The sequence below is a fragment of the Rhodoferax sp. genome (assembly GCF_037143375.1).
In the GTDB taxonomy this organism is placed as follows: Bacteria; Pseudomonadota; Gammaproteobacteria; order Burkholderiales; family Burkholderiaceae_C; genus Rhodoferax.
The window spans coordinates 1-55,194 of record NZ_JBAWYV010000010.1 but is presented as its reverse complement, the minus strand read 5'-3'; the positions used below and the strand labels follow the sequence as shown (position 1 = coordinate 55,194).

At 55.7% G+C, this 55,194-nt stretch carries 54 protein-coding genes; 49 read left to right on the top strand and 5 right to left on the bottom strand.

Annotated elements, in window-relative coordinates; genetic code table 11:
- Positions 1-150: 150 nt before the first annotated feature.
- On the bottom strand, positions 151-1,860 hold the full coding sequence (locus WCG50_RS03290; RefSeq protein WP_336898142.1) for a sigma-54-dependent Fis family transcriptional regulator: 1,710 nt from the start codon (positions 1,858-1,860) through the stop codon (positions 151-153).
- 429 nt (positions 1,861-2,289) lie between these two features.
- On the opposite strand from WCG50_RS03290, the gene WCG50_RS03285 reads away from it, so the two are divergent.
- The 7 genes from WCG50_RS03285 (at position 2,290) to WCG50_RS03255 (ending at position 8,445) form a co-directional block, all read left to right on the top strand.
- Positions 2,290-3,795, top strand: a complete 1,506-nt coding sequence (locus WCG50_RS03285) for an aromatic/alkene/methane monooxygenase hydroxylase/oxygenase subunit alpha (protein WP_336898141.1) — start codon at positions 2,290-2,292, stop codon at positions 3,793-3,795.
- A gap of 70 nt (positions 3,796-3,865) precedes the next feature.
- A complete protein-coding gene (locus WCG50_RS03280; RefSeq protein WP_336898140.1) occupies positions 3,866-4,132 on the top strand; it encodes a toluene-4-monooxygenase system B family protein in 267 nt (88 codons plus the stop codon).
- Between the two features lie 15 nt (positions 4,133-4,147).
- The gene (locus WCG50_RS03275) at positions 4,148-4,483 is read left to right on the top strand and encodes a Rieske 2Fe-2S domain-containing protein (RefSeq protein WP_336898139.1); all 336 of its coding nucleotides are present in this window, start codon (positions 4,148-4,150) and stop codon (positions 4,481-4,483) included.
- 28 nt (positions 4,484-4,511) lie between these two features.
- A complete protein-coding gene (locus WCG50_RS03270; protein WP_336898138.1) occupies positions 4,512-4,829 on the top strand; it encodes an MmoB/DmpM family protein in 318 nt (105 codons plus the stop codon).
- A 57-nt stretch (positions 4,830-4,886) separates the two neighbouring features.
- The gene (locus tag WCG50_RS03265) at positions 4,887-5,885 is read left to right on the top strand and encodes an aromatic/alkene monooxygenase hydroxylase subunit beta (protein WP_336898137.1); all 999 of its coding nucleotides are present in this window, start codon (positions 4,887-4,889) and stop codon (positions 5,883-5,885) included.
- Positions 5,886-5,958: 73 nt separating this feature from the next.
- Positions 5,959-6,981: a 2Fe-2S iron-sulfur cluster-binding protein gene (locus tag WCG50_RS03260; RefSeq protein ID WP_336898136.1), complete on the top strand. Its 1,023-nt coding sequence runs from the start codon at positions 5,959-5,961 to the stop codon at positions 6,979-6,981.
- 87 nt (positions 6,982-7,068) lie between these two features.
- The gene (locus WCG50_RS03255; protein WP_336898135.1) at positions 7,069-8,445 is read left to right on the top strand and encodes an outer membrane protein transport protein; all 1,377 of its coding nucleotides are present in this window, start codon (positions 7,069-7,071) and stop codon (positions 8,443-8,445) included.
- A 130-nt stretch (positions 8,446-8,575) separates the two neighbouring features.
- On the opposite strand, the gene WCG50_RS03250 is transcribed toward WCG50_RS03255, so the two are convergent.
- Positions 8,576-9,286 carry a GntR family transcriptional regulator gene (locus tag WCG50_RS03250; protein WP_336898134.1) on the bottom strand — a complete coding sequence of 237 codons (711 nt, stop codon included), beginning with the start codon at positions 9,284-9,286 and terminating at the stop codon, positions 8,576-8,578.
- Positions 9,283-11,004 carry a sigma-54-dependent Fis family transcriptional regulator gene (locus WCG50_RS03245; RefSeq protein ID WP_336898133.1) on the bottom strand — a complete coding sequence of 574 codons (1,722 nt, stop codon included), beginning with the start codon at positions 11,002-11,004 and terminating at the stop codon, positions 9,283-9,285. Before WCG50_RS03245 ends, WCG50_RS03250 begins: the two co-directional genes overlap by 4 nt.
- A 323-nt stretch (positions 11,005-11,327) precedes the next feature.
- On the opposite strand from WCG50_RS03245, the gene WCG50_RS03240 reads away from it, so the two are divergent.
- The 18 genes from WCG50_RS03240 to WCG50_RS03155 all read left to right on the top strand — a co-directional run bounded on the left by WCG50_RS03240 (position 11,328) and on the right by WCG50_RS03155 (position 25,554).
- Positions 11,328-11,606: a phenol hydroxylase subunit gene (locus WCG50_RS03240; protein WP_336898132.1), complete on the top strand. Its 279-nt coding sequence runs from the start codon at positions 11,328-11,330 to the stop codon at positions 11,604-11,606.
- Between the two features lie 34 nt (positions 11,607-11,640).
- A complete protein-coding gene (locus tag WCG50_RS03235) occupies positions 11,641-12,633 on the top strand; it encodes an aromatic/alkene monooxygenase hydroxylase subunit beta (protein WP_336898131.1) in 993 nt (330 codons plus the stop codon).
- Between the two features lie 19 nt (positions 12,634-12,652).
- Positions 12,653-12,922, top strand: coding sequence for an MmoB/DmpM family protein (locus WCG50_RS03230; RefSeq protein ID WP_336898130.1), 270 nt, complete (start codon positions 12,653-12,655; stop codon positions 12,920-12,922).
- Positions 12,923-12,972: 50 nt separating this feature from the next.
- Positions 12,973-14,520: an aromatic/alkene/methane monooxygenase hydroxylase/oxygenase subunit alpha gene (locus WCG50_RS03225; RefSeq protein WP_336898129.1), complete on the top strand. Its 1,548-nt coding sequence runs from the start codon at positions 12,973-12,975 to the stop codon at positions 14,518-14,520.
- A 25-nt stretch (positions 14,521-14,545) separates the two neighbouring features.
- A complete protein-coding gene (locus WCG50_RS03220) occupies positions 14,546-14,902 on the top strand; it encodes a phenol hydroxylase subunit P4 (RefSeq protein ID WP_336898128.1) in 357 nt (118 codons plus the stop codon).
- 15 nt (positions 14,903-14,917) lie between these two features.
- Complete coding sequence (locus tag WCG50_RS03215; protein ID WP_336898127.1) at positions 14,918-15,991, top strand: phenol 2-monooxygenase domain-containing protein; 1,074 nt, start codon at positions 14,918-14,920, stop codon at positions 15,989-15,991.
- A 12-nt stretch (positions 15,992-16,003) separates the two neighbouring features.
- A complete protein-coding gene (locus tag WCG50_RS03210; RefSeq protein WP_336898126.1) occupies positions 16,004-16,351 on the top strand; it encodes a 2Fe-2S iron-sulfur cluster binding domain-containing protein in 348 nt (115 codons plus the stop codon).
- 26 nt (positions 16,352-16,377) lie between these two features.
- Positions 16,378-17,322, top strand: coding sequence for a catechol 2,3-dioxygenase (locus WCG50_RS03205; protein WP_336898125.1), 945 nt, complete (start codon positions 16,378-16,380; stop codon positions 17,320-17,322).
- 80 nt (positions 17,323-17,402) lie between these two features.
- Positions 17,403-17,867, top strand: coding sequence for a heme-binding protein (locus tag WCG50_RS03200; protein WP_336898124.1), 465 nt, complete (start codon positions 17,403-17,405; stop codon positions 17,865-17,867).
- Positions 17,868-17,913: 46 nt separating this feature from the next.
- Positions 17,914-19,374 carry a 2-hydroxymuconic semialdehyde dehydrogenase gene (locus WCG50_RS03195; RefSeq protein ID WP_336898123.1) on the top strand — a complete coding sequence of 487 codons (1,461 nt, stop codon included), beginning with the start codon at positions 17,914-17,916 and terminating at the stop codon, positions 19,372-19,374.
- A 7-nt stretch (positions 19,375-19,381) separates the two neighbouring features.
- Positions 19,382-20,233: an alpha/beta hydrolase gene (locus WCG50_RS03190; RefSeq protein WP_336898122.1), complete on the top strand. Its 852-nt coding sequence runs from the start codon at positions 19,382-19,384 to the stop codon at positions 20,231-20,233.
- A 115-nt stretch (positions 20,234-20,348) separates the two neighbouring features.
- On the top strand, positions 20,349-21,131 hold the full coding sequence (gene dmpE, locus WCG50_RS03185; RefSeq protein ID WP_336898121.1) for a 2-oxopent-4-enoate hydratase: 783 nt from the start codon (positions 20,349-20,351) through the stop codon (positions 21,129-21,131).
- Positions 21,132-21,142: 11 nt separating this feature from the next.
- On the top strand, positions 21,143-21,733 hold the full coding sequence (locus WCG50_RS03180) for an antibiotic biosynthesis monooxygenase (protein ID WP_336898120.1): 591 nt from the start codon (positions 21,143-21,145) through the stop codon (positions 21,731-21,733).
- A 9-nt stretch (positions 21,734-21,742) separates the two neighbouring features.
- On the top strand, positions 21,743-22,537 hold the full coding sequence (locus WCG50_RS03175; protein WP_336898119.1) for an SDR family oxidoreductase: 795 nt from the start codon (positions 21,743-21,745) through the stop codon (positions 22,535-22,537).
- A 21-nt stretch (positions 22,538-22,558) separates the two neighbouring features.
- Positions 22,559-23,494: an acetaldehyde dehydrogenase (acetylating) gene (locus tag WCG50_RS03170; protein WP_336898118.1), complete on the top strand. Its 936-nt coding sequence runs from the start codon at positions 22,559-22,561 to the stop codon at positions 23,492-23,494.
- A 19-nt stretch (positions 23,495-23,513) separates the two neighbouring features.
- The gene (gene dmpG, locus WCG50_RS03165) at positions 23,514-24,557 is read left to right on the top strand and encodes a 4-hydroxy-2-oxovalerate aldolase (protein ID WP_336898117.1); all 1,044 of its coding nucleotides are present in this window, start codon (positions 23,514-23,516) and stop codon (positions 24,555-24,557) included.
- Positions 24,554-25,342, top strand: coding sequence for a 2-oxo-3-hexenedioate decarboxylase (dmpH, locus tag WCG50_RS03160; protein ID WP_336898116.1), 789 nt, complete (start codon positions 24,554-24,556; stop codon positions 25,340-25,342). The genes dmpG (WCG50_RS03165) and dmpH (WCG50_RS03160) overlap by 4 nt, the downstream gene beginning before the upstream one ends.
- Before the next feature lie 20 nt (positions 25,343-25,362).
- Positions 25,363-25,554 carry a 2-hydroxymuconate tautomerase gene (locus tag WCG50_RS03155; protein WP_336898115.1) on the top strand — a complete coding sequence of 64 codons (192 nt, stop codon included), beginning with the start codon at positions 25,363-25,365 and terminating at the stop codon, positions 25,552-25,554.
- A 43-nt stretch (positions 25,555-25,597) separates the two neighbouring features.
- Here the strand turns inward: WCG50_RS03155 and WCG50_RS03150 are convergent, their stop codons facing one another.
- Positions 25,598-26,503: a LysR substrate-binding domain-containing protein gene (locus tag WCG50_RS03150; RefSeq protein WP_336898114.1), complete on the bottom strand. Its 906-nt coding sequence runs from the start codon at positions 26,501-26,503 to the stop codon at positions 25,598-25,600.
- 560 nt (positions 26,504-27,063) lie between these two features.
- On the opposite strand from WCG50_RS03150, the gene WCG50_RS03145 reads away from it, so the two are divergent.
- The 23 genes from WCG50_RS03145 (at position 27,064) to WCG50_RS03035 (ending at position 50,386) form a co-directional block, all read left to right on the top strand.
- On the top strand, positions 27,064-28,755 hold the full coding sequence (locus WCG50_RS03145) for a DUF1302 domain-containing protein (protein ID WP_336898113.1): 1,692 nt from the start codon (positions 27,064-27,066) through the stop codon (positions 28,753-28,755).
- Between the two features lie 34 nt (positions 28,756-28,789).
- Positions 28,790-30,139 (top strand): DUF1329 domain-containing protein, encoded by a 1,350-nt coding sequence (locus WCG50_RS03140; RefSeq protein WP_336898112.1) that lies wholly within the window; start codon positions 28,790-28,792, stop codon positions 30,137-30,139.
- A 171-nt stretch (positions 30,140-30,310) separates the two neighbouring features.
- Positions 30,311-31,354, top strand: coding sequence for a YCF48-related protein (locus WCG50_RS03135; RefSeq protein WP_336898111.1), 1,044 nt, complete (start codon positions 30,311-30,313; stop codon positions 31,352-31,354).
- On the top strand, positions 31,354-33,750 hold the full coding sequence (locus tag WCG50_RS03130) for an MMPL family transporter (RefSeq protein WP_336898110.1): 2,397 nt from the start codon (positions 31,354-31,356) through the stop codon (positions 33,748-33,750). The genes WCG50_RS03135 and WCG50_RS03130 overlap by 1 nt, the downstream gene beginning before the upstream one ends.
- 42 nt (positions 33,751-33,792) lie before the next feature.
- Complete coding sequence (locus WCG50_RS03125) at positions 33,793-34,821, top strand: universal stress protein (RefSeq protein ID WP_336898109.1); 1,029 nt, start codon at positions 33,793-33,795, stop codon at positions 34,819-34,821.
- A gap of 277 nt (positions 34,822-35,098) precedes the next feature.
- On the top strand, positions 35,099-35,437 hold the full coding sequence (locus WCG50_RS03120) for a 2Fe-2S iron-sulfur cluster-binding protein (RefSeq protein ID WP_336898108.1): 339 nt from the start codon (positions 35,099-35,101) through the stop codon (positions 35,435-35,437).
- A 24-nt stretch (positions 35,438-35,461) separates the two neighbouring features.
- Positions 35,462-36,397: a catechol 2,3-dioxygenase gene (locus tag WCG50_RS03115; RefSeq protein WP_336898107.1), complete on the top strand. Its 936-nt coding sequence runs from the start codon at positions 35,462-35,464 to the stop codon at positions 36,395-36,397.
- Between the two features lie 11 nt (positions 36,398-36,408).
- Complete coding sequence (locus tag WCG50_RS03110; protein ID WP_336898106.1) at positions 36,409-36,696, top strand: phenol hydroxylase subunit; 288 nt, start codon at positions 36,409-36,411, stop codon at positions 36,694-36,696.
- Positions 36,697-36,742: 46 nt separating this feature from the next.
- The gene (locus tag WCG50_RS03105) at positions 36,743-37,735 is read left to right on the top strand and encodes an aromatic/alkene monooxygenase hydroxylase subunit beta (RefSeq protein WP_336898105.1); all 993 of its coding nucleotides are present in this window, start codon (positions 36,743-36,745) and stop codon (positions 37,733-37,735) included.
- Between the two features lie 9 nt (positions 37,736-37,744).
- Positions 37,745-38,014 (top strand): MmoB/DmpM family protein, encoded by a 270-nt coding sequence (locus tag WCG50_RS03100; protein WP_336898104.1) that lies wholly within the window; start codon positions 37,745-37,747, stop codon positions 38,012-38,014.
- 12 nt (positions 38,015-38,026) lie between these two features.
- Positions 38,027-39,547: a YHS domain-containing protein gene (locus tag WCG50_RS03095; RefSeq protein ID WP_336898103.1), complete on the top strand. Its 1,521-nt coding sequence runs from the start codon at positions 38,027-38,029 to the stop codon at positions 39,545-39,547.
- A gap of 30 nt (positions 39,548-39,577) precedes the next feature.
- Positions 39,578-39,934 carry a phenol hydroxylase subunit P4 gene (locus WCG50_RS03090; RefSeq protein WP_336898102.1) on the top strand — a complete coding sequence of 119 codons (357 nt, stop codon included), beginning with the start codon at positions 39,578-39,580 and terminating at the stop codon, positions 39,932-39,934.
- 8 nt (positions 39,935-39,942) lie between these two features.
- Positions 39,943-41,004, top strand: coding sequence for a phenol 2-monooxygenase domain-containing protein (locus WCG50_RS03085; RefSeq protein WP_336898101.1), 1,062 nt, complete (start codon positions 39,943-39,945; stop codon positions 41,002-41,004).
- 178 nt (positions 41,005-41,182) lie between these two features.
- Complete coding sequence (locus tag WCG50_RS03080; RefSeq protein ID WP_336898100.1) at positions 41,183-42,643, top strand: 2-hydroxymuconic semialdehyde dehydrogenase; 1,461 nt, start codon at positions 41,183-41,185, stop codon at positions 42,641-42,643.
- Positions 42,644-42,650: 7 nt separating this feature from the next.
- Positions 42,651-43,448 (top strand): 2-oxopent-4-enoate hydratase, encoded by a 798-nt coding sequence (dmpE, locus tag WCG50_RS03075; RefSeq protein ID WP_336898099.1) that lies wholly within the window; start codon positions 42,651-42,653, stop codon positions 43,446-43,448.
- Positions 43,445-44,248 (top strand): 2-oxo-3-hexenedioate decarboxylase, encoded by an 804-nt coding sequence (dmpH, locus tag WCG50_RS03070; RefSeq protein ID WP_336898098.1) that lies wholly within the window; start codon positions 43,445-43,447, stop codon positions 44,246-44,248. Before dmpE (WCG50_RS03075) ends, dmpH (WCG50_RS03070) begins: the two co-directional genes overlap by 4 nt.
- 24 nt (positions 44,249-44,272) lie before the next feature.
- The gene (locus WCG50_RS03065; protein ID WP_336898097.1) at positions 44,273-44,476 is read left to right on the top strand and encodes a 2-hydroxymuconate tautomerase family protein; all 204 of its coding nucleotides are present in this window, start codon (positions 44,273-44,275) and stop codon (positions 44,474-44,476) included.
- Between the two features lie 24 nt (positions 44,477-44,500).
- A complete protein-coding gene (locus WCG50_RS03060) occupies positions 44,501-45,418 on the top strand; it encodes an acetaldehyde dehydrogenase (acetylating) (RefSeq protein WP_336898096.1) in 918 nt (305 codons plus the stop codon).
- Positions 45,415-46,470, top strand: a complete 1,056-nt coding sequence (dmpG, locus tag WCG50_RS03055) for a 4-hydroxy-2-oxovalerate aldolase (protein WP_336898095.1) — start codon at positions 45,415-45,417, stop codon at positions 46,468-46,470. Before WCG50_RS03060 ends, dmpG (WCG50_RS03055) begins: the two co-directional genes overlap by 4 nt.
- 8 nt (positions 46,471-46,478) lie before the next feature.
- Positions 46,479-47,234 (top strand): SDR family oxidoreductase, encoded by a 756-nt coding sequence (locus tag WCG50_RS03050; RefSeq protein WP_336898094.1) that lies wholly within the window; start codon positions 46,479-46,481, stop codon positions 47,232-47,234.
- 10 nt (positions 47,235-47,244) lie between these two features.
- Positions 47,245-47,667 carry a hypothetical protein gene (locus WCG50_RS03045; protein WP_336898093.1) on the top strand — a complete coding sequence of 141 codons (423 nt, stop codon included), beginning with the start codon at positions 47,245-47,247 and terminating at the stop codon, positions 47,665-47,667.
- Positions 47,668-47,686: 19 nt separating this feature from the next.
- Positions 47,687-48,400, top strand: coding sequence for an NAD(P)H-dependent oxidoreductase (locus WCG50_RS03040; RefSeq protein WP_336898092.1), 714 nt, complete (start codon positions 47,687-47,689; stop codon positions 48,398-48,400).
- A gap of 213 nt (positions 48,401-48,613) precedes the next feature.
- Complete coding sequence (locus WCG50_RS03035) at positions 48,614-50,386, top strand: sigma 54-interacting transcriptional regulator (protein WP_336898091.1); 1,773 nt, start codon at positions 48,614-48,616, stop codon at positions 50,384-50,386.
- 497 nt (positions 50,387-50,883) lie between these two features.
- On the opposite strand, the gene WCG50_RS03030 is transcribed toward WCG50_RS03035, so the two are convergent.
- Positions 50,884-54,099 carry a site-specific integrase gene (locus WCG50_RS03030; protein WP_336898090.1) on the bottom strand — a complete coding sequence of 1,072 codons (3,216 nt, stop codon included), beginning with the start codon at positions 54,097-54,099 and terminating at the stop codon, positions 50,884-50,886.
- A 137-nt stretch (positions 54,100-54,236) separates the two neighbouring features.
- Between WCG50_RS03030 and WCG50_RS03025 the strand changes: the two genes are divergently transcribed.
- A partial coding sequence (locus WCG50_RS03025; RefSeq protein WP_336898089.1) for a DEAD/DEAH box helicase family protein occupies positions 54,237-55,194 on the top strand: 958 nt, incomplete at its 3' end.

The window sequence follows — 55,194 nt, the reverse complement described above, 5'->3', positions numbered from 1 at the left end:
CAGCCTGATCGGCAGTTTGCCCACCATCCACAGCGATTTCGGCTTTCAACCTGGGTGCCCCAAAGCAGACTCAATTGGGTGTTGGAAATCGCTGCGTCGAGTGGTTATAAAGACCTATGGAGTGGGTCACACGGAATTTGGCAACATGGGTCAAATCGGTATTGACGGCGGCAGGTCTGTTGCGGGCGCAGAGACTCCATGAACATTGCGATGCTTTAGCCGGTATGCCAATTGCGGACGGGTCATGCCCAGCAAGCGTGCTGCTTCAGACAGATTGCCACCAGCACGAGACACTGCGTGGTCCAGCACGAGCGAGTCGATCTCCTCAAGCGAACTGCCGCTATCCAAAATACGTGCACACAAATCGTCATCGTGGGTACTTGGTAATTTAGCGAGATGGCCATGCGCGTCTAGGCCGGTTTGAACGGAGTCCGGCTGTCTCGGAAACAGGTGTTCCAATTCAACTTTGCCTGACTGGGGGGCCAAGATTACGCCACGTTCGACCAGGTTTTCCAACTCGCGGATGTTGCCTGGCCAGTCGTGCTGCAGCAGCGCTTTCAGTGCACGTTCTTCAAAACCCAGCACGCGCTTGTTGTGCAACGCACAAAAACGGGCGAGCATGCCTTGGGCTAGTGGTTCAATGTCGGATTTACGCTCACGCAAAGGAGGAATGCAAATCGGGTAAACATTAAGTCGGTATAGCAAGTCAGCCCGGAAACGCCCAGCAAGTACGGCCTGATGCAGATCGACATTTGTGGCCGCCACCAAGCGCACGTTGACCTTGCGCGTGGTCTCGCCACCTACCCGCTCAATCTCTCCTTCCTGCAAGACGCGCAGCAGTTTGGCTTGGGCTGCCAGGGGTAAATCGCCAATTTCATCAAGGAGCAAGGTGCCACCATCGGCGCGCTCAAAACGGCCGATACGCAAAGTATGTGCACCGGTATAAGCCCCTTTTTCAACGCCAAACAATTCGGCCTCGACCAATTCGGAGGGCAAAGCTGCGCAATTCACCGCCACAAAAGGCCTGTCGGAACGACTTGATAGCTCGTGAAGTGCTCGCGCAAAACGTTCTTTGCCTACGCCAGTATCACCGGTCAACAGCACCGTAGCCTGGGTCTGCGCCACCTTTTGCATTAATGTGTAGGCTTTTCGAAATGCCGTGGAGTTGCCAATCAACTGGCTGCACTGATTAGCGGGTTCCAGCGTCGACTTCAATGCATCGACTTGCGATTGCAGTGCTTCCATCTTTTCCATCAGAGAGTCGTCGTTGAAGTAGACGCGATGGGCATCGCCGTCGGGCCATTCCTCGATGGGGCGCCCGACGATCTGGCAATGCTCGGCACCACAGGCGGCACACATAGTTTCTTTGAAAAGGATCAGTCGTCCCATGAACGCACTGGTATAGCCGCTGGCATAACCCAGGAGCGTCCAGCATGCAGGATCTGTATTCAAGCCATATTTCTGCTGATGCGAATAGGCTTCCCAGGAATGGTCCCAACTGAACTCGCCATAAAACTGGCCGGCCTGGATGTCGAATACGAGCTTGATCGGCGTGACATGGGCTGCTCCTTCGAGCATGAATAGTTGGGGGCCGACCAGGAAGCATTCATTCAATGTCATGTCGGGCCGCGTCCTTCTTGCGTACTCCGCATCACACATTCCCGCGGAGTAACCCATGCGCGTAAGAATACGCCGCGCATGTTCGGTCCCGACAGACGTGATCAGATCCTGCCGCAGTGCAGTCAAGGCCTTGGTGTGCATCAGCACCATGCGCCGGTCGCCCAACCAGATGGCGCCGTTGTCCGGCTCGAAGCGCAGCAGGCGACGTAAATCATCGCTTGGTGGAAATTTGAGGCTCATAGATCGATCATTTTCTGGGACCATTTAAAACAGTTTTCTCGATATTAATCCATGAAAAAGTTTAAGGTGGTAATTTTCTGAATCCCATCTGCATTTGATCATTCAATCAAATTAAGTGCCTTTGCCTTTACTGAATGGTAAATATACCTACGACTTAACGGTGTATTGACTAGGGGGAAACCCTATTAGGTTGCAGGAAAAAACTAAAGATGGTTAGGGGTAATCCCTATAAATCTCGAGATTATTTCAACACTAAGCAAAGTTGGCAAGGACCTTGCAAAGTCACTCATGAATGACCTGCCATTTCGTACTCAAGGAAAGCCGGGGGTGCTACATCACCGGTATCCGCGCCAAAGTAGTGGCTAGAAAAATTCTTTTGTCGCATGCAGCAAGGCACTTTCGCCACATCTAAAAAAGAGGAGATTTGTAATGGCTTTACTGAATCGAATGGACTGGTATGACATAGCCAGGGCAACCAACTGGTCGCCAAAATATGTGACAGAACTGGAGCTCTTTCCGATCGACATGGCCGGTGACTACGGATTGCCGCAGGAAGCATGGGAAAAATATGACGAGCCTTACAAGCAAACCTATCCCGAATATGTGAAGGTCCAGCGTGAAAAAGATGCCGGGGCCTATTCGGTCAAGGCGGCGCTTGAGCGGTCCCAAATTTTTGAAAACTCGGACCCGGGATGGAAGTCGGTCATCAAGTCGCATTATGGGGCGCTGGCGCGTCTTGAATACGCAGCGGCCAGTGCCGAAGCGCGCATGATGCGTTTCTCCAAGGCGCCAGGCATGCGCAACATGGCGACGCTCGGCTGTCTGGATGAGATGCGCCATGGCCAGATCCAGCTCTATTTCCCGCACGAACATGTGTCGAAAGATCGTCAAATGGATTGGGCGCACAAGGCCATTGACACGAATCAGTGGGCCATGATTGCAGCGCGTCACTTCTTTGACGACATCATGATGACGCGAGATGCCATCAGCGTCTCCATCATGCTGACCTTCAGCTTTGAAACCGGCTTTACCAATATGCAGTTTCTGGGATTGGCGGCGGATGCGGCTGAAGCCGGAGACCACACCTTTGCCAGCCTGATCTCAAGCATCCAGACCGACGAATCGCGCCACGCCCAGATTGGCGGCCCAGCGTTGCAAGTGTTGATTGAAAACGGGAAAAAGGCGGAAGCTCAGAAGAAGGTGGACATCGCATTCTGGCGTGCCTGGAAATTATTCTCTGTTTTGACCGGCCCGGTAATGGATTACTACACGCCCCTGGAACACCGCAAGCAGTCGTTCAAGGAGTTCATGGAGGAGTGGATCGTTGCCCAGTTTGAGCGCGCCCTGACTGACCTCGGTCTTGAGCTGCCATGGTATTGGGACCACTTTCTTGAACAACTCAGCGAACAACACCATGGCATGCATCTCGGCTCCTACTTCTGGCGGCCGACCATGTTCTGGAATCCGGCAGCGGGTGTGACGCCAGCCGAACGCGAGTGGCTGGAAGAAAAGTATCCAGGCTGGAACGACACCTGGGGCGAGTGCTGGGACGTGATTATCGACAACGTGGTCGAAGGCAACATGGCCATGACCTACCCCGAAACACTGCCCATGGTGTGCAACATGTGCAACCTGCCGATCAATTACACGCCGGGCAAGAAATGGAATGTCAAGGATTTCCCGCTTGAGTACAAGGGTCGCCTGTATCACTTTGGGTCTGAACAAGATCGCTGGTGCTTCGAGCAGGAGCCAGAACGCTATGCCGGACATCTGAGCCTAGTGGATCGTTTTCTCGCCGGCATGATCCAACCGATGGATCTGGGCGGGGCATTGAACTACATGAGCCTGGCGCCAGGCGAGATCGGTGACGATGCACATAACTATGCATGGGCCGAGATTTACAAGGCGATGCGGGCTGAAAAAAAGGCTAGCTGAAGAGCGCTAACAGACAGTGTCAGCGGTCATGACCGCTGACTAAATATATTACCGGATATAGGAGAGAAATATGGCTTTATTCCCATTGAGTTCAAATTTTGAAGGCGACTTCGTGCTGCAACTGCTGCCGGTCGATACCGAAAACACCATGGACGAGGTGGCTGCAGCCGCTGCCCACCACTCGGTAGGACGACGCGTACGAGCCCGTCCTGGGCAGATCCTGCGAATTCGTCGCCAGGGCACTGAAGAGTTCTTGCCACGCACCATGAAAGTGGCGGACGCGGGCTTCAAACCAACAGAAACGATTGAGGTGATCTGGGAAGCACCCAGCCACTAATCAGGAGACGCAAACATGACATTTAAAAAAGTCTGCACCCTCGATGACCTGTGGGAAGGCGAAATGGAGTCATTCGAAGTGGATGGCTTGGACATCTTGCTGGTCTGCGCTGAGGGTGGCGTGATCAAGGCCTTCCAGGGCATGTGTCCGCACCAGGACATACCCTTGTCGGAAGGGAAGTTTGATGGAAAAACAGTGATCTGCCGTGCGCATCTTTGGCAGTTCGATGCCTGCTCCGGTAAAGGCATCAATCCATCTGACTGTGCATTGGCAGAGTACCCGGTGCGGATCGAGGGCGAAGATGTGCTGATTAAAACCGGCGGAGTCATACCTCTTTTTGCGCACACGTAAATTCAGTAGAAAAAACAAGGAGACAAAAATGAGCAATACCAATGTAGTTGTAAACAAACACGGCAATAACCGGGTGGGTCCAGTGATGCGTGCGGGTGAGCTGGCCATGGCCGTGGCTGAGGCTGCGCGTGAAGACAACCCGGGTCGGGTGATACGGATCGATGACAAACGCGCCTACCTGCGCATCGATACCGATGACGAAATGATCCTGCGACGCGAAACGATTGAAACCGCGCTCGGACGTCCGTTCAAGATGAATGATCTGGAGGTTGACCTCAGTTCCTTTGCTGGAAGGATTGAGACCTTGCCAGATCAGGTCCGTTTCTACTTCGTCACCCATCTTTGAAATAAACACCCGTGCCGGCCCTTGTCCGGAAACTAACCAACGCATAGGAAACAGATCATGTCAGAAGTTCAAGCAGAAGCTCAAGTATTAAAGCCGCTCAAGACCTGGAGTCACCTGGCCACTCGTCGCCGCAAACCCAGCGAATACGAAATTGTTAGCGCCAACCTGCATTACAACAACCGGGTTGCCAACGCGCCGTATGAACTGGATCCCGAATTGGCCATGAACAAGTGGTACAAGAAAAACACTTTTGGCAGTCCCCTCCAACATGACGACTGGAACGCCTTTCGTGATCCGGAAGAAGTGGTTTACCGTAGCTACAACATGATGCAGGACGGTCAGGAAAATTATGTCTTGGGACTGTTTGACCAGTTCAACACGCGTGAACACGACAAGTCCCTTGACCCCCGTTGGGTTGGCACGCTGGCGCGGCTCTACACGCCGACTCGTTATCTCTTTCACACCTTGCAGATGGCCTCGGCCTACGTGGGACAAGTGGCACCAGCCAGCACCATCACCAACTGCCATTACTTTCAGATGGCCGATTCCTTCCGGTGGCTTAGTCATACCGCCTACCGCACCAAGGAACTCTCCTTGTCTTTTGCAGAAAAGGGTTTGGTGACGGATGAGCGCGGATACTGGGAAACTGATCCGGCCTGGCAGGGATTTCGTGAGTTGATGGAAAAGGTTCTGGTGACCTGGGATTGGGCCGAGGCCTTTGTGGCCCTGAACCTGATTGCCAAGCCGGCCATCGATGAGGCGGTTTTGAGAAAGCTGGGTGAATCAGCGCGTCATAACGGAGACATGTTGCTGGGCTTGCTCAACGACGCGCAACTGATTGATGCGGCACGACATCGCCGCTGGGCTACGGCTCTGGTGAAAATGGCGCTTGAAAAGCCGGGTAACGCCGAAGTTATCAAGGGCTGGATTGCCAAGTGGGAGCCCATCGCCGACAAGGCCATTGATGCCTATTGCGGCGTCCTGTCCGATGTGCCCAATGCAGCAGCATCGGCAAAGCAGGCGACCCGCGACTTCCGCCAGTCACTCGGGCTGTAAATCAACCCGGTCCTACAGCAAGCGCTTGTTGAGCGCCTGCTGTTAAGCCTGAAACCCCCTGCGTGAAATTGCCATGACACAAACCAGAATAACGATCGACCCCGAGCAAAGCAAATTTGACCAACTGGGGAAAGACACCGTCTTGCGCGCAGCTTTGCGCGCCGGAATCGGTTTCCCTTATGAGTGCAATTCGGGCGGTTGTGGAAGCTGCAAGTTCGAATTGCTGGAAGGCGAGGTAGAAGACCTGTGGCCGCAATCGCCAGGTCTGACCGAGCGTGATCGACGAAAAGGAAAGCACCTCGCTTGCCAATGCGTCGCAGCGACCGACCTGCGCATCAAGGTTCGCACTACATCAGAATGCGTGCCATGTTTTAAACCCCGGCGCATGCGTGCCAGATTCGCCGGGGTGCACGCCATCACGCACGATATCAGCGAGTTTCGGTTTGTCAGCGAAGGAGGTGCTGATTTTCTGGCGGGTCAATACGCGATGTTTGCGATTCCTGGTGTCGACACGCCCCGTGCCTACTCAATGTCCAATCTGGGTAATGAACAAGGTGAATGGCATTTTCAGATTCGACATGTTGCTAATGGCGTGGCGACGGCCCAGCTATTTGGCCGTCTTCAGGTCGGTGAAGAAATCGAAATTGATGGACCTTACGGCATCGCGTATCTGCGAACTGAGGTGGCGCGTGACATCGTTTGCGTAGCGGGTGGCTCCGGCCTTGCTCCTATGGTTTCCATTGCTCGTGGTGCAGCGCAATCGGGCATGCTGAAGACTCGCCAACTGCACTTTTTTTATGGGGGAAGAACCCCGCGAGACATCTGTGGTGAAACCTTTCTGCGCGAACTAACCGGCTTTGGAGATCGCATCCATTTTCATCCCGTAGTTTCGCTGCCCGGTGATGAGGCGGGCAAATCTTGGAGCGGTGAAACCGGGTTTGTTCATGAACTGGTGAAGCGGGTTCTCGGGGATAGCTTGCCCAGCTATGAGTTTTACTTCGCCGGTCCACCGCCGATGACTCAGACGTTGCAGGAAATGTTGATGGTGGGTTACCGGGTTCCCTTCGAACAAATTCACTTTGATCGATTCTATTGACGCCGAATGTCGTGGGCCTCAGCCCACGGTTCGGTGCTCATTCATTGGCAATACTAATTAATTCTAATCAAACGAGGAGACACATAAATGAAATCAAAAATCACGACGCTTGGCGTCATCGCCGCGGCATGTCTGGCTGCCACATCACAAATGGCCCAAGCCACGGAAGTCTTCCGCCTTGAAGGTTACGGACCCATTTCGCGTGCCATGGGCGGAACCGCCACGGCAGTCAATGTAGGCGCTGCAGGCATGATGGCCAACCCGGCAACCTTATCGATGTTGGCCCCGGGTTCAGAGTTCTATCTTGGCTTGGACATGATTACCACCGACATCAAAGTAACGAACCAGACCACGGGTGAAAGTGTTTCGTCTAATACGCACGGCAGTAACAGAGGCCCTTATTTAGCGCCGGAGATTGCTTTTACGAACCGCAGCGGCGAACTGACACTGGGTGTTGGCGCATTTGCCCAAGGCGGCTTGGGGACTGAATATGGCGATAGCAGCTTCCTTTCGCGTGCTGCAGGCGGATTGAACACTGGGCTTGATAACTCAAGCCGCCTGTTGGTGTTGAATATTCCTTTCGTAGCAAGTTACCAAGTCAATGAGAAACTCGCAGTTGGCGGGAGCATTGACGCCATGTGGCAAGGATTAAACCTCAATTTGTTGCTTGATGCTGGCCAGGTTGGCTCGTTGATCGGGGCAGGACGCGTGCAAGGAAGCCTGTTGCCGGTGTTGGGTGGTTTGCCGGATTTGCGCGGTGCTCATTTCAGCCTGACCAAAAATGAGCCCCTGGCCAGTGGTGTTGAATCCTGGGGGTTTGGTGGGCGACTTGGCATGACTTACAAAGTGTCGAATGAGACCTTGTTGGGACTCGACTACGCCATGGAAAGTCACATGAAAGATATGGAAGGGCGGGCCACACTCACCGCCATTGATGGCATTGCGGGTCAAATCCCCTTGCAAGGCAATATCAAACTGCGTAATTTTCAGATGCCCGCCAAGCTGGACCTCGGCTTGAGCCACCGCGTAAACGATCAGTGGATGTTGGCGGTCGACGTGTCCCAAGTATTCTGGGAGCACGCGATGAAAGATATCAATGTAGGTTTTGTAACTGATGGTGGCCAAACGCTAGACATCCAATTGCCGCAAAACTACAAGGATCAGACCATCCTGGCTTTTGGTGTTGCCTACCAGACGGGCAATTGGACGCTGCGCGGTGGGGCGCGGTTGGCGACGCAGGCACTTCGTTCGGAAACGCTGTTTGCCGTGATTCCTGCAACGCCAAAAAAGCATATTTCGGCCGGCTTCTCTTATGCGTTCTCGAAGGCTGATGGTGTTGACTTTGCTTATTCCCATGCCTTTGAAGAGACGATGAGTAATTCAAGCTCGCCAAATACTGCAGATCCGATACAAACAATGCATTCGCAAAACAATGCGACCATCGGTTACACGCATAGGTTCTAACAGGTATTTGAAACCCTTTCAGCGAGCACCGGGACAACAAATCGTCTGACGCTTGGATGTGGTTTTCCTTGGCATCTTTGGGCTGTTTCTGAAGTCGTTGCTTTGACTCGATTGAACTACACCCCGTGTTTTAAACAAGTTGGGTAAACTGTTTTACGATGTCGTGCGTCAGTCGAATATGGGATTCCAGTGCCAATGCGGCACGGGAGTCTTGTCGGGCAAGAGCGGCGCGAAAGATGTCCTCGTGTTCGCGGTGCACGTCGCGGTCACTGGCATGCGCCGCAGTAAGCCGCCAATTGATGTTGCGGTATCGCTCGGCATGGCGGTACAAAATATCAAGAAAGTACTTGCTCCAATTAGAGTCGAACCCGGCGTTCAGTGCCGCGTGAAACGACTTGTTACGGCATTCCCACAGGCCTGGATCAGTCCCGTTCGGGTCACTCTCGGTTTGCGTCAGCTGTTGGTAGCTGGCAACCAATGCGGCTTCCCATTGCGAATCGCCATGGCGGATGGATTGGCGTAGCGCTTCGGTCTCCAGCATCACGCGGGTGTTGGTGACGTCTTCAAGGTCTCCCAGAGAGATCGGGGCGACTCGAAAACCACGCTGTCCCTCGGCGGTAACCAGTGCATCAGACACCAGCAACGACAGCGCCTCGCGCAAGGTGCCCGCGCCAACCTCGTATTGGTCTTTCAAATGCTCCACGCGCAGGCGCTCGCCGGGGGCTAATTTTCCGCACACCACGTCATGGCGCAGGCTCAAATAAGCTCGTTCAGCCAGGGTCCGGGGTGCCGTTGACTCTGAACTGAGGGACGGATCGATAGGGTGTTTTTGTGTACTCATGGGGTGACTTCCAATGTTTTTTTTCTGCCGGGTGATCCCGAGCCGACACTCCCCGTTGGACGGTGTTTTTGCCGATAGGCCAGTTGAGGACGGGTCAGCCCCAGCAGCCGTGCTGCCTCTGACAGGTTTCCGTTCGCACGGGCGACCGCTTGGTCAATCACTTGCGCCTCCATCTCTTCCAGAGAACAGCCGCTGTCAAGAATACGCACACTCAAATCTTCCTCCTTCGCGTTCGGCATCCGGATCAGCTGACCGCGCGCATCCAGACCAGTTAGTGTCGGTTCGGGCTGATTAGGGAAAAGATGCTCTACTTCAATCATGCCGCCCTGACTCGCAAGGATCACGCCACGCTCGACCATGTTTTCAAGTTCGCGCACGTTGCCAGGCCAATCGTGCTGCTGAAGTGCCTGTAGAGCACGTTCGCCAAATCCGGTGATGCGCTTACTATGCAGCGCGCAAAAGCGCGCCAGCATATTTTGCGCCAACAGTTCGATGTCGGCCATACGGTCTCGCAGAGCTGGAATGTCTACCGGGTAAATGTTAAGCCGGTACATCAAGTCGCGTCGGAACCGTCCAGCGAGCACCGCTTGTTCCAGATTCACGTTGGTGGCGGCCACCAGCCGCACATTCACCTTGCGCGTGACCACTCCGCCGACCCGTTCAATCTCACCCTCCTGCAAAACCCGCAGCAGCTTGGCTTGTGCCGCAAGCGGTAACTCGCCGACTTCATCCAGGAGCAAGGTGCCGCCGTCGGCGCGCTCGAAGCGTCCGGCTCGCGCCGCGTGAGCGCCTGTGTACGCCCCCTTTTCAACGCCAAACAGCTCGGCTTCAACCAGTTCAGAAGGCAGGGCTGCGCAGTTGACCGCAATAAAAGGAGCCTCAGCCCGGGTTGATAATTCGTGCAGCGCGCGGGCAAAACGTTCCTTGCCGACGCCTGTTTCTCCTGTGAGCAAGACCGTCACTTGGGTTTGTGCCGCCTTTTGCATCAAAGCATAGGCCTTGCGAAAAGCGACAGAGTTGCCGATAAGGCGGCCGCCGTGGCTCACCGGTTCCAGTGTAGATTTCAGAGCTTCAACTTGCGAGTGCAATGCCTCCATCTTGTCCATTAGAGAGTCGTCGGTGAAATAGACCCGGTGCGCTTCACCATCAGGCCATTCTTCAATCGGACGCCCGACGATCATGCAGTGGTCCGCGCCGCAGGCAGAGCAGAGAGTTTCCTTGAACAGGATCAATCGCCCCATAAAGGCGCTTGTGTATCCACTGGCATAACCCAGCAGCGTCCAGCAGGCCGGGTCTTCCACTACGCCAAATTTTTGCCGGTGCGCGTAAGCCTCCCAAGAGTGGTCCCATCGAAATTCGCCGTAAAACTGGCCAGCGGCAACGTCGAGCGTGAGTTTCACAGGCGTAACCCGTGCTGCTCCTTCCAGCATGTGCAACTGCGGCCCGACCATAAAGCTGTCTTGAAGCGCATCACCCGGGCGCGTTTTCTTGGCGTATTCGGCATCGCGAAGACCCGAGGCGTAGCCCATGCGCGTCAATATGCGCCGGGCATGTTCCGGTCCAACCGAATTTATCAAATCCTGGCGCAGTGCGGCCAGCGCTTGGGTGTGCATTAAAACCATGCGCCTGTCACCCATCCAAATAGAGCCGCTCTCGGGTTCAAAGCGCAACAGGCGACGCAAATCATCGTCCGGTGGGAGTTTAAAGTGGGGCGGCATGTCTTGTCCTTTTTGGCCAGTGGCTGTTTTTCTCGATATTACGTTACTGAGACTCAAATCAGGAAAAAACACAAGACTCAGCGGGTGAATTGATCATTTGATCAAATTTGGTTGATCAAAATGCATCAAAGGAATGAATACAGGATCGATTTATGCAGCGCAAAAACCAGGTAAACAACTAAATTCCTTGATTGCAGCTCGAAAAAATGACAAATAACGGCAAATCTCTAGGGGTTTTCCCTTTGAATCTCGAGATTAATGAAATTTTGGCACGGGCTGGCCGGTAACTTGCAAAGTTCAAGAAGTTACACCAACGTCATGTCATGAGCAATAAACCCACCTTCAACCCCAACCTCAAGTTTGTGCGCGTCATCGAAAAACACGCCAGCGGATTGGTTGAGTTTGAGTTTGCGGTGGGCGAACCCGAGCTGTTCGTCGAATTGTTAATGGCGCAGGCGCAGTTTGACGATTTCTGTGTCATGCACGGTGTGACCCCAACGCAGGGTCCCCTGGCAGCTTCACAGAGCCCCGAAGAGCAGGAATGGGACTGGAGTCTGCGCGCTGCACGCGAGCAGCACTTCCGTCACGACAACAAGGCCTGAACCCAGGCCAAAAACCAAGAGGAGACTTACTGAAATGCATATCGATCTTCGCACCGTCAGCATCGAACCACTGCGGCACACCTTCGACCACATTGCCGCGCGCATCGGCGCCGACAAACCTGCCTCGCGCTACCTTGAGGGCACGATGGATATCCAGGCCGAAACCAACTTTCACTATCGGCCGACCTGGGACCCGGAGCACGAAATTTTCGACGCCACACGGACCGCCATCACCATGAAAGACTGGTACGCGCTGAAAGATCCACGCCAGTTTTACTACGGTGCCTACACTGCCTCTCGCGCAAAAATGCAAGAGACGGCGGAGGCTGACTTTGAGTTTGTCGAAACCCGTGGTCTGGCTGAAAGCTATGACGAAGTCGCCCGGCGCACGGCACTGGATTTCTATGTGCCACTGCGTCATGTGGCGTGGGGTGCCAACATGAACGGCGCCTATATGTGCGCCTACGGTTTTGGCACCGCCATTACCCAGCCCTGCCTGTACCAAAGCATGGACCAACTCGGCGTTGCACAGTACCTGACCCGCATGGGACTGGTGCTCGGTGATCTGGGTGAAGTGCAGGCTGCCAAAAAAGCCTGGACCGACCAGCCGCATTGGCAAGAACTGCGCCGCTACGTCGAAGACACACTGGTCATGAAGGACTGGTTTGAAATGTTTGTGGCCCAGCATGTCGCCATTGATGGCTTGCTGTTTGGCTTGGCTTACAAAGAAGTAGATCAAGCGCTCAATGCGAAAGCAGGTCCGACAGTCTCCTTGTTAACCCGCTTTCAAAGTGAGTTGTTTGAAGACAGCAGCAAATGGATTGATGCCTGCCTGAAAGTCGCCGCCGCTGAGAATCCCGCAAACAAGGTGCAGTTGCAAACATGGATTGCGCATTGGCGTGGTCGTGCCATGAAGGCGCTTCAACCGTTGGCCAGCATGGCGTTGGGTGCCGATGGTGACGCTGCCTTGGCGCGTTCTGCCGCTCGTCTTGACGCCCGTCTGGCCAAGGCCGGCCTTCTCGCCTGATCGCACCGGAGTAACTCCTATGTCAAACGTATTCATTGCCTTTCAAAGAAACGAAGAAACCCGTTGCATCGTCGATGCCATCGTGGCCGATAACCCAAATGCTGTGGTGAGTATGCAGCCCGCCATGGTCAAGGTCGATGCCCCCGACATGATGGTGATCCGTCGCGAATCCGTGGAGGAGCAAATGGGGCGGTCATTCAATTTGCAGGAACTGCACATCAACCTGATCACGCTGACCGGCTACATCGAAGAAACCGATGACGAGTTCACGCTGAGCTGGAAGCACTGACAGCACCTCCCCCCTTCCTATAGAGCCCCTACAAGCACCGGAGACACATCATGGATATGAAAGTCAATAAAAAACTGAACCTGAAAGATCGCTACAACCTGTTGACGCGCGATCTCGATTGGGAACCCACCTACCAGAAGAAGATGGATATTTTTCCGTACCTTGAGTACGAAGGCATCAAGATTCACGACTGGGACAAGTTTGAAGATCCGTTCCGCCTGACGATGGATGCCTACTGGAAATACCAGTCGGAAAAAGAGAAAAAACTCTACGCCATCATCGACGCCTTTAACCAGAACAATGGGCATCTGCAAGTGACAGATGCGCGCTACATCAATGCGCTCAAACTGTTCATGACCGGAATTTCTCCCGCCGAATACATGGCGCACCGGGGCTTTGCCCACGTCGGACGCCAGTTCGCCGGAGCCGGTCCCCGCGTGGCCTGCCTGATGCAGTCACTCGATGAAATCCGCCACTCGCAGACGCAAATTCATTCGATGTCGAACTACAACAAGTTCTACAACGGCTTCCAGAATTGGCATCACCAGAATGACCGCGTCTGGTACCTGTCAGTGCCCAAGTCGTTCTTTGACGACGCAGTCACCGCTGGTCCGTTTGAGTTCATGGTGTCGATTGGTTTTGCGTTTGAATACGTGCTGACCAACCTGCTGTTTGTGCCGTTCATCTCCGGTGCTGCCTACAACGGCGACATGGCCGCGATGGCCTTCGGCTTCTCGGCCCAATCGGACGAAGCGCGTCACATGACGCTGGGCCTGGAGATGATCAAGTTCATCCTGGAACAAGACCCGGACAACCTGCCCATCGTGCAGCGCTGGATCGACAAATGGTTCTGGCGCGGCTACCGCGTTTTGACCCTTGTGGCCATGATGATGGACTACATGTTGCCCAAGCGCGTGATGAGCTGGAAAGAAGCCTGGGAGACCTATGCTGAAGCCAATGGCGGCGCCTTGTTTGCCGACCTGGCACGCTACGGTATCACCGTCCCCAAGGGCTGGGAGCAGGCGTGCAAGGACAAGGACCACCTGTCGCATCAGGCCTGGTCCACCTTTTACAACTACGGTGCAGCCGCTGCCTTCCACACTTGGGCACCAACCGAGTCAGAAATGGAATGGTTGTCGGCCAAGTACCCCGATACCTTCGATAAACATTACCGGCCAAGGTTTGAGCATTGGGCCAAGGAAGCCAAAGAAGGCCGTCGCTTCTACAACGGCACACTGCCGATGTTGTGCCAGACCTGCCAGATCCCTATGGTCTTCACCGAGCCCGATGACCCGACCAAGATCGCCTACCGCGAGTCCGACTACAGCGGCATGAAGTACCACTTCTGCTCTGACGGCTGCAAGGATATTTTTGACCACGAGCCGGAGAAATACATCCAGGCCTGGTTGCCCGTGCACCAAATTTACCAAGGTAATTGCTTCACCCCAGAAGCTGACCCCACAGCCCCCGGTTTCGATCCGTTGGCCGAAGTCCTCAAGTGGTACCGCATCGAGATGGGCCGTGACAACCTTGACTTTGAAGGCTCGCAGGACCAGAAAAACTTCCAGGCCTGGCGCGATCTCGCCACCGGCAACTAAGCCACCTACAGGAGACCGATTCATCATGGCTATTGCATCCCTTCGCCCCTACCCCTTCATCCAGAAGGACACCGTGGATAAATTTCCGGCTCCGTTGCTCTACATCGGATGGGAAGACCATCTCATGTTCTGCGCGCCGTTCTGTGCCCCGATGCCACCCACCCTGAAGTTTGGTGACATGCTGGCCGGTGCCTTTCCAGGCCTGTTTGGCGCTCATCCCGACTTTGCCAAGATCGACTGGACCCAAGCCGAGTGGTTCAAATCTGGCAAACCCTGGACGCCGGATGCCGAGAAAACACTCGCTGAAAACGGCCTGGGTCACAAGGATGTGATCCGTTTCAGAACGCCGGGCCTGAATGGCCTGAACGGTTCGTGCAACTAAAGTAACGAGGCACTGATGAGCTATCAACTCACCATCGAGTCGACCGGACAAGTGCTGGAGGTCGAGGACGGTCAAACCATCCTCGACGCCGCGCTGCGGGCCGGCATTTACTTGCCTCACGCCTGCTGTCATGGTTTGTGTGCGACCTGCAAGATCGAAGTCACCGATGGTGAAGTGGATCATGGTGCGGCATCCAACTTCGCGCTCATGGACTATGAACGCGAAGAAGGCAAAACGCTGGCCTGTTGCGCCACGCTGCAATCAGACGTGACGATAGACGCCGAAATTGAAGAAGAACCCGATGCCCTGAATCTGCCGGTGCAGGACTACCGTGGCACAGTGTCCCGTCTGGCTGATTTGACCCCAACGGTCAAGGGGGTCTGGATCACTTTGGACGCCCCGAAAAACATGGTGTTCCAAGCTGGGCAGTACATCAATCTGGTGGTGCCGGGCGAGGTCCAAAGCCGGGCTTTCTCCATCGCCAGTGCGCCTTCAGCGTCGGGTGAAATCGAGCTCAACATTCGGCGCGTGCCCGGTGGCGTCGCCACCGGTTGGGTGCACGAGACGCTCAAGGTGGGCGAAGCGGTTCGCTTCAGTGGACCCTACGGGCGCTTCTTTGTGCGCCAGAAACAGCATCAGGCAGAACAACTGCCGTACCTGTTCCTGGCGGGTGGTTCTGGCTTGTCGAGCCCACGCTCAATGATCCTGGATCTGCTGGAACAAGGCTGCACACGTCAGATTGCACTGGTCAACGGGGCGCGCCACCAGTCCGAGCTGTACCACCACGAAGAGTTCGTGGCGCTGGCCGCGCAGCATGCACATTTTGACTACGTGCCGGTGCTCTCCAACGAGCCTGCCGACTCTGGATGGACGGGCGCGCGCGGCATGGTGCATGAGGCGGCGAAAGCCCATTTTGCCAATGACTTCAGGGGTCGCAAGGCCTACCTGTGCGGTCCGCCGATCATGATTGAAGCGTGCATAACTACTCTCATGCAGGGGCGCTTGTTCGAGCGGGACATCTACACCGAAAAATTTATTTCGGCGGCCGATGCCAACCAGACGCGCAGTCCGCTGTTCAAGCGGGTTTGAGGAGCGATCACGATGATTCTCGACACCCGCCCCAAGGTCAGTGTGCACGTCGCGCAGACCAATGAAACCTTTCTGTGTGCCAACGACGAAAGTCTGTTGCAAGGCATGTTGCGTCTGGGCCGCAAGAGCATTCCGGTGGGTTGCGTCAACGGCGGCTGCGGTGTCTGCAAGGTCCACGTTCTCGAGGGGCAATGTCGCCCGCTCGGGCCCATCAGTCGCGCGCACGTCAGTGCCGCGGAGGAGGCAGACGGCTTGACGCTGGCCTGCCGTGTTGCGCCCGTCACCGCTATTGAGTTGAAGGTGGTGGGTAAGTTTGAAAAGCCGTTCAGCAAAGGGTTTGCCTTCACGGTAAATCCCTGATTATTTAAACAACGAGGAGACATCAAATGGGTATTTTGCGTATTGGTCACATCAGCATTCGCGTGATGGACATGGCGGCTGCGCTCAAGCACTATGAAAACGTGCTGGGCATGAAAAAAACAATGGAAGACAAGCACGGCAACGTGTACCTCAAGTGCTGGGACGAGTGGGATAAATACTCGCTGGTGCTGACCCCGTCAGACCAGGCTGGCCTGAACCATGTGGCCTACAAGCTGGAGAAAGACGCTGACCTGGACGACCTGAAAGCCAAGGTCGAAGCCTACGGCATCGCCACCACTATCCTGCCTGAAGGCACACTGCCTTCTACCGGACGCATGCTGCAATTCAACCTGCCCAGCGGCCACGAAATGCGCCTCTATGCGATGAAAGAGTACGTTGGCACCGAGGTCGGCACGCAGAACCCAGATCCGTGGCCAGACAACATCAAGGGCGCAGGCGCGCACTGGCTTGATCACTGCCTGTTGATGTGTGAGCTGAACCCAGAAACCGGTGTCAACAAGGTCGCCGAGAACACCAAGTTTGTCATGGAAGTGCTGGACTTCTTCCTCACGGAGCAGATCCTGGTCGGCCCCGCCGGCGACATGCAAGCGGCCACCTGGCTGGCCCGAACCACCACGCCGCATGACATCGCCTTTGTGGGCGGTCCCCGCATGGGCTTGCACCACATTGCGTTCTACCTTGATTCGTGGAACGACATCCTGAAGGCCGCCGACATCATGGGCAAGACCAAGACCAAAATCGACGTCGCTCCGACACGCCACGGCATTACGCGCGGCGAGACGATTTACTTCTTTGACCCAAGCGGCAATCGCAATGAAACCTTCGCCGGACTGGGCTACCTGGCCCAACGCGACCGGCCCGTCACCACCTGGGATGAGTCTCACTTGGGCAACGGCATCTTCTTCCACACGGGTGAGATGGTGTCGTCGTTCACAGAGGTGTATACCTGATTGATTGAATGAGCCGTGGCTACCCCAAGTCCTGATTCATCAGCTTGGGGTGCCTTTGTTTTAGAAACGTAGCAAGCACCATGAACCAGCCTCTTTCACAGCAAGCCACTCACCCCCCCGTTAGCGTCGTTGTGCCCACGATTGACTGGTACGCCGCCCACCAGGCCGTCGGCGCCGCGGTGCAGGCGGCACAGGCCATGGGCGTGCGCGTCAATGTCGCGGTGGTTGATGCCTCCGGTGTGCTTGCATCTTTCTTGCGAATGCCGGGGGCCCCGCTGCATTCAGTAGAGATCGCCATCGACAAGGCCTATACCGCGGTCAGCTTTGGTCTGGCTACCAGCCAGTGGCATGGCGCACTGCAGCAGCATTCGCCCGCCGTGCGCGACGGCATCGTGCTGCGGCCCCGCTTTGTGGCCTTTGGCGGCGGGTTGCCCATCGTGGACAGTGGTCAGCGCATTGGCGGCATCGGTGTCTCCGGCGGCTCCGAGCAAGAGGATGAAACCTGTGCCCGCGCCGGACTGGCCACCCTCGGGATAACCGCATAGCGACGATTCGCCCCCACCCATTAGCACTTCAAGAGAGAGAAAAAAAATGAAAGACATCCGGAACTTCATCAACGGCGAATACGTCACCAATGTCAGCGGCAAGACCTACGAGAAACGCAACCCGGTTGACAACAGCCTGATCGGCATGGTCCATGAAGCCGGCCAGCCCGAAGTGGATGCCGCCGTGGCCGCCGCTCGCGCAGCACTGAACGGTCCCTGGGGCAAGCTCTCGGTGGTCGACCGCTGCGCCATGCTGGATGGGGTAGTGGCCGAGATAAACCGCCGTTTTGATGACTTTCTGCAAGCCGAAATTGCCGATACCGGCAAGCCGGCACACCTGGCCTCGCACATCGACATCCCGCGCGGTGCCGCCAACTTCAAGATATTCACCGACACCATCAAGAACGTCTCGACCGAATCCTTCGAGATGCGCACCCCCGACGGCAAAATGGCCCGCAGCTACGGCGTGCGTACCCCGCGCGGCGTCATTGCCATCATCTGCCCGTGGAATCTGCCACTGCTGCTGATGACCTGGAAATGCGGCCCGGCCATGGCCTGCGGCAACACCGTGGTCGTCAAGCCGTCAGAGGCCACCCCCAGCACCGCCACCTTGTTGGGCGAGGTCATGAACAAGGTTGGCGTGCCACCCGGCGTCTACAACGTGGTCAACGGCTTTGGTGTCAACTCGGCGGGTTCCTTCCTGACGGCCCACCAGGGCGTGAACGGCATCACCTTCACCGGGGAGACCAAGACCGGCACCGCCATCATGAAAGCGGGGGCTGACGGCATCCGCCCGGTGTCGCTGGAACTCGGTGGCAAAAACGCCGCTGTGGTGTTTGCTGATTGCGACTTCGAGAACGCCGTGAATACCGTCACCCGCTCGGTTTTTGAGAACGCCGGCCAGGTCTGCCTGGGAACTGAGCGCGTCTATGTGGAGCGTCCGATCTTTGACAAATTTGTCGCCGCGCTGAAGGTCAAGGCTTCAGAAATGAAGCCCGGTCGCCCGTTTGACCATGACACCAAAATCGGCCCGCTGGTCAGCAAAATTCACCAGAAGAAAGTGCTGTCTTACTACGCCAAAGCCAAAGAAGAGGGCGCCAACATCGTCTTCGGCGGCGGTGTGCCTGACATGCCCGATGATTTGAAAGACGGTTGCTGGGTGCAACCCACCATCTGGACGGGCCTGCCGGAAACCGCCACCGTTGTGCGTGAAGAAATCTTTGGCCCCTGCTGCCATATTCAGCCCTTTGACACCGAAGAAGAGGCGGTGCGCATGGCCAATGACACCAAGTACGGTCTGGCCACCTCCATCTACACGCAGGACATCAGCCGTGCCAGCCGCCTGGCGACACAAATTGAAGTGGGGCTGTGCTGGATTAATAGCTGGTTCCTGCGCGACCTGCGCACCCCATTTGGCGGCTCCAAGCAGTCCGGCATCGGCCGTGAAGGCGGCGTGCATTCGCTGGAGTTCTACACAGAACTGCGCAACGTGATGATCAAGTACTGAGATGCCCATGAGCGCCAATCCAGAGATCGCCAACCGGGTTCGCACCGGTGCTTTCCATAGCAATGTGCACGACGTGGGCCAGGGCTTTCCGGTGCTGTTGTTGCACGGCTCCGGCCCCGGTGTCAGCGCCTGGGCCAACTGGCGCTTGTTGTTGCCGGTACTGGCCCAAGCACGCCGCGTCATCGCCCCCGATTTATTGGGTTTTGGCTACACCGAGCGGCCCGCCGACCCCACCGACAACGCGCAGTACAGCATGGCGATCTGGGTGCAACAGGCGGTGGATTTGCTCGACACGCTGGGCATTGAGCAAACCGATCTGATTGGCAACTCTTTTGGTGGTGCGCTGGCCCTGGCCTTGGCCATTGCCCACCCCAAGCGGGTGCGCCGTCTGGTGCTGATGGGCAGCGTGGGCGTGCCTTTTGTCATCACGCCCGGCCTTGATGCGGTTTGGGGCTACACGCCCTCACTGGCCAGCATGCGCCAGTTGCTGGACATCTTTGCGTTTGACCGCGCACGCGTCACCGACGAGTTGGCCCAGCTGCGCTACCAGGCCAGCATTCAGCCCGGTTTTCAGGAGTCGTTTGCGGCCATGTTTCCGGCCCCACGCCAGCGCTGGTTGCCGGCCATGGAAAGCAGCGAGGCCGATATTCGCGCTTTGCCGCATGAAACCTTGATGGTGCATGGGCGCGAAGACCAGGTGATTCCGCTGACGACGTCGCAGACGCTGTCGCAATGGATAGCGCGCAGCCAGTTGCATGTGTTTGGCCAATGTGGTCACTGGACGCAGATAGAACACGCAGCGCGCTTTGCCCTGCTGGTCGAGAATTTTCTGACCGAAGCGGATGCGCTCAAGACCTGACCTTACTTCGATTTACTATAGTTTTGATAGCTGCTTACGCAGGTAATACCTGCGCTAGAGGCCTAAAACATATAAAACCATTTATTCAAATTCAACCAACCGGACCTTTTCACATATGGATGCCAAACTGATCGAAACGCTGGGCGACGAGCTGTACCACGCCATGAGCACGCAAACCGTGGTCGAGCCGCTGACCACGCGCCACCCCAACATCACCATCGAGCACGCGTACCACATCCAGCAGCGCATGCTGTCACGCCGCCTGAGCGCGGGCGAGCGCGTCGTTGGTAAAAAAATCGGCGTCACCTCGGCGGCGGTCATGAACATGCTGGGCGTCTACCAACCTGATTTTGGCTACCTGCTCGACGGCATGATCTACAACGAAGGCCAGTCGGTGGATGCCAGCACCCTGATCCAGCCCAAGGCAGAGGGCGAGATTGCGTTCATCTTGAAAAAAGACCTGATGGGCCCCGGCATCAGCAACGCCGACGTGCTGGCTGCCACCGAGTGCGTGATGCCGTGCTTTGAGATCGTCGACTCGCGCATCCGCGACTGGAAGATCAAGATTCAGGACACCGTGGCCGACAACGCCTCGTGTGGCGTGTTTGTGCTGGGCGACTGCGCCGTGGACCCACGCCGCATCGACCTGTCCACCTGCGGTATGGTGCTGGAAAAAAATGGCGAAATCATCGGCACCGGTGCTGGCGCAGCGGCACTGGGCTCACCGGTGAATGCCGTGACTTGGCTGGTGAACACCTTGGGCCGCTTGGGCATCGGCATCAAAGCCGGCGAAGTGATCTTGTCCGGCGCACTGGCCGCCATGTCGCCCGCCAAGGCCGGCGACAACTTCCGGGTGTCGATTGGTGGCATGGGCAGTTGCTCGGTGCGCTTTCACTGAGGCAAAAAGCCATGGCAGCAGCGATCCTCGACAAACCTGCGGGTGCCGTCACGGTGCTGATCACGCGCCGGGTCAAGGCCGGGCACGAGACAGCGTTTGAAAAAGCCTCCGCCGACATGACCGCCGCCGCAAGTACCTTCCCTGGTTATCTGGGCGGCCAGTTGGTGCATCCAGACGAAGAGGGCGGAGAAGACGCCGCGCTGTACCATGTGGTGTTTGCGTTTGACACGGCAGAGCACTTGCAGGGCTGGCAGCAGTCACCCACGCGGACGCTCGGGCTGGCCGCGATTGCGCCGTACATCGAAGGCCAAACGCAGCGTCAGGTCAGCGGCCTGGGCCACTGGTTTGCCGCACCCGTAGGCCCCAAGCAGATGCCACCACAACGCTGGAAAGTGGCGGTCGTCACCTGGCTGGGCATTTGCCCCACGGTGTATGCGATGTTTTTGTTGCTGGGGCCCTTGCTGGCCTCATGGGCCTTGCTACCCCGCGTGATGGTGCTGACCTCGCTGGTCGTGATCATCATGACCTGGTTGGTGGCGCCCCAACTCACCCAACTGCTCAAGCCGTGGCTTTATCCCGCCACGCGGCCCCACATTTCATAAAGAATCTCTATGGATCTTCAACTAAAAGGCAAGCGCGCCTTGATCACCGGCTCTACCTCGGGCATTGGCTGGGCCACCGCGCGCGAACTGGCCGCCGAAGGCGTCAGCGTCATCCTCAATGGTCGCGATGCGGTGCGGCTGTCCAGCGCGGTAGCGCGCATTCAAGCGGAACTGCCAGATGCGATGGTGGACGGTGTGCAGGCCGATTTATCTACTGCCGCCGGTTGCCAGCGTCTGCTGGACGCCGCAGGCGAGGTCGATATTCTGGTCAACAACCTCGGCATCTTCGAGCCCAAAGCGTTCGAGCACATCAGCGACGACGACTGGCTGCGGTTCTTCGAAGTCAATGTGCTGAGCGGCGTGCGCCTGAGCCGTCATTACCTGTCCCTCATGAAGGCGAGTGGCTGGGGTCGGATTGTTTTCATCTCCAGTGAATCGGGCATTTGCCCACCTGGCGATATGGTGCATTACGGCATGAGCAAGTCGGCCCAGTTGTCGGTGTCGCGCGGGTTGGCTGAAACCTGTATCGGCACCGGTGTCACGGTCAATGCCGTGCTGCCTGGCCCTACCCGCACCGAAGGCGTGGGCGAGTTCTTTGCCACGCTGGCGCGGGACGCCGGAGAAACGCTGGCCCAAGCCGAGCACGACTTCTTCAAATTCGCCCGACCCACCTCCTTGCTGCAGCGCTTTATCGAGCCGCCTGAAGTCGCGGCCATGGTGACCTATATCTGCAGCCCGCGCGCTGCTGCCACCAACGGCGCCGCACTGCGCGTTGAAGGCGGCGTGGTGCGTTCCCTCATTTAAATTAAACCCTACGGAGTCTTCATGAAAAAAATCAAATGCGCCCTGATCGGGCCCGGCAACATTGGCACCGACTTACTGGCCAAGCTGCAACGCAGCCCGGTGCTGGAGCCGGTCTGGATGGTCGGCATCGACCCCGAATCCGACGGCCTCAAGCGTGCCCGCGAAATGGGCATCAAAACCACCGCCGCAGGTGTCGACGGCTTGCTGCCGCATGTGCTGGCTGACGGTGTGCAAATCGCCTTTGACGCCACCAGCGCCTATGTGCATGCCGAAAATTCGCGCAAGCTCAATGCTCTGGGCGTGATGATGATTGACCTGACGCCTGCGGCCATTGGCCCCTTCTGTGTGCCACCGGTGAACCTGTTGGAACATGTCGGCAAGGGCGAGATGAACGTCAACATGGTCACCTGTGGTGGCCAGGCCACGATTCCGATGGTGGCCGCCGTGAGTCGCGTGCAGCCCGTAGCCTATGGCGAAATCGTTGCCACGGTGTCAAGCCGGTCCGCCGGGCCCGGCACGCGCAAGAACATCGATGAATTCACGCGCACCACCTCGGGTGCGGTCGAGAAAGTGGGCGGTGCCAAAAAGGGCAAAGCCATCATCATTCTCAACCCGGCCGAGCCACCACTGATCATGCGCGACACCGTGCATTGCCTGACCGAAACCACCCCCGATCAGGAAAAAATCACGGCGTCGATTCACCAGATGCTGGCCGAGGTGCAAAAGTATGTGCCTGGCTACCGCCTGGTCAATGGCCCGGTGTTTGACGGCAACCGTGTCTCGGTTTACATGGAAGTGGAAGGCCTGGGCGACTACTTGCCCAAGTACGCTGGCAACCTCGACATCATGACCGCCGCCGCCGCCCGCACCGCCGAAATGTTTGCTGAAGAAATCCTCGCGGGTCGCCTCACGCTCAAGGCCACCGCCGCTGCAATCGCCACCCCGGCTTTTGCCTGAACCCCTTAGGAGAAATGACATGACATTGCAAGGCAAAAAAATCACGCTTCACGACATGACTCTGCGTGACGGTATGCACCCCAAGCGCCACCTGATGACGCTCGACCAGATGAAAAGCATCGCTTGCGGCCTGGATGCCGCCGGTATCCCGTTGATTGAAGTGACCCATGGTGACGGTCTGGGTGGCAGTTCGGTCAACTACGGTTTTCCAGCGCATACCGATGAGGAATACCTGGGCGCGGTGATCCCGCTGATGAAACAGGCCAAAATTTCGGCACTGCTGTTGCCCGGCATCGGCACCGTTGATCATTTGCTGATGGCCAAGGACCTGGGCGTCAGCACCATCCGCGTGGCCACGCACTGCACTGAAGCCGACGTGTCCGAGCAGCACATCACTAAGGCGCGCGAGCTGGGCATGGACACCGTCGGCTTCCTGATGATGGCGCACATGGCCAGCGCTGAAAAGCTGGTCAGCCAGGCGCTGCTGATGCAGGGCTACGGTGCCAACTGCATCTACGTCACGGACTCGGCCGGCCACATGCTGCCCAATGACGTGAAGCAAAAGCTGAGCGCCGTGCGCCAAGCACTCAAGCCCGAAACCGAGCTGGGCTTTCACGGCCACCACAACCTCGCGATGGGCGTGGCCAATTCAATTGCAGCGATGGAAGTCGGCGCCAACCGCATCGACGCCGCCGCCGCTGGCCTGGGGGCTGGCGCGGGCAATACGCCAATGGAAGTGCTGGTCTCGGTGCTGGACCTGATGGGCGTCGCCACCGGGGTTGATGTGTACAAGATTCAGGACGTGGCCGAAGATCTTGTGGTTCCGATCATGGACTTCCCGATCCGCATCGACCGCGACGCGCTGACGCTTGGCTACGCCGGTGTGTATGGCTCGTTCCTGTTGTTTGCCAAGCGCGCCGAGAAGAAATATGGCGTGAGCGCCCGTGACATTCTGGTGGAAATGGGCCGCCGTGGCATGGTTGGCGGACAGGAAGACATGATCGACGATACCGCCATGACTCTGGCCCGTGCCCGTCAAAATCAAACCAAGGTAGCCGCATGAAACTCGACAACGCAACTATTCTCGCTCTGGCCGAACGTCTGGAAAACTGCCAGCTGCAGCAGCAAGACACCCACAAAATCACCGACGACTATCCCGAAATGGATTGGGACGACGCCTACGCCATTCAAGATGAAATCCGCCGCCGCAAGGTGGCACGTGGCGCGCGCGTGATCGGCCTCAAAGCCGGACTGACCTCTCACGCCAAGATGAAACAAATGGGTGTCACCACACCGGTGTTCGGTTTCATGACTGACGACTACGCCGTGCCCGATGGCGGCGAGTGCAAAGTGAGTGAACTGATTCACCCCAAAGTCGAGCCCGAGATTGCCTTCGTTACCAAGACCGAGTTGCGCGGCCCCGGTTGCCACATCGGCGCCGTGCTGGCCGCCACCGACTTTGTGATGCCCGGCATCGAAGTCATCGACAGCCGTTACCGCGACTTCAAATTCGATCTGAAAAGCGTGGTGGCTGATAACACCTCGGCCGCGCGCTTCGTGGTTGGCGGGCAGCCCATGAGCGTCTCGGGTGTTGACCTGCGCACCGTCGGCATCGTGCTCGAGAAAAATGGACAAGCCGTCGCCTTTGGCGCCGGTGCCGCGGTGCTGGGCCACCCGGCGGCCGCCATTGCCATGCTTGCCAACCATCTGGCCGAACGGGGTGAGTGCATTCCGGCGGGTAGCCTGATTTTATCGGGTGGTATCACCGAAGCGGTCTCGGTTCAGGCCGGTGACAATGTCACTTTACGCGTGCAGGGCATGGGCAGCACCAGCATGCGGTTTGTTTGAAGCCCGCAGGAGAAACCCGAATGCCTTTTGCACAGATTTACCTCATTGAAGGTCGTACCGAAGAACAAAAACGCGCCGTGATCGAGAAAGTCACCGCGGCACTGGTGGAGGCGGTAGGGGCGCCTATCGCCAATGTGCGCGTCTGGATTCACGACGTGCCCAAAGAGAACTGGGGTATTGCCGGGGTCAGCGCCAAAGACATGGGCCGCTGACGCAAAGAAGGGTCACCAATCAGGCGGGTTGGTGACCCGTTTTTCAGTCTTCTTCCTTTTTCAGATTGTCTTTGAACGTCTGTATGACCGCCAAAAAAGCCTTCAATATAGCGGAGTCATCGTCCTTGCGGTGTATGCAACTCAGGTCAACGTGAGTTGGAAATTTGTCTGCAAAGGGGCGGTAGACCACCCCCGGCAACTTCAACGTGGTAGCTGATTTGGGCACAATCGTCATCCCCAGCCCACCGGCCACCAGCGCCACGCCCGTCACGACATCCCCGACGATTTGAGATATTTCAGGCATGAATCCAATGCTGCGGCAAAGCTCAATAATTTTGTCGGCAAAGTTAGGTCGATCGCCATTGGGAAACAGTATCAACGGGTGACTTTTCAAGTCCATGAAGGAAATCGATTCCTGTTGACTGAGCGGATGATCTTCATATACGGCCAAATACAGAGGCTCGTGAATGATCAATAAATTCTCGATGTCGGGATGAGCGAGTGGCATGCGATGGAAGCCGATCGTGATCCGCTTTTGTCGCAGCGCTTCAATTTGCTCGCCCTTGGTCATCGTGTGCAATACCACTCTGACATCGGGATGGGTGTCACGGAACAGGTGCAGCAACTGCGGAATGACCTTGAGAATGCCGGTACCAAAGATGCCGATATCAAGCCGCCCCAGTTTGCCTTGACCGGCACGCACCGTGCGCTCAATGGCCTGTTCCATCAGGTAACGAATATTTCTGGCTTCGGCCAGGAACATGTCACCGGCTTGGGTCAATTCCACGCCACGCGGCGTACGGATAAATAACTGAACCTCAAGTTCCTGTTCGAGTTGCTGAATTTGTCGGGTGAGCGGTGGCTGAGAAATATGCAAGCGCAGCGCAGCCCGGCCAATGTTCAGTTCTTCGGCGACCGCAATAAAGGATTTGAGATGTCGAATATCCATAGCTTCGCACTAAAAAATCAGTTCAGATTTGAACAAAAAAACCAGTTGAAATTCTATTCCACGCTGACGTGCCACTAACCCTGAAAAACAATGTTGTTTCGGAGACACGCAAGGGTTTGTACCGAGTCGTATTACTTGTTATTCCGCATCATTAATTGGTAGGAAATAAAAATCTTGTCAAGCTAGGGTAACTACCCATAAGGGCACTGTGGAAAACAAGCGTCAACAAGCTGAAGCTATCCGCTGGGCCGCATGGCTATTGAGTTTTCATGAAGAAATGACTACTCATCGAGGTCTCACTGTAGCCTTAACGATGAGTGAATTTGATAAAAATATTTAGAGAAATATAAGCTATGTGCCAGCGCTATTAGGAGATAAAGAGGCTGAGGGCATCTTGCTGCGATCCATACCCAATCGGTATCAAGCATGGATTTTCATAGTATTGGACGGTAATTATCGGGCTGCGTAAATTACAAAGTCTGAATGCGTGAGTTGCGGCCTTATCACGGTCACAAGCGTAGTTCGGACAACCTTATAAGTCGAAAATTTAGGAGCAGCAGATGAGAAAAAATAGCAGCACTCGGCACCTGAAGATGATTCCGTCAGCACGGCAAGTACGCGCTGCGATCGGGATTCTTCTGGGTGGCGTCAGCGCCCTGGGATCAGCCTACGCCGTTGGGATTGAAACCGATAACCCGGACATCAAAATGTCGTGGGACAACACTTTCAAATACAGTGCCGGCTGGCGCTTGAATGATGCGGATGCCAAAGTGGCAGACAATTCCTTAGGCCCTCAGATGAACACCAACGATGGTGACCTGAATTTCAAAAAAGGGGCGATGATTTCCAATCGCTTGGATTGGTTGTCAGAGTTTGATCTTCGCTACAAAAATGCTTATGGCTTGCGCATCAGCGGCGCCGCTTGGTACGACGATGTATACAGCCATAGCAACGATAACAGCGGCGTGTTTGTAAATTCCACATCAGTTTCGTCGTCTAACCAGTTCACAGATGCCACTCGCGATCTGCATGGTCGTAAAGCTGAGTTTCGGGATGCCTTTGTGTATGGAAGCTTCACGCCAGGTGAAATGAATGTCAACGTCAAGGCCGGGCAGTTCACTCAGCTTTATGGCGAATCACTCTTCTTTGGCTACAACGGTATTGCCGCAGCGCAAACACCACTTGATCTGGCGAGGGCCCTTTCCGTACCGAACTCGCAATTCAAAGAAATTGCAATGCCCGTCAAACAATTGTCCACCCAAATCCAGATCAATCCACAAGTTTCTGTGGGAGCGTATTACCAGTTCGAGTGGAAGAAGAACAGTCTTCCAGCAGCGGGTAGCTATTTCAGCTTTGCAGACTTTGCAGATGCGGGTGGCGAATCCTTGATTCTTGGCCCTGGTGCTGCCGTGCGTCGTGGTGAAGACATCAAAGCAAGTGATACCGGTCAAGGCGGTGCACAGGTGAAATTTAAGGTTGGTGATTCAGAGTATGGCTTCTACGCTGCCCAGTTTCACGACAAAATGCCGCAGTTCTATGTTCGCCCAGGGGTGAATGCTGGCGGTGGTTTCATCGGCGATTATGTGCTCGTTTATGGTGAAAATATCAAGACATACGGGGCAAGTATCAGCACGCTACTGGGTGAAACCAACGTAGCGGCAGAACTTTCCATTCGCAACAATATGCCCATGGTGGCGCGGGGCATCACGGTGGTTCTGCCAGGAAACACCACGGCCAATGGCGGTAACAATCCGGCCTATCCAGTCGGTGATTCACTGCATTTGAATATGTCTGCCATCAGTGTTCTGGGCGCCAGTCCGCTTTGGCATGGTGCCAGCTTCGTTGGCGAGTTCGCGTACAACCAGCGCTTGAAGATCACCAAGAATGAAGACCAGCTTGATCCATTGGCAACCGAAAGTGCAAGCGCCATTCAGTTTGTATTCCAGCCTGAATACTTCCAGGTCATGCCGGGATTAGATCTTCAAGTGCCGATCGGGATCGCATATGGCATCAGTGGTCGATCATCCATAGCGGGCGCGTCTTCCCTGATGCCCTCAGAAGGTGGCGGCAACATCAGCATAGGCATCAAGGGTGACTACAAGAAGACGTGGCAAACCAGTCTCAACTTAACGCACTACTTCGGCTCGAGCGGAGCGGTGATCAAGTACGGCACGGCAGTCCCAGAACTTTCATACCAGAACTTCCACGGTGACCGAGATTTCATCTCTCTCTCAGTGCAACGGACGTTTTAATCCAAACCAAAATCACAATCACGAGATCTGAATCATGAAAAAAACTATGTTGTGTGCGACCGTGGTCGCGCTGATGGCCGGAACCACGGGTGCCTACGCAGCCGTGTCTGCCGATGAAGCCGCTAAATTAAAATCGACACTCACGCCATTGGGTGGCGACAAGGCCGCCAATAAAGATGGCAGCATTCCCGCTTGGGATGGCAAGACCACGGTGGCTGCTACGCCAAAGATCGGTGACATCCCCACCCAGATTTTTGCAGGTGAAAAAGCGGTCGTTCAGATCTCCGCCAAAAACATGGCGCAGTACGCCGACAAGCTGAGCGAAGGCACACAAGCCTTGCTCAAAAAGTACCCGGACACCTTCCGGGTCGATGTTTACCCAACCCACCGCACTGCTGTTGCCCCCCAGTATGTGTATGACAACACGTTCAAGAATGCCACCAACTGCAAGACCAAAGCTGGCGGTTATTCGGTCGAAGGTTGCTTCGGCGGTATTCCGTTCCCTATTCCCAAAGATGGAGCCGAGGCGATCTGGAACTACCTCTTGCGGGTAGAGGCGGAGTCAACGGAACTGAACTTCAAGAACATCATTGGTACGTCAGATGGTGTACGCACCATGGCAACCCACAATGATCAGTCCAACCAGTATCCTTTCTACTACAAAGACGGTTCGGCTGAAAAGTGGGCCGGTGAGTATTGGATGCAGCGCTTCATGACCATTGCTCCGCCATTCAAGGCGGGTGAGTCACTGGTGATTCGCGACAGTGTCAATGTCGCCACGCCTCGTCAAACCTGGCAGTACCTGGTGGGTCAGCGTCGCGTGCGCCGTGCCCCCACCGTTGCCTACGATACGCCGGACTTCGTGGCGTCGGGTGCCAATTACTTTGATGAAGTGATGGGCCTCATGGGTTCGCCAGATCGCTACCAGTGGAAACTGAACGGCAAGAAGGAGATGTATGTCCCCTACAACACCAATGGTCTGGTGACCGCGAAGGAAGAAGATGCGTTTGCCAAGCGGCACATGAATCCTGACAAGCTGCGCTGGGAATTGCACCGTGTTTGGGAAATCGAAGCAACTGTGGCGGCAGGCAAGCGTCACGCAGTTCCTAAACGCCGCTACTACCTGGACGAAGATACCTGGCTGTTGACGTTGATGGACGGCTACGATCCAGAGGGCAAACTGTGGCGCACGACGCAGGTCTTCCCATACGTCGTTCCTGCGATCCCTGCGGTTGTTATCAAGCCGGTCACCGTGTTTGATTTGCAAAAGGGCACGATGAGTATGGTGCAGTCGCTCAATGGCGGCACCTTCAAGGTCTTGCCACAACGCAAATCTGAAAACTACTTTACCGGTGATGCCGTTGCCGCTGACGCTAGTCGCTAATTGAAGAAGCATGCCGGGGAGATTTTTCCCCGGCACTTTCTGCCGGCCCCGGGTTCTCTGGGGAAGGTTTAACAAAGTTTGGGTTTGAAAATGGACGCTCGCGTAACCACGTGGCGGGGGCTCACTGCCGCCGTAATTTTGAGCACTGTCAGTCTGCTAACAGGCGGATCAGTGCAGGCTGCAACCGCCGTGGCGGGAGGGCGCATAGATATTCTGGAAATGCCAGCCCGACATACCGAGCGTGCCAAGTTTGCTGTGTTGAATGCGGTGGCGATCGCAGGCAAGCGCCTGATCGCCGTCGGCGAGATGAGCATCATCATGCTGTCAGACGACAACGGGCAAAACTGGCGCCAGGCAAAGGCGGTGCCAACCAGCGTGACGTTGACCAATGTTCGTTTTGTATCGGCCAACACGGGTTGGGCCGTGGGCCACAGTGGCGTGGTTCTGAAAACCATGGACAGTGGTGAAACCTGGGTGCGCCAGCTTGACGGCAGACAAGCGGCCCAAATAGAAGTGGCAGCCGCAGAGGCTGCTGTCACCAAGTTGGGGGATGCAGGCGCACGACGACTACGCGATGCCCAGCGCATGGTGACCGAAGGGGCTGATAAGCCGTTTCTGGATGTGTACTTTTTTGACGAACAGCGTGGCTTCGTCGTGGGTGCTTATGGCCTGACCTTCGCAACGCGCGACGGTGGGAAGACCTGGGCGTCGCAATTGGGGCAGATCGACAACCCTAAAAACAGACATTTCTACAACATTGCCGTCGCTGGCCGCGACCTTTTGCTCACCGGTGAGCAAGGCATGCTGTACCGGGTCAGTGAAGCCGGAGAGCGCTTCACGGCCTTAAAAAGCCCGTATCCAGGAACCATATTTGGTTCGGTCACCGTCCCAGACGGAAACATCCTGATCTTTGGTTTACGCGGCAATGCCTTCCGTTCACCAGACCAGGGCGTGTCATGGGAAAAGGTCGATTTTGGTCAAACGGTCACGCTCACCGCCGCCACCCGCCTGCGCGATGGCCGACAAGTCGTGGTGGATGAAACCGGACGTCTGATGTTGAGCCGTGACGGTGGATTGACGTTTGCCAAAGTAGCCGTTCCAAAAATGAATGCCGCCACAGGCGTTGTTGAAGCGGCTGATGGGTCCCTGATCCTCTCTACCCAGCGCGGTGCGGTTCGCATCGCCGCTGAAGCCTTTCGTTCGGAGCAAAAATAATGAGTTATGTGGCACCACAGCCGGATGTCGGCGCAGTATCCCTCGAAGATTTCGACACCAATTCAGGGTCGCTGATTGAAAGAATCTTCTTCAACAATCGACTGATCATTGTTCTGATTTGCTTGCTGGCAACGCTGGTATTGGGTTATCAGGCCACCGGCTTGACCTTGAATGCCGCGTTCGAGAAGATGATCCCGACGCGTCATCCCTACATTGCCAATTTTCTTGAAAATAGATCGCAGTTGGCCGGTGCGGGTAACACCCTTCGCATCGCCGTTGAAACCAAGAATGGCACCATTTTTGATGCTGCCTACCTCGAAGTCGTGCGCAAGGTGACTGACGATGTATTCCTGTATCCGGGGGTAGATCGGCCTTTCATGAAATCCATGTGGACACCAGCGGTGCGATGGACTGGGGTGACGGAGGAGGGGCTGGATGGGGGTCCGGTCATCCCGGAAGATTACGCCGGAACGCCTGCCCATATCGACCAGGTGCGACTCAATGTAGAACGGTCGGGTGAAATCGGGCAACTGGTGGCGGCGAATTTCAAGTCCAGTATTGTCCTGGTCCCGCTGCAAGAAAAAATAGCCGAAACCGGGGCCCGGATTGATTACAACGACCTCTCCAAACGCTTGGAAAAACTCCGGCAACAGTACGAGACCGACGACATCAAGATCCACGTGACGGGCTTTGCCAAAGTCGTGGGCGATCTGCTCTCTGGACTGCAGCAGGTGTTGATGTTTTTCGCCATCGCCATCGTTATTTGCACCGTCGTGCTTTACTGGTACACCCGTTGCATTCGCAGCACCTTGCTGGTGGTGGCTTGCTCAGTGGTGGCGGTGGTCTGGCTGCTGGGACTATTGCCAACCCTGAATTTTGAACTGGACCCGTATTCGGTTCTGGTGCCGTTCCTGGTGTTTGCCATTGGGATGAGCCATGGGGCTCAAAAAATGAACGGCATTATGCAGGACATCGGCCGCGGGACTGACAAACTGGTGGCAGCACGTTTTACCTTTCGCCGATTGATTCTGGCCGGTGTCACGGCTCTGCTGGCAGATGCCGTCGGCTTTGCGGTGCTGATGGTGATTCAGATTCAGGTGATTCAGGATCTGGCCATTACCGCCAGTATTGGTGTGGCTGTGTTGATTTTCACCAACCTGCTCCTGCTGCCTATTCTCCTTTCCTTCACGGGTGTCAGTGCGACTGCTGCAAAGCGGAGTCTGAAGTCCGAATTGGCAGAAGCCGAGGACGCTGGCCATGCCAAACATCCGTTTTGGGCTTTCCTTGATTTATTCACCCAGCGCAAGTGGGCGACGGTGGCCATCAGCGTTGCCGCCATCATGGGCGTCATTGGGCTCGTTATCAGCCTTCAATTAAAAATTGGTGATACCGATCAGGGTGCACCTGAGCTGCGTCCCGATTCGCGCTACAACCGCGACAACGCCTTCATGGTGTCCAACTATGCGTCGAGCTCAGACGTGTATATCGTGATGGTCAAGACGCCGCAATTTCATTGTGCCCATTACGACACCGTCATGGCAGTGGATGCGTTGGAGCACGAGTTGCAACAGTTGCCCGGCGTAGAGGCAACCAACTCGCTTGCAGGCTTGAGCAAACTGGCGGCGGCAGGTCTCAATGAAGGCAGCCTGAAGTGGTATGAAATTCCACGCAGCCAGGACATGCTTAATTCGATCATTACGCGGGCACCGCGCGAGTTGTTCAACCAGAATTGCGACTTGTTGACGGTCTACGCCTACCTCAAGGACCACAAGGCCGATACGCTGGACAGCGTCGTCAAAACTGTTGAAGGTTTTGCCGCCCAGTACAACAACGCCGAAATCCGTTTCCTCTCCGCTGCAGGCAATGCTGGTATTGAAGCCGCGACCAATATGGTGGTGAAAAAAGCCAACACCGAGATGCTGATGCTGGTGTACCTCGCGGTGATCATCCTGGCCTTCATCACGTTCCGCTCCTGGCGTGCGGTGGTTTGCGCGGTGTTGCCGCTGATGCTGACGTCTGTTCTGTGCGAGGCCTTGATGGTATCGCTGAACATTGGTGTCAAGGTTGCCACCTTGCCGGTGATTGCCCTGGGGGTCGGGATTGGTGTTGACTACGCACTGTATGTGTTGACCGTGACACAAGCCCAGTTGCAGGCCGGGAAAAGCCTGTCTGAAGCCTACTACAAGGCTTTGCTTTTTACCGGAAAAGTGGTGGTTCTGACGGGGATCACGCTGGGTATTGCAGTGGCAACCTGGATATTTTCTCCGATCAAATTTCAAGCAGACATGGGCATTTTGCTGGCCTTCATGTTCGTCTGGAACATGCTCGGCGCCCTGATTTTGTTACCCGCACTGGGTCACTTTCTGCTGCGTCAAAAAACGCCGGTCATCGTTTAGATCCGACCCCTCTTCAAGCCCTGATTTTTGCGAGAAATGTAAATGTACAAGCACCTCCTGGTTCCACTCGATGCGTCGGGGTTGGCCACTGAAATTGTGTCTCAAGCTGTTCCCTTTGCGCTTGCTCTGGGCGCACGTATCACCTTCTTTACAGCCCGGGCCGACTTTGGCTCGACCGATCAGGGCGCCTTGCAGCGCACGGTCGCGCCCGATCGCTATGTCGATAACCTGGCCGGTGAAGCGCGCGGCATCTTGCAGAAAGCCGAAGCGGCAGCGAAAGCCAAAGGCGTTAGCTGCAGTTCGATCACAAAAACCAGTGACCGACCCTCAGAGGCCATTCTGGAAGTGGCACAAGCCCAGGGTTGCGATCTGATCTTCATGGCGTCGCATGGTCACAAAGGTATTCGCGGACTGATTCTCGGTTCGCAAACACAGAAGGTGCTTGCCAACACGCGTATCCCCGTCCTGGTCGCTACGGTGGAGAGCAACCATCTGGACGAGCATGCGTTGCTGGCCATTGGCATTATTCAGGACGAGCACCGTTCATTGGCGGCCGTGGTTCGCGGTCTGGTCCAACTCGTTGAGCAATCGTGTGCGGACAAATCGCCACTCAACGTTGAACTGGTGCTGTCAATGATTCACTATATCGACGCCTTTCCTGAACGTTTGCACCATCCAAAAGAAGATGCGTACCTCTTCAAGCTCCTGAGTGCCCGCACCAACGAATGTGATGCAGCGATCAGCGAACTACGTGCCCAACATGCCAGTGGGGGTGACCTGGTGCGCGCCATGCAATCGGCGGTCGAGAACTACGCCAAAGCGGCGGGCGATCAGACCGAGGAACTGACCCGTGTTCAGACTGCCGTGGCTGTTTTTGCCGAAGCGCAATGGGCCCACATGAATCTTGAAGAAGGCACGATCTTGCCCATGGCAAGAAAGCACCTGACCGACCCGGATTGGTCAACGATCTACCAAGCCTTTTCGATCAATGGAGACCCCCGTTTTGATGCCGAACTGGGCGAAGGCTTCAAGACCTTGTACACGCGTCTTATGAACTTGGCGGGTCGCTAATTTCATATTTTTATGAATTGGCAAAGTAAGTTAATAAATTTATAAATATTCAAATTTGACTCCTACCTTTACCGCTTCCTGATAAGAGCTTTAGACCAAGAAAACACCTCGATGGAGCGCTGAAAAATGAAGTTCAGACCCAAAAATCTAGGTGTTTTCCCTATTAAAAACAGCTCTTCAAGCGTTTCTATAAATGTTGGCAAGCATATTGCAAAGTCCTCATTGCGATACCTAGAAAACCAGTATCAAACAAGTCATCAAGCGTAAATGAGAAGGCATGTCAGTGTTCCAGATCACGATTTTTGAGACCGGCGAAAGTTTCTCATGCAGCTCAGAGCAGTCGGTGCTGGCAGGCATGGTACGGCTGGGTCGGCGGGGCATTCCGGTGGGGTGTCGCGGAGGGGCTTGTGGTGTTTGCAAAGTTGAGGTGATGTCCGGCGACATTGAGCGCAAGGTCATGAGCCGTTCTCACGTCAGCGAGGAAGACGAAAAGGCATGCCGGGTATTGGCCTGCCGAATCTTGCCGGGCAGTGATCTGGTGGTTCGGGTGCTGGGTGGCATGAAGCGGGCAGTGAACAAGCAGGAATTTAAAAAAATTCCTGCAATCGGTGAGTAAATTTATTAACAAGAGGAGACAGAAATGGCAATGACAGGTGTTTTACGTCCAGGACATGGACAGATTCGTGTACTCGACCTTGAAGAAGGTGTTCGCCACTATCGTGACGTGTTGGGTCTTGTTGAAACCGGACGCGATGCTCAGGGACGTGTCTACCTGAAGTGCTGGGATGAGCGCGATCACCATAGCGTGGTACTCCGTCAGGCTGACCATGCCGGTATCGACTTCTTTGGTTTCAAAGTGCTCGACAAGGCGACGCTGGAAAAGCTGGATGCGGACCTGATTGCCTACGGGGTCAAAACCGAACGTATTCCTGCCGGTGAAATGATGGAAACAGGCGAGCGGGTTCGTTTTGAAATTCCGAGTGGACACCTGATCGAACTCTATGCAGAAAAGACAGCGGTTGGAAATGGTTTGCAAGTTGTGAATCCAGCGCCTTGGACCAAAGCATCAGAGAACGGCATCGCGCCTGTGCGTCTAGATCATTGCCTGCTTTACGGGCCCAATATTGCCGCCGTTCAAAAGCTGTTCACTGAAGTGCTGGGCTTTTACCTGGTTGAGCGCGTCCTCGCCCCTGATGAGTCCGCAAATATCGCTATCTGGATGTCCTGCTCCCACAAGGTCCATGACATTGCCTTTGTTGAGCATCCAGAACCCGGTAAATTGCATCATTTGTCCTTCTTGCTTGAAAGCTGGGAAGAAGTCCTGCGTGCAGCCGACATCATGTCCATGAATCAGGTACCGATTGACATTGGTCCTACACGCCATGGCATAACACGCGGATGCACTATTTATGCATTTGATCCGTCCGGCAATCGCTTTGAAACGTTCATGGGTGGCTATCAACCCTATCCAGATTACGAACCCACGACGTGGTCCTTTGATGGACTCGGCGCCGGCGGTGGACTGGACTATCCACAGCGCAAGCTGCATGAATCATTTTTGTCGGTCGTGAGCTGAGTGGTGCGTTCATGACAGATTCCACGTCATTGTTGGAACGAGTGCCCGCGTTGGATACATCGCGGCGCTTTGTCCGAATTCGTGGTGAACGTGGCAACGGATTCGTTGAGTTCGACTTTGCGATAGGTGAGCCAGAGGTATTCGTTGAATTGATTCTCGGACGCGTTGCCTTCGCTGAGTTCTGCGTGACCAACAAGGTCGAATTGCTCCCGCCGTCAGAGGCGACATCGTCAGACGATGGTGAGAAAAGCGACTGGGAATGGCGCTTGGCCGATGCCACAAAAACCCGGTTCAAGTAACACGAATACGGTGCTTTGAGATACCGAAAAATTTAGGAGATACCCCATGCAAATTGATCTGCGTACGGTCAGCATCGAACCCCAACGTCAAACATTTGACCACCTGGCACGTCGTTTTGGCGACAAGCCAGCCTCCCGCTACCAGGAAGGAAGCTACGACATTCAGGCGGCAGAAAACCTGCATTACCTTCCCACCTGGGATCCGGAACAAGCGCTCTACGACACCCGCATCACCAAGATCGTGATGCAGGACTGGTATGCCTTGAAGGACCCTCGCCAGTTTTACTACAGCACCTACACACTGGCGCGCGCCCGCCAGCAAGACTCGACCGAAGCGAACTTTGACTTTGTAGAGTCCCGGGGCTTGGCCGACATGCTGCCCGAGGATCTGAGGACGATCGCGCTGAACCTGTTGGTCCCACTGCGCCATGCCGCGTGGGGCGCCAATATGCACAACACCTTTATCTGCGGCTACGGGTTTGGCACGACCTTTACCCAGCCCTGCATGTACCACGCTATGGACCAATTGGGGATTGCCCAGTATTTGTCCCGCGTCGGTTTGCTGCTGGGCGACACCGCCGCCTTGAATGAAGGCAAGGCCGCCTGGATGGATGGCGCTGCCTGGCAACCCCTGCGTCACTATGTCGAAGACTGTCTGGTACTGCGTGACCCCTTCGAGTTGTTTGTCGCACAGAACGTGGCGCTTGACGGACTGTTGTACCCGCTCGTGTACGAACGCATCGTTGATGACGTGCTAGCCAAGCGGGGCGGCTCAGCGGTGGCCATGCTGACCCAGTTCATGAGTGACTGGTTTGGCGAGACGCGCAAGTGGGTGGATGCTGTGATGCGCACCGCCGCAGCCGAGTCTGAGCCCAACCGTCAATTGCTGCAGGAGTGGACGAAAAAGTGGAGCGATCGTGCTGCCACGACCCTGCGCCCTGTTGCCGCGTTGGCGCTCGGACCAGCGGCGGACGAGGCGGTCAACGAAGAAGTGATTGCCTTGACGGCACGCTTGAAAAAAATCGGGATTGAGATCTGAAAGGCTGCTATGTCAACTGTATTTATTGCCCTTCAAACCAACGAAGAAACCCGCCCGATCATTGATGCCATCGTCATCGATAACCCGCTGGCGGTCGTCCTTCGCGAGCCTGCCATGGTCAAGATCAATGCGCAGGGCCGACTCGTCATTCGTAGAGAAACCATTGAAGAGCAGATGGGCCGCGACTATGACCTGCAAGAGTTGCAAATCAATTTAATTTCTTTGAGCGGTTATGTCGACGAAACAGAAGACACGTTGACGCTGTACTGGAACGAATAATAGGAGACCGACATGGACATGAAAGTTACTAAAAAGAAACTCGGGTTGAAAGAGAAATACAAGCTTCTCACCCGTGACCTGGGTTGGGAAACGACCTACCAAAAAAAGGATGACGTTTTCCCTTACGTGGGCTACGAAGGCATCAAGATTCATGATTGGGACAAGTGGGAAGATCCCTTCCGCCTGACCATGGATTCCTACTGGAAATACCAGGCCGAGAAAGAGCGCAAGTTCTACGCCATCATTGATGCCCATGCCCAGAACAATGGCCATCTGAACATCACCGATGCGCGTTACCTGAGTGCCCTGAAGATATTCCTGCAAGCCATCAGTCCGGGCGAGTATGCGGCGCACAAGGGCTTTGCGCGGGTTGGACGGGAGTTCCCTGGCGTCGGCACGCAGGTCGCTTGCCAGATGCAGGCGATTGATGAAATTCGCCATGCGCAGACGCAGATTCACGCCATGTCGAACTACAACAAGTACTACAACGGCTTTCACGCCTTTGCAGACTCGCGTGATCGCATTTGGTACACCTCGGTGGCCCGTTCATTCTTTGATGATGCGATGTCCGCCGGCCCCTTCGAGTTCATGATCGCCATCGGATTCTCGTTCGAGTATGTGCTGACCAATTTGCTGTTTGTACCGTTCATGTCAGGTGCGGCCTACAACGGCGACATGGCGACGGTGACCTTTGGTTTCTCAGCGCAATCTGATGAGGCCCGTCACATGACCCTTGGTCTTGAATGCATCAAATTTATGCTGGAACAGGACCCGGCCAACCTGCCGATCGTCCAGGGTTGGATCGATAAATGGTTCTGGCGCGGTTTCCGTGTGCTGGGACTGGTCAGCACGATGATGGATTACATGCTGCCAAAACGTGTGATGTCGTGGCGTGAAGCGTGGGAAATCTACGGCCAGGAGAATGGTGGGGCGTTGTTCAAGGATCTGGCCCGTTATGGCATTCGTGCCCCCAAGGGTTGGAACGATGCCGAGGCGGGCATTGACCACATGTCGCACCAGTTCATGCTGGGCTTGTACCAGTGGAGTTTTGGTACTGCGTTTCACAGCTGGATTCCTTCGGATGACGACATGGACTGGCTCTCTGCCAAGTACCCCACGACTTTCGATAAATATTACCGTCCGCGTTGGAACCATATCAAGAAGCTGGCGGCAGCGGGCACGCCCTTCAAGAACTTTGGCTTGGCCAAGTTGTGCCAGACCTGCCAGTTGCCGGTGGTGTTCACCGAGCCGGATGATCCGACCATGGCTTGCCATCGTGAGACGGTTTACAAGGGCGAGAAGTACCACTTTTGCTCGGATGGTTGCCAGGACATCTTTGCCAATGAGCCCGAGAAGTACGTTCAGGCGTGGTTGCCCATGCCGGCACTTTTTCAGGATCCGTTCAATGGCGACATTGGTGCCTGGATGAACTGGGTGAGCCTGAAAGATGGGGTTGATAACGGTGACTTTGTCGGGTCGCAAGATCAGATGAACTTTGAAAAATGGCGTGGCATGGCCACTTCCAATAAATAAACCGTCACACCTCATAAAAGGAGAAAAAATATGCCCGTGGTATCAAAGAAAGAATATGTTGGTGTTCCTCGCGACAGCGTGGCCAACTTCAATGGCAGTCAGCTCGTCTATGCCAGCTGGGATCAACACTTGTTGTTTGCCGCACCGTTTCTGCTCTTTGTTCAGCCGCAGATGCTGTTCAAGGAAATGGTGGAAGGCCCCCTGAAAATGCTCATTCAGCCCGATCCGGATGCCGCCCAGGTTGACTGGTCAAAAGTGCAATGGTTGAAATCCAATCAGCCCTGGACGCCCGACTTTGAAAGCAGCCTGGCCGCCAATGGCGTTGGCCACAAGGATCAGATCCGGTTTCGCACGCCGGGCCTCAATTCGTTGCTCACCAAAGACTAAAGGACGGTATGAGCTATCAACTGACCATAGAGCCCCTCGGTCAGACCATTGAGGTCGAAGAGGGGCAAACCATTCTTGACGCCGCTCTTCGTGCTGGAATCTACTTGCCGCATGCCTGTTGCCATGGACTGTGCGCCACCTGCAAGGTACAAATCATTGACGGCGAGGTGGAGCACGGTGCGGTCTCCCCCTTCGCGCTGATGGATTTCGAACGTGAAGAGCAAAAGTGCCTTGCCTGTTGTGCGGTGCCGCAAAGCGATGTCGTCATCGAAGCCGAGATTGATGAGGATGTGGATGCCGAAAACCTGCCCGTCTGTGACTATGACGGAACGGTGAGTCGCATCGAGTCCCTGACTCCGACCATCAAAGGGGTCTGGATCACGCTGGATGCGCCGGAAGGCATTCATTTCCAGGCCGGTCAATATGTCAACTTCCATCTGCCAGGCGACATCGGGAGCCGCGCCTTTTCTTTGGCAAGTGCGCCCGACACAGGAAACGAGGTTGAACTCAACATTCGCATCGTGCCGGGTGGACAAGCGACCGGCTACGTGCATGAAAAGATGAAGGTCGGGGAGCGCGTGCGCATTTCTGGGCCTTATGGTCGCTTCTTCGTGAAGAAGTCAGCACGCATGCCCATGATCTTCATGGCGGGCGGCTCCGGCTTGTCCAGTCCGCGCGCCATGATCCTCGATTTGTTGGGTGAAGGGGGTGAATTGCCCATCACGCTGGTCTATGGCCAGCGTACGCGGGCTGAGCTTTATTACCACGATGAGTTCATGGCCCTGGCCCAGCGCTACAGCCATTTCACGTACATTCCGGCCCTTTCAGGCGAGCCCGAAGGAACGGATTGGCAGGGCTTTCGTGGCTTCGTGCATGAAGCGGCCAAAGCCCATTTCGACAATGACTTCAGGAACAACAAGGCCTACCTTTGCGGGCCACCCCTGATGATTGATTCCTGCATCAGCACCTTGATGCAGGGGCGCTTGTTCGAGCGCGATATCTACTCCGAGAAGTTCATTTCAGCAGGCGATGCACAGCAAGTGCGCAGCCCTTTGTTCCGCTCCATCTAAGGGGCTGCGAGCCATATTTCGGCGCGTCACTATTGATACCTATTTGCTATTGAGTTTTGCAAAATTTGGTATTGGACGGTATTGATGGTGCGCTCATAAACTGGATTCAATTGGGCAAAACCCAGGTCAAAAAAATCATTTCATTCGCCCGAATTTCGGGAAATAAGCAAGGAGTGCCATGCAGCTGATCAAGAATTTCATCAACGGCGAGTTCGTTGAAGGCATCGACCGAAAAACCTTTGATAAACGTTCGCCGCTCGACAACCGGGTGATTGCCAGGGTGGCGGAAGCCGGCAAAGCCGATGTGGATGCGGCAGTGCGGGCGGCGCATGCGGCACGCCACGGCGTATGGGGCGGTTTGACGACCGATCAGCGCGTTGATTTGCTATACGGCGTGGCTGACGAGATCACGCGCCGGTTTGAGGATTTTGTGGCGGCCGAAATGGCCGATACCGGTCAGCCACGCCACGTGATGACCAACGTCTTTATTCCACGGGGTGCAGCCAACTTCAAAGTCTTTGCCGACATCGTCAAAAATGTGCCTTCGGAGTCGTTCCAGATGGCGACACCAGACGGCCGTGGAGCACTTAACTACGGAATTCGCGTCCCCAAAGGCGTGGTTGGTGTGATCTCGCCCTGGAATGCGCCGTTCCTTCTCATGACCTGGAAGGTCGGCCCCGCACTGGCCTGTGGTAACACGGTGGTCGTCAAGCCATCGGAAGAGACGCCACTCACCACCACGCTGCTCGGTGAAGTCATGAATGCCGTCGGAATTCCCAAGGGTGTTTTTAATGTGGTGCATGGTTTCGGCCCCGATTCCGCTGGCGAATACCTGACCCAGCATCCGCTGGTGGATGCGATTACCTTTACCGGCGAAACACGCACCGGCACGGCGATCATGAAGGCGGCCGCTGTAGGCATGCGGGACGTGTCCTTTGAGCTGGGCGGTAAGAATGCCGGCATCGTGTTTGCGGATGCTGATTTCGAGGCAGCTGTGGAGGGCATATCCCGTTCATCATTCCTTAATTCCGGCCAGGTCTGCCTGGGCACGGAGCGGGTGTATGTCGAGCGACCTATTTTTGATCGCTTCGTGCAAGCCCTGAAAGTCAAGGCCGAGGCGGTGAAGTTTGGCCGCCCGGACGACCACAACGCCAACTATGGCCCGCTGATCAGTGCCGAGCACAAGCAAAAGGTCATGTCCTACTACGCCAAAGCCAAAGCCGAGGGTGCCACCATCGTCACTGGTGGCGGTGTGCCGAGCATGCCCGCCGATCTGGCTGAAGGCCACTGGGTGCAGCCGACGATCTGGACCGGCTTGCCTGAAACTGCGTCAGTAGTCCGTGAGGAAGTCTTTGGGCCGTGCTGCCACATCAGTCCGTTCGACAGCGAGGACGAAGTGGTGAACAAGGCCAACGACAACGATTACGGTCTCTCCACCACCATCTGGACGACAAACCTGGCGCGCGCTCACCGCGTGGCGGCGCGTGTCGAAGTCGGCATCACCTGGGTCAACAGTTGGTTCTTGCGCGATTTGCGAACCGCCTTTGGTGGCTCGAAACAATCCGGCATTGGCCGCGAAGGCGGGGTTCACTCCCTGGAGTTCTATACCGAAACCCGCAACATCTGCGTGAAACTCTGAGAAACCTATGGACGAACTAAAAATCAACCACTATGGCGATGAGCTGTATGAAGCCTTCGTCAAACACACGCCGGTGCGTCCGCTACTTGAGCGCGAACCCACCATCACGATCGAGGATGCCTACAAAATTCAGGAGCGCTTTGTGGCCCGTCGATTGGCGGCAGGGGAGCGCATTGTTGGCAAGAAGATTGGTGCGACCAGCAAACCGGTGCAAGACTTTCTCGGCGTCTACCAGCCTGACTTTGGCATGCTGACCTCCGGCATGGTGTACCAGGAAGGCGACACCATTGACCTGAGCACGATGATTCAGCCTAAAGCCGAGGCCGAACTGGCCTTCGTGTTGAAAGAAGATTTAAAAGGGCCTGGCATCACAGCTATGGACGTGATCCGCGCCACCGACTATGTATTGCCTTGTTTCGAAATCGTTGATTCGCGCATCGTTGACTGGAAGATAAAAATTCAGGACACCGTGGCCGACAACGCCTCGTGTGGCGTCTTCGTGCTGGGGAAAACCCGGGGCGATCCGCGCGTGCTCGACATCACGCTGGCCGGTATGGTGCTCGAAAAGAACGGCGAGATTTTCTCGACCGGCGTCGGTGCCGCCGTGCAGGGCTCACCGGCCAACGCCGTCGCTTGGCTGGCCAACACGCTGGGTGCGCTGGGTATTCCGTTCAAGGCTGGCGAGGTCATTCTCTCTGGTTCTCAATCTTCGCTCATCCCGGTGGTAGGGGGCGATGCCCTGGTGTGCACCGTGGGCGGTCTCGGCAGCTGCCGTGTTCAATTTTCAGGAAAGACTTCCCTATGAGCCAGCCACTGACACTCTCCCGGGAAGATATTGTTCGGTTGTGTGAGCGCGTCGAAGGCGCCCAGACCCGCGCCTACGCAATTCCTAAACTGACCGATGAATACCCGGCCATGACGGTGGCCGACGGCTATGCCGTGCAAGCCGAACTGCGTCGCCGCTACATCTCCCAGGGACACAAGCTGATCGGCTGGAAAGCGGGCCTGACCTCGAAAGCCAAGATGGTTCAGATGGGCGTTAATGTTCCGTCTATCGGTTTCCTGACAGACCGCATGGCGCGTCCGGAAAACTCGGCGATCAAGACGTCTGACTTGGTGCATCCGCGCGCTGAATGCGAAGTCGCCTTCGTCACAAAAAAGTTGCTCAAGGGCCCCAATTGCACCCGTCAGGATGTGCTTGACGCCACCGATTACGTGCTGCCTGCGGTCGAAATCATCGACTCGCGCTTTTCTGGATTCAAGTTTGATCTGCAAAGCGTGATTGCCGACAACGGTTCCTCAGCCCGCTATGTTGGCGGTGGACGGGCTCGCTACCCCGCCGATATTGACCTCAGCACGCTCGGCGTAGTGATGGAGAAAAACGGCGAAATCGTCGCCACCGGCGCTTCAGCCGCCGTGCTGGGTCATCCGGCCGAGGCGATTGCGATGCTGGTCAACATTCTGGCCGAGCAGGGAGAAATATTGCCCGCCGGGAGCTTCGTGATGAGTGGGGCGATTACCGAAGCTATTCCCGTCAAGCCAGGCGACAACATCGTGGCCCGCTTCCAGGAACTAGGTAGCGTATCAGTGCGATTCATTGAATAACAAAACACAAAAGAGGACAAGACCATGCCAATTATTGAAATGCATTTGCTCGAAGGACGCAGCGTAGAAAAAAAACGTAAAGCCGTCGCCGCTGTCACCGCCGCTTTGGTGGCCTCGCTGGAGGTTCCCGCAGAGACGGTGCGGATATTGATTACAGAACACTCGTCAGAAAACTTCAGCGTCGCCGGGGTAACGGTCGGTCAGCGCAATGAAGCGGCCGGGAAATAGAAACATTAATTCATAGAGAATGACATGAAGAAAATCAGATGTGCCTTGATCGGGTCGGGCAATATTGGCACCGATTTGATCTACAAGATTCAACGCAGCCCCTGGCTGGAGCCGGTGTGGATGGTCGGTATTGATCCGGAATCGGAAGGGTTAGCGCGTGCGAGCGACATGGGACTGAAGACCACAGCCTTAGGGGTTGACGGCCTGTTACCGCACGTCCTTGAAGACAATATCCAGATTGCATTTGATGCAACGTCGGCCTATGTGCACGCAGAAAATTCGCGCAAGCTAAATGAACTCGGCGTCATGATGATTGACCTCACACCCGCAGCCATTGGCCCGCTGTGTGTGCCGCCGGTCAATTTGCGTGCGTTGTCCGATAGAGTTGAGATGAATGTCAACATGATCTCCTGCGCCGGTCAGGCCACGATTCCAATTGTGTTTGCGATCTCCAGAATTCAAAGCGTGGCCTACGGGGAAATTGTGGCCAGTTTGGCCTCCAAATCAATCGGCCCCGGCACGCGCGCCAATCTGGACGAATTTACCTACACCACCTCCAACGCCATCGAGGTGGTCGGTGGCGCCCGCAAAGGGAAGGCCCTGGCCATCATCAACCCGGCCGAGCCCCCAATGATGATGCGCAACACCATCTCTTGTCTGACCGATGAGGTGCCTGATCAGGTGCGTATCACCGAGTCCATCCTTCAGATGATCGTCGAGGTTCAAAAATACGTACCGGGCTACCGATTGGTGAACGGTCCTATCTTTGATGATAAAAAAGTTTCTGTGTTTATGGAAGTCGCAGGACTGGGCGACTACCTGCCCCGCTATGCCGGCAACCTGGACATCATGACCGCAGCAGCGACACGTACCGCCGAGATGTTTGCTGAAGAAATCATTGCTGGGAAAATCCAGTTGAAACCCATGGAACTTGCATCATGAGCGAAATTCAAAGTTTGCAGGGCCGCAAGGTCATCATTCACGACATGTCTTTGCGCGATGGCATGCACGCCAAGCGAGAGCAGATGACCATCGACCAGATGGTCAGCGTGGCTACAGCATTGGACGCTGCGGGTGTCCCGTTGATTCAAGTGACCCACGGCGGTGGTTTGGGGGGGAATTCCCTCCAGCACGGTTTTGCGCTGCACAGCAACGAGGAATATCTTCTGGCTGTTGCCCCCAGGATGAAACAGGCCAAGATATCAGTATTGCTAATTCCCGGTCTGGGCACGATGAAGGAACTCCAGTCGGCCTATGACTGCGGTGCACGCAGTGTGCATGTCGCCACTCACTGCACCGAAGCCGATACCTCCCCACAGCACATCGCCTTTGCGCGCAAGCTGGGCATGGACACCTCGGGTTTCCTGATGATGGCCCATCTGAATACGCCAGAAGGCTTGGCGCAACAGGGCAAGCTGATGGAGTCCTACGGGGCACAAACCGTCTACATCACCGATTCGGCCGGCTACATGCTGCCGGAGCATGTGAAGGCGCGGGTTGCGGCCTTGCGGGCGGTGCTCAAGCCTGAAACCGAGATCGGTTTCCATGGTCACCATAACCTGGGTATGGGCATTGCCAATTCCATCGCGGCCGTCGAGGAGGGCGCCAGTCGCATCGATGCGTCGGTAGCCGGACTGGGGGCGGGTGCTGGCAATACACCGCTGGAAGTTTTTGTGGCGGTGTGCGAGCGCATGGGCATCGTGACGGGTTGTGACTTGTTCAAACTGATGGACCTGGCCGAAGACATCATCGTGCCGATGATGGAACACATGGTGCGCGTGGACCGTGCGTCGCTGACCCTGGGTTATGCCGGTGTTTACTCGACCTTCCTGCTGCATGCCAAACGCGCAGCGGATCGATTTGGTGTGCCAGCCCGAGACATTCTCATTGAACTTGGTCGCAAGAAGATGATTGGGGGTCAAGAGGACATGATCGTTGATACCGCCATGACCATGGCCAAAGACCGTGGTTTGTTAAAAGAAGTCACGGCCTGAATAAACTGATGTCTGCCTCCAAGGAATGGGTCGTCATTGTTGGCGCAACCGGTGCTTTCGGCCAAGTCATGGTCGAGCGACTCATCCGCAATGGGTTGGGTGTGGTCGCTGTCGCACGCAGTGCCTTGGCGCTGGAAGCACTGGCGGCAAGCTACCCCGGTTTGGTGCCGTGTGTCGCTGATATCGCCAGCGACTCGTCCATAGACATCATCCGTGCTGCATTACCGGGGACGGTCCGAATGGTGGTGCATGGACCGGGGGTCAGCGTCGGGGGTGGTGTGCTCAACATAGAGACCGCAGCCCTGGTGGATGCCGTGAACATCAAGGTGGGCGGGCTGTTGCGTTTGGTCCGGGCGGTCGATGCCCGGTTAAGCACGCATTCCCGCCTGGTGGCTATCGGCGGGCATTACGGGTTTGAGCCGACAGCTTACGCGGCCGCAGCTGGTGTGGCCAATGCCGCACTGGTCAATGTTGTCAGGCAATTGAGTTTGGCTTATGGCGCACGTGGAATTACCGCCCATCTGGTTGCGCCAGGACCAGCCGATACGGAGCGACTGAGGCGGGTTGCCGCAGATCGTGCGCGGATGCAGGGCATCACCGTCGAAGCTGTGCTTGATGCCATGAAAGCGGAGTCCTCGCTGGGTGCCTTCACTGAACCCGCCCAAGTGGCCTGGGCTCTTGAAATACTACTGGCCCCAGAGGCCTCGGCCATGACCGGGTCGTCACTCATGCTGGATGCTGGTCGACGTCGAGGTCTGCCTTGAAAGAATAACCATGCCCGTTTTAAATTTTCATTTGGTTCAGGGCCAGCATGCGGCGTCTCGCGTAGAAACCTTGCTGTTGCGTGCCAGTCAGTTGTTTTCCGAGGTGCTTTGCTGCCCCATTGACCGCATTCGCGTATTTGTGACCGAGCACGCGGCGCAGCATGCCTGCGTGGGTGGCAAGCTGGTCAGTCAGCATGATCAGGCCGCGCCCTATTTCAACTTCATCGTGTTGCAAGGTCGACCCCTTGAGGACCGGCATCGCCTTTTGGCCGGTTTCACGGATTTGTTGGTGGAGCTACTGGGTTGCAAGCGAGAACTGGTGCGCGGTGGGGTGATCACCATCGCGCCAGAAGATTGGAGTATTGGTGGGGTGCCTGCCAGCAGGTTGCGTCAGGCAGAAATTGAGGCACGCAAGATGGCTGCCAAACCGTAAATTTCATCTGAGACTCGTTATGAATATCTTGATCGTCCACGCGCATTACGAGCCGCAATCTTTCAACACGGCGCTGAAGGACTGCGCCGTTACAACACTGACCCAGGCCGGGCATGACGTCCGGGTGTCAGATTTGCATGCCATGAACTGGAACCCGGTGGCCACGGCAGCAGATTTCAACTTGAGAAGCAATCCGGATTACTGTGTCTATGCCCTTGAGCAGCGCAAAGGGTTTGAATCCGGCACCCTGGCTGAAGATATTCGGCTTGAGATTGAGAAGGTCGAGTGGTGCGACATGCTCATCCTCAATTTCCCTATTTTCTGGTTTTCTGCGCCGGCTATTCTCAAGGGCTGGATCGATCGTGTGTTTGCTTCCGGCCGGTTCTACGGCGGCAAGCGGTTTTACGACAACGGAGGCATGCAGGGCAAGCGGGCGATGGCCACGGTAACGCTGGGTGGGCAGCAACACATGTTTGGACCCGATGCCATCCATGGCGAGATGGACACCATGCTGCGCCCGATCCTGCGCGGCGCACTGGCCTACTGTGGTTTTGCGGTGCTTCCTCCATTTGTGGCGTACCACGTGCCTTACGTCTCGCATGAGGAGCGGGAGAAGATTTTGCAGGACTACCAGACGCACTTACAGGGTCTTGACCGGATGGAGCCACTGACTTTTCCATGCATGTGCGACTTTGATGAAAAGCTCAACCCGCGAATTCCGGTGGATGCTTAAACATTGAGACGTTCCGTGAGTGGGTTTTAAAATGCTATGCATTCAGTAGTGCACTACGCAATGGATACGGGGGCTAGAGGCTGATTTCTTATAAAAAAATTAAAGAAGCCGAGACGCCAATGACGGGAGTCAGGAACGCATTGGCAAGGGGTGCGCGCCGAAGTACCATCGCTTATCAACGCTATCTCGCCGCTTTTGGGTCCATGCGAATTCATGAAGAAAAAATCCAACCCCAGTCCTGAAGAGACGATTCAACTGCTGCCACCCGACGCGCAATCTGCGCATCGGTTCCCGGATATGGGGGATCTGGTGTCGCGCCTGCGGTTTTCTCCCGGCGATGGAGAAATCTGGTTGGACGATCAACGCATGGTATTGCTGCACAACGCCTCACTGGCCGCTTTGCGCCGTGAGCTGATTGAAATTCTGGGCAACGATAAAACCCGCGGCATCCTCACGCGCATGGGCTATCTCTCGGGGGTGCGCGATGCTGACATGGTTCGTAAAGTTCGACCCGACAGCAGTGATTTCGATGCGTTTGCCGTGGGCCCGCAACTGCATTCACTGGAAGGATTTGTGTCGGTGGAGACCGTAGCGATGGAGGTCGATATTGAAAAGGGCCATTTTCACGGCGAGTTCATCTGGCGCAATTCTTCAGAGGCCGAAGAACACATCGCGGCAAATGGCATTGGCAATGCCCCCGTCTGTTGGACCTTGCAAGGTTATGCCAACGGCTATGTAAGCAGTTTTCTCGGACGCCAAGTGCTGGTTCGCGAAGTGGAGTGCAAAGCCATGGGCCACGCCGCCTGCAGGGTGATTGGCAAGTCGCTCGATGATTGGGAAGACCCCGACAAGGATTTCCGCTACCTGCAAGCGCAGGAGTTCGTTCAAAGTCCACGCGCCAAGACTTTCAACTTTGACCATAAAACCAGCGAAGCAAGTTCAAGAAATGAAAAGATCAACCTGATTGGCGTGTCGGCGGGTTTCAATACGGTTTGCCACATGATCCAACGCGTCGCGCCGACCCGCGCAACGGTACTTTTTCTGGGCGAAAGCGGTGTCGGCAAGGAGCAGTTTGCGCGCACCCTGCACAATATCAGCGACCGGACAGGGAAACCATTCGTAGCCATCAACTGTGCCGCCATCCCGGAGCAACTCATTGAATCAGAATTGTTTGGCGTCGAAAAAGGAGGCTTTAGTGGGGCCATTCAATCGCGCCCGGGTCGCTTTGAGCGGGCGGATGGTGGGACGCTTTTTCTGGACGAGATCGGCACCCTCAGTCTGATGGCGCAAGGCAAACTGCTGCGCGCCCTGCAGGAGGGCGAGATTGAGCGCATTGGTGACACCCGCGTCAGATCGGTGGATGTGCGCGTCGTCGCAGCTACGAATGAAGACTTGCGCGATCTCGTCGAAGCAGGAAAATTTCGCGCCGACTTGTTCTACCGGATCAATGTATTCCCCGTCAGAATTCCGCCGCTGCGCGAACGCAAGGAAGATATCTTGCTGTTGGTGGAAAGTTTTCTCAATCGGTACTGTGCCTTGCATAAACGCAAGGTAACTGGCCTCAACGAAGGCGCCATCGAAGCCCTGCTGTTCTATTCGTGGCCCGGCAATATTCGGGAACTTGAAAACATCATCGAGCGGGGCGTCATCCTGGCGCCCGAAGGGGGCGGCATTGATGTGGCGCACTTGTTTACCAGTGGTGAAAAGTTGAGCCGTGGCCCCCTCAAGCTCGGGGAAAATGGTATCTTGAACGGCGAGTCTGCCAACTCGACACTGACCGGTCAGTTGCCTGGGTTGCTGCGTGAATCGCTGATGAGGGGCGATATCTCCATGGATGCGCTGGAGGAGATGGCGGTGGATGTTGCCGTTGACATCGCCAATGGCAATGTCTCAGCCGCTGCAAAAATCCTGGGAACGACACGGTCACGAGTGGCCTATCGACTCTCTGGCAATAAAGTGCCGCATCCGCCAGATCATTCGACCTGAATAACTTAACAGAGGGTGGCCATTCGCCATCGACTCTTTTCGCTGAGCATCGTGAAAAGGCGGCGCTTTCCTGTAGGTGTCATTACCGCCTACCCCCAAATTTTCTGAGTTCCATTGTTGGCGTTCATTTTTGAGGTCGGGTTCTGGTTTCCTTGACCTACTCCACAAGTGCAGATAAAGAGACTACATTTGTTGGTAGGATCAATGCCGTTGCATACAGCTATATCGGCAAGGGGGACGATGCTGGTCGATGAACAGTATCTCAAATCGTGAATTTTTGGTAGCAGAATACGTGCATTGTTGGCTGTCTGGAATCGCGGCCTTCCACGTCCACATTTTTCTCCATTGCTCAGTGTGCGACAACTGCGATCTCGGTACGCGCTTTGCTCAGTGCGGCCGACTTGACTTCTTCCTCATGTACGTAAAGAGACGTTAATATTCGGAATTTCCGCCCTATACCTGCCATTCAACCAGTTTCTCAAAGTGAGATTTTTTTCTCAGGCCAAGCCCCGGACGATATACGCCAAAAACATCAATCCGCGTGTGACCCCAGACCAAGCCAAGCCATCACTGTCCAATAACTGTAGTCCCACCCAGTCCTTGTAAGAGGCCGCCTTGGCGGCAACAGGCGGCATAACGCAACGAACATTACTGTTCACAAAAGATCCTAGTGCTTTTCTGGCCCATGGGGGGATTTCTGGTTCGCCTGTTTTACGAAGCAGAACTGCGATGTTCTCTGCTTTCAGTTCCATCAGGGTCAACAGTGTCATGTACTTATTTAAGTTTTCCTTTTCCTTGACACCTTTGAACACCACATCGCGCTTGCTTGGGTTGTAATGTTGCAAATGAACAAGCGCCCCCGCAAGCGCCTTTTGTGCATCCAAGGCGAACGCCCGCTTGAGACGAGGTTCTACCTCTTGTGACCAGCGCCGCTGTGCATCTTTCCGAGAAAATTCTGGATATGCCAAAGGCCGAATCCCACGTCGTTCAAATCCGTAATCAACCCCCGCGTCACGCACCCTATCCACGATGCGTTGCCCTAATTCGGATTCCGAACCTACTTGTTCGCAGATGTTTTCGATCGCATCCTGTGTAGAGGAATACAAATGCAGGAGTCCATGCACATCTGCCAAAGGGATCCAATCTACCGGAGCCATTTTTTTTGGGCGGCCTCTGGGAGATGATGGTCCTGGGGCCTTAGTTCCGAGATGTTCAGTATTATTGGATGCCGAAATCCTAGCGGATTTCTTTCGTGCATGTTGAGCACGTACGTGGTTTAACAGATGCTCTATGCCTGTTTCAAGTAGTCGATTGCCCCAAGCCGATTTTAGATTAGCTACTCCCCTTAAGGAGTCGGGTGAAAGTTGGTTGGCGGTTCGAATAGCCAGCGCACGGTGAATGAACTCTGTACTGTGAATGTAGCTGGTGAGTGATACCAGCGGTGAACTGTGGCCTAGCAGCCGTGCCACGACATAACCGTAGGCGCGGCTGGTCGGTCCGGGTCGGTTGATCAGCAACGAACGTAATCTTTTACCTCGTTTCAGGAATACGCTGGTCTCGGGTAAATGCTCGAACAGCGTCAATACCTCCTGATAGTCCGGCGCGCGCAGGGCCAGATACATCCAGGTGGCAAATGAGTGGCGTAACTGGTGAATCTTGGTCGGTTGTCCGGTAGCGTGAGAAAGCGCCTTGATGATTCGGTCTGCAGTCGTTTCGGCAGACAGGCGCGTCCAGCCTCCCTCAGGCCGGGGTACGTCGAAAACCCAACCTGTGTCATCTGCGATATCTGCTCCGATGAATCTGCGTTGCAGCCAGGCCTGCAACTCTCGTCGTTCATCAGGGGGCAGCAGCAACCGTGCTGGAATAATCCGTTGCGAGGCTTCAGTCTTGAGGCGGCGTTCCTCATGCGGACGGATGATGAGCTCCAGATGGTTAATGGATGTCACATCTTTGAGCCGCAAGCCAAAAATCTCCCAGCGCCGCATGCCAGCGCGAAATGCCAGCATCATCGACAGCTTGGCAATCTGGTTCAGTTCGCGGTCGCCACCTTGCTGGATCTGCCTCTCAAGATATGCCTTGGCCTTGTAATATTCCTCAAAGCTGATGGGGTTGGCATCGACTGGCTCCAGTCCCGCATCTTCTCCCAGGGTTTCGCGTAGGCTTTTCAGGGAAGGCTTGCCGTGTACGCGAACTAGATGCAAATGAAACTCCCGCAGGCCTTTGGCTAGATTGACCCGCTGACTTCCCTGTGTGCCATAAACGATTTCTTCGTAGAGCTCGACCAGATCTACGTCGCTGAGGTCGGCGGGGCTGGTGTCGCCCAGCCGTGACAGTACCTGCGGAATGACCGCATCGCTCAAGCGCTTTATCGTCGAAACTGCCAGTCGATCATTGGTTGCGTTATGCCCTTGCAACATACGCACGATCCAATTCACATAAGTCCGGTGCGACTCAGGTATTGGAATGCCCGACTCCTTTATGACACGATTCACATCGACCGATTGAGGAGGTGTTTTCGGGGGGAGGTCCAAGGCTCGGTGTACGACTAGGAACCAGGGGTAAAGCAGGCAGAAATCGGTCAGGAAGTCTTCATCTTCCAGTGGCTGTTCGTACGCCTCGCCTGGTGGGGCGGTGTCACTTGGGACGGACAGTTGTCTGAACAACCGGTTCCAGCTTCGTTCATGCAGTGCGTGGGATTGCACCTTTCGTTGCACAATCTCGATATCCACTCGTGCCGAGTGCTGATGCCAACGGGCCGTGGCGTGCTTGAGCAGCTTGTTCAATCCTTTTGGTAGTTCCTCTTGGGGCGTTCCGTGTTCTTGAAGAAGTGCCTGAATGGCCTTGGTCTGTTGGTCAACCGTTAGCGGCGTGTAGTTCTTCGGTCGACGCAGGAAAAGCAGTTCAGTGATGGGATCCAAAAACCAGCGCTGGCAGTGAAAATCGCCAAATTTCCCCATGCGTTGGTGAAACTCGGCATAGGGGCGTCGGCCCACGACGGGCAGATCGCTGGCCATTTGCTGGAGCAATACCTTGACTTTGGCTGCTTCCAGCAGGCCCCCGATCAACACTGACGACAGGATAACGCCTGAACTCCATTGCGCTGAGGTCAGTTCCAGACCCTTCAAGCTGGCCAGCCAGGAAGCCAGACTCCTCTCCCAAAGTAGAACGGGGCGGCACAACGCTGTTTGTGCAGGCGAAAAGGGGCTGGTTGGGAGACGCGGCAGGATGGCTAATTTGGTCAGAGTAATTGGCTCATTGGCGGTCGCCCTTAGGATTTTCAGGGCTAAATGGATCCATCTTAGCCATTGCGCCGCGATTTGGCGGCTGACCTTTTTTTGGCGCGCGTGCTCGCAAACAGCTTGCTCAAGGACAAGTGCGCTGTGCTCATCAATGTCCCCCGCGGGTTTCTGACCGCACAACAGCTTGGCGTGTGGGCAGTCGAGCGTCGCGAGAAACCTAGTCAGCGCCGATTGATCACTGTCACCAAGACCGGGGAGGCCCCGCCTCACCTCAAGCCACAATGCTTCGTGCGCATTCATTGTGTCCCCAGGCGGGTGGGGTATCCACTGCTGACCGACGATACCTGCCATTTTCTGGCCGCTGATTTTGATAAGGCTGATTGGCAAGATGATGTACAGGCGTACCGCCAGTCGTGCCTTGAGTTGGGCGTGCCGGTTGCCATCGAAATTTCCCGCTCCGGCAAGGGCGCCCATGCCTGGGTGTTTTTTGCAGGCAGGGTCTCGGCGCGCGATGCCCGTCGCTTGGGGACAGCCCTCATCAGCCACACCTGTGCGCGGACCCGGCAACTAAACTTGAATCTTATGACCGCCTTTTCCCGAATCAGGACACGATGCCAAAAGGCGGCTTTGGTAATTTGATTGCGTTGCCCCTGCAGAAAAAGCCAAGGGAGTACGGCGGCAGCGTGTTCGTAGATGAATCCTTGAGCCCCTATTTGGATCAGTGGGCTTACCTGGCATCGATTGAGCCCATGGCTCCGCATGACATTGAGCCAACGATTCTTCGTGCCACTGGCGGTGTCCATCCCCTAGACGTCACCTTCATTGATGAGGAAGACATCAATGAGCCGTGGAAACGCCCGCCCGTGACCAAAAAGATCTCCGGGCCAACGCCGAAGATGCTGACCGTGACGCTGTCGAATCTGATTTATTTCGAGAAGTCTCAGCTGCCACAAGCGCTGGCCAACCGGTTGATTCGCCTGGCTGCGTTCCAAAATCCTGCGTTCTACAAAGCCCAGGCCATGCGGATGTCGGTCTGGGACAAGCCCCGTGTCATCGGTTGCGCAGAGAATTTTCCCGCACATATTGCTCTGCCGCGTGTCTGTTTGGACGCTGCGCAGGAATTACTGCGGGGTAACGCGATTGGCTGCGATCTGGTTGATGAACGATTCAACGGCGAGCCACTTGAGGTCAACTTTGCCGGAACACTGCGACACGATCAGGAAACCGCCGTGGCCGCCATGCTGCATGACGATGTGGGTGTGCTGTGCGCACCGACGGCTTTCGGAAAGACCGTGACGGCCGCTGCGATGATTGCCCGGCGCGGGGTCAATACGCTCATTCTGGTACACCGTACTGAACTGCTGAAGCAATGGCAGGAGCGGCTTCAGACCTTTTTGGAGATCGGCAAGGGTGTCGTTGGCACCATTGGCGGCGGCAAATCAAAGCCCTCCGGCAAGATTGATATTGCCGTCATGCAGTCCTTGTCGCGCCAGGGCGAAGTCAACCCTTTGGTTGAAAATTATGGCCACGTCATCATTGATGAGTGCCACCACATTGGTGCTGCATCGT

Bases quoted from the DNA above. Each gene is read 5' to 3' on its own strand.
- WCG50_RS03170 (WP_336898118.1), top strand. From the start codon at position 22,559: ATGAAAAAAATCAAATGCGCCCTGATCGGGCCCGGCAACATTGGCACC.
- WCG50_RS03255 (WP_336898135.1), top strand. From the start codon at position 7,069: ATGAAATCAAAAATCACGACGCTTGGCGTCATCGCCGCGGCATGTCTG.
- WCG50_RS03130 (WP_336898110.1), top strand. From the start codon at position 31,354: ATGAGTTATGTGGCACCACAGCCGGATGTCGGCGCAGTATCCCTCGAA.
- WCG50_RS03225 (WP_336898129.1), top strand. From the start codon at position 12,973: ATGGATATGAAAGTCAATAAAAAACTGAACCTGAAAGATCGCTACAAC.
- WCG50_RS03060 (WP_336898096.1), top strand. From the start codon at position 44,501: ATGAAGAAAATCAGATGTGCCTTGATCGGGTCGGGCAATATTGGCACC.
- dmpG (WP_336898095.1), top strand. From the start codon at position 45,415: ATGAGCGAAATTCAAAGTTTGCAGGGCCGCAAGGTCATCATTCACGAC.
- WCG50_RS03140 (WP_336898112.1), top strand. From the start codon at position 28,790: ATGAAAAAAACTATGTTGTGTGCGACCGTGGTCGCGCTGATGGCCGGA.
- WCG50_RS03200 (WP_336898124.1), top strand. From the start codon at position 17,403: ATGAACCAGCCTCTTTCACAGCAAGCCACTCACCCCCCCGTTAGCGTC.
- WCG50_RS03125 (WP_336898109.1), top strand. From the start codon at position 33,793: ATGTACAAGCACCTCCTGGTTCCACTCGATGCGTCGGGGTTGGCCACT.
- WCG50_RS03100 (WP_336898104.1), top strand. From the start codon at position 37,745: ATGTCAACTGTATTTATTGCCCTTCAAACCAACGAAGAAACCCGCCCG.
- WCG50_RS03215 (WP_336898127.1), top strand. From the start codon at position 14,918: ATGAGCTATCAACTCACCATCGAGTCGACCGGACAAGTGCTGGAGGTC.
- dmpH (WP_336898098.1), top strand. From the start codon at position 43,445: ATGAGCCAGCCACTGACACTCTCCCGGGAAGATATTGTTCGGTTGTGT.
- WCG50_RS03155 (WP_336898115.1), top strand. From the start codon at position 25,363: ATGCCTTTTGCACAGATTTACCTCATTGAAGGTCGTACCGAAGAACAA.
- WCG50_RS03045 (WP_336898093.1), top strand. From the start codon at position 47,245: ATGCCCGTTTTAAATTTTCATTTGGTTCAGGGCCAGCATGCGGCGTCT.
- WCG50_RS03275 (WP_336898139.1), top strand. From the start codon at position 4,148: ATGACATTTAAAAAAGTCTGCACCCTCGATGACCTGTGGGAAGGCGAA.
- WCG50_RS03250 (WP_336898134.1), bottom strand. From the start codon at position 9,286: ATGAGTACACAAAAACACCCTATCGATCCGTCCCTCAGTTCAGAGTCA.
- WCG50_RS03115 (WP_336898107.1), top strand. From the start codon at position 35,462: ATGGCAATGACAGGTGTTTTACGTCCAGGACATGGACAGATTCGTGTA.
- WCG50_RS03260 (WP_336898136.1), top strand. From the start codon at position 5,959: ATGACACAAACCAGAATAACGATCGACCCCGAGCAAAGCAAATTTGAC.
- dmpE (WP_336898121.1), top strand. From the start codon at position 20,349: ATGGATGCCAAACTGATCGAAACGCTGGGCGACGAGCTGTACCACGCC.
- WCG50_RS03090 (WP_336898102.1), top strand. From the start codon at position 39,578: ATGCCCGTGGTATCAAAGAAAGAATATGTTGGTGTTCCTCGCGACAGC.
- dmpG (WP_336898117.1), top strand. From the start codon at position 23,514: ATGACATTGCAAGGCAAAAAAATCACGCTTCACGACATGACTCTGCGT.
- dmpH (WP_336898116.1), top strand. From the start codon at position 24,554: ATGAAACTCGACAACGCAACTATTCTCGCTCTGGCCGAACGTCTGGAA.
- WCG50_RS03220 (WP_336898128.1), top strand. From the start codon at position 14,546: ATGGCTATTGCATCCCTTCGCCCCTACCCCTTCATCCAGAAGGACACC.
- WCG50_RS03205 (WP_336898125.1), top strand. From the start codon at position 16,378: ATGGGTATTTTGCGTATTGGTCACATCAGCATTCGCGTGATGGACATG.
- WCG50_RS03290 (WP_336898142.1), bottom strand. From the start codon at position 1,860: ATGAGCCTCAAATTTCCACCAAGCGATGATTTACGTCGCCTGCTGCGC.
- WCG50_RS03145 (WP_336898113.1), top strand. From the start codon at position 27,064: ATGAGAAAAAATAGCAGCACTCGGCACCTGAAGATGATTCCGTCAGCA.
- WCG50_RS03050 (WP_336898094.1), top strand. From the start codon at position 46,479: ATGTCTGCCTCCAAGGAATGGGTCGTCATTGTTGGCGCAACCGGTGCT.
- WCG50_RS03080 (WP_336898100.1), top strand. From the start codon at position 41,183: ATGCAGCTGATCAAGAATTTCATCAACGGCGAGTTCGTTGAAGGCATC.
- WCG50_RS03150 (WP_336898114.1), bottom strand. From the start codon at position 26,503: ATGGATATTCGACATCTCAAATCCTTTATTGCGGTCGCCGAAGAACTG.
- WCG50_RS03240 (WP_336898132.1), top strand. From the start codon at position 11,328: ATGAGCAATAAACCCACCTTCAACCCCAACCTCAAGTTTGTGCGCGTC.
- WCG50_RS03180 (WP_336898120.1), top strand. From the start codon at position 21,143: ATGGCAGCAGCGATCCTCGACAAACCTGCGGGTGCCGTCACGGTGCTG.
- WCG50_RS03285 (WP_336898141.1), top strand. From the start codon at position 2,290: ATGGCTTTACTGAATCGAATGGACTGGTATGACATAGCCAGGGCAACC.
- WCG50_RS03265 (WP_336898137.1), top strand. From the start codon at position 4,887: ATGTCAGAAGTTCAAGCAGAAGCTCAAGTATTAAAGCCGCTCAAGACC.
- WCG50_RS03280 (WP_336898140.1), top strand. From the start codon at position 3,866: ATGGCTTTATTCCCATTGAGTTCAAATTTTGAAGGCGACTTCGTGCTG.
- WCG50_RS03120 (WP_336898108.1), top strand. From the start codon at position 35,099: ATGTCAGTGTTCCAGATCACGATTTTTGAGACCGGCGAAAGTTTCTCA.
- WCG50_RS03065 (WP_336898097.1), top strand. From the start codon at position 44,273: ATGCCAATTATTGAAATGCATTTGCTCGAAGGACGCAGCGTAGAAAAA.
- WCG50_RS03190 (WP_336898122.1), top strand. From the start codon at position 19,382: ATGAGCGCCAATCCAGAGATCGCCAACCGGGTTCGCACCGGTGCTTTC.
- WCG50_RS03110 (WP_336898106.1), top strand. From the start codon at position 36,409: ATGACAGATTCCACGTCATTGTTGGAACGAGTGCCCGCGTTGGATACA.
- WCG50_RS03210 (WP_336898126.1), top strand. From the start codon at position 16,004: ATGATTCTCGACACCCGCCCCAAGGTCAGTGTGCACGTCGCGCAGACC.
- WCG50_RS03230 (WP_336898130.1), top strand. From the start codon at position 12,653: ATGTCAAACGTATTCATTGCCTTTCAAAGAAACGAAGAAACCCGTTGC.
- WCG50_RS03245 (WP_336898133.1), bottom strand. From the start codon at position 11,004: ATGCCGCCCCACTTTAAACTCCCACCGGACGATGATTTGCGTCGCCTG.
- WCG50_RS03105 (WP_336898105.1), top strand. From the start codon at position 36,743: ATGCAAATTGATCTGCGTACGGTCAGCATCGAACCCCAACGTCAAACA.
- dmpE (WP_336898099.1), top strand. From the start codon at position 42,651: ATGGACGAACTAAAAATCAACCACTATGGCGATGAGCTGTATGAAGCC.
- WCG50_RS03270 (WP_336898138.1), top strand. From the start codon at position 4,512: ATGAGCAATACCAATGTAGTTGTAAACAAACACGGCAATAACCGGGTG.
- WCG50_RS03175 (WP_336898119.1), top strand. From the start codon at position 21,743: ATGGATCTTCAACTAAAAGGCAAGCGCGCCTTGATCACCGGCTCTACC.
- WCG50_RS03040 (WP_336898092.1), top strand. From the start codon at position 47,687: ATGAATATCTTGATCGTCCACGCGCATTACGAGCCGCAATCTTTCAAC.
- WCG50_RS03195 (WP_336898123.1), top strand. From the start codon at position 17,914: ATGAAAGACATCCGGAACTTCATCAACGGCGAATACGTCACCAATGTC.
- WCG50_RS03095 (WP_336898103.1), top strand. From the start codon at position 38,027: ATGGACATGAAAGTTACTAAAAAGAAACTCGGGTTGAAAGAGAAATAC.
- WCG50_RS03085 (WP_336898101.1), top strand. From the start codon at position 39,943: ATGAGCTATCAACTGACCATAGAGCCCCTCGGTCAGACCATTGAGGTC.
- WCG50_RS03235 (WP_336898131.1), top strand. From the start codon at position 11,641: ATGCATATCGATCTTCGCACCGTCAGCATCGAACCACTGCGGCACACC.
- WCG50_RS03030 (WP_336898090.1), bottom strand. From the start codon at position 54,099: ATGGGCGCCCTTGCCGGAGCGGGAAATTTCGATGGCAACCGGCACGCC.
- WCG50_RS03035 (WP_336898091.1), top strand. From the start codon at position 48,614: ATGAAGAAAAAATCCAACCCCAGTCCTGAAGAGACGATTCAACTGCTG.